Source organism: Streptomyces sp. NPDC091649, assembly GCF_044756785.1.
Classification (GTDB): domain Bacteria; phylum Actinomycetota; class Actinomycetes; order Streptomycetales; family Streptomycetaceae; genus Streptomyces.
This window is the reverse complement of the sequence record NZ_JBIVTR010000009.1, coordinates 1-57671: the sequence shown is the minus strand read 5'-3', so window position 1 is coordinate 57671 and position 57671 is coordinate 1. Positions and strand designations below refer to the sequence as shown.

Below are 57671 nucleotides of genomic sequence, written 5' to 3'. Positions count from 1 at the left end.
TGCTCGCCCTGCTGCCGGTGGCCGTCCTCTCGCCGTTCGTCCAGCGGCACTTCAAGAAGGGCATGCTCACCGGCGCGGTCAAGGGCTGACGTCCACAGGCCCCCGGCTCCGTACTCCGCGGCACGCCCCCCGTACCCGTCCGCGCCGTCGGCCGTCTCCTCGACGTGCCGCCCCCCCCGCCGCCGCCGTGCCCGCTCGCACCTGACCACGGGCGGGCGCGGCGGCCACCACTTCCGCCGCCCCGGCGGCCCCTGACGAAAGGTTCGGCATGTCTGTGTCCTCGAACCAGCCCGGGTCATCGAACGAGCCCGGGTCATCGAACCGGCCGGCGCGGCGAGCGGTCCTCGCCGCGGGTGTCGTCACCGGTCTATCGGCCTGGTCCGCGCTCCCGGCGAGCAGGGCCGTCGCCGACGACTCCGCTCCCGCCTCGCCGGAAGCCGAAAGCGCCGCCCTGCCCCACCGCTGGCGGACCGTCGCCATCGGCGGGACCGGCTTCGTCACCGGAGTCCTGTTCCACCCCCGCGTCGAGGGCCTCGCCTACGCCCGTACCGACATCGGCGGCGCCTACCGGTGGGACAGCCGCGGCCGGGAATGGATCCCCCTCACCGATCACCTCGGCTGGGACGACTGGAACCTGCTCGGCATCGAGGCCATGGCCATCGACCCCCGGCACCCCGACCGCCTCTACCTCGCCGCGGGGACCTACTCCCAGAGCTGGTCGGACAACGGCGCCGTACTGCGCTCGGACGACCGGGGCGCCACCTGGTCCCGCGCCGGCCTGCCGGTCAAACTCGGAGCCAACGAGGACGGCCGGGGCGCCGGCGAACGCCTTCTGGTCGATCCGCGCGACAGCGACACCCTCTGGCTCGGCACCCGCCACGACGGCCTGTGGAAGTCCACCGACCGCGGCGCCACCTGGTCGAAGGCCGGCTTCGCCCCGGAGCCGGTGGCGAACGGGCAGGGAGTCACCCTCCTCGTCGCCGCCGGCCGGACGCTCTACGCGGGGTGGGCCGACGGCGGGCCCACGCTGTACCGCAACGGCTCCGGGGCCGGCTGGGAGGCCGTGCCGGGCCTGCCCGGGGGTGCGTCGGCGCGGGTCCCGATCCGGGCCGCGTACGACACGGAGACCCGCCTGCTGTACGTGACCTTCGCCGACGCCCCGGGCCCCAACGGACAGAGCGACGGCAGTGTGCACGCGCTGAACACCCTCACCGGCGTCTGGACCGACGTCACCCCCGTCCGGCCGGGAGGCACCACACCGGACGGGTCGCGCGACACGTTCGGCTACGGCGGGGTCGCCGTCGACGCCCACCGGCCGGGCACGCTCGTGGCGACGACCAACAACCGCTGGGCGGAGGTCGACACGGTCTTCCGCTCCACCGACGCCGGACGCACCTGGACGTCCCTGAAGGAGGGAGCCGTCCTGGACGTGTCCGAGACGCCCTACCTCCGCTGGGGGGAGAGCACGCCCAAATTCGGCTGGTGGATCCAGACGGTCGCCATCGACCCCTTCGACTCCCGCCACATCGTTTACGGCACCGGCGCCACCCTCTACGGCACACGCGACCTGGTCCACTGGGCGCCGGAGATCCGCGGGCTGGAGGAGAGCGCCGTACGGCAGCTGATCTCCCCTCCCCGGGGCAGGGCGCGGCTGATCAGCGGACTGGCCGATATCGGCCACATGTACCACGACTCCCTCACCGCGTCGCCGTCCCGGGGGATGGCGACCGACCCCCTCTTCGGCACCGCCACCGGGCTGGCGATGGCGGCCCGCAGGCCCTCGTACGTCGTACGGACGGGCTGGTCCGACGCGGGCAACGGCGCCTGGTCCGGCGACGGCGGCAAGACCTGGAAGCCCTTCGGGAGCCAGCCGGACATCGCCCGCACCGCTCCCGGACCCATCGCGGCCGGCGCCGACGGCCGGACCCTCCTGTGGTCGTTCGTCCACTGGGACGGCTCGACGTACGCCACCCACCGGTCCGCCGACAACGGCCGGACCTGGGCGGAGGTGCCCACCTTCCCCCCGGGCGCCACACCGGTCGCCGACCCGGCCGACCCCCGGCGCTTCTACGCCTACGACACGGTCACCGGCACCGTCCGGTGTTCGGCCGACGCGGGCCTGACCTTCACCACGGCCGCGACCGGCCTCCCCTCCGGGGACGCGCAGTTCCGCCTGGCCGCCACCCCGGGCAGGAGCGGACACCTCTGGCTCTCCGCCAAGCAGCACGGCCTGTACCGGTCCACCGACGGCGGACACACCTTCGCGAAGGTCCCCGGCTGCCGGGCCTCCTACACCCTCGGCTTCGGCAAAGCCGCCCCCGGCGCCGACCACCCCGCGATCTTCCACGTCGGAGCCGTCGACCGGACCACCGCCGTGCTGCGCTCCGACGACGAGGGCGCCTCGTGGGTCCGCATCAACGACGACGCCCACCAGTGGGGCTGGACCGGGGAGGTGATCACCGGTGATCCACGCATCCACGGCCGTGTCTACCTCGGCACCAACGGTCGCGGCATCCAGTACGCCGACCCCGTCCGGCCTCCGCACGCCCGCCTCCTCTCCTGACGAAGCGAGTCCCCGCATGCCTTCCCTCTCCGACGCCACCGGCTCCCGCGTCCTGTTCGGCGGCGATTACAACCCCGAGCAGTGGCCCGAGGAGACGTGGCTCGACGACGTCCGGCTGATGAAGGACGCGGGGGTCACCTCCGTCACCGTCGGCGTGTTCTCCTGGGCGAGGATCGAGCCCCGTCCAGGAGAGCGCGACTTCGGCTGGCTGGACCGCGTCATGGACCTGATGCACCGCCACGGCATCGGGGTCGTCCTCGCCACCCCCACCGCCTCGCCGCCGGCGTGGATGGGGAGCCGGCACCCCGAGACCCTGCCGCGGGCCGAGGACGGCTCCGTGGTCTGGTACGGGTCGCGCCAGCACTTCTGTCCCAGCTCGCCCGTCTACCGGTCGTACGCCGCCGCGATCACCCAGGACCTCGCCGCCCGCTACGGCGACCACCCCGCCCTGCTCATGTGGCACATCAACAACGAGTACTGCACCTTCTGCTGGTGCGACGAGACGGCACGCCACTTCCGCCGCTGGCTGCGGCACCGGTACACGACGATCGAGGCGCTCAACGAGGCATGGGGCACCGCCTTCTGGAGCCAGCGCTACGACGCGTGGGAGGAGGTGATCCCGCCACGCAAGGCCCAGTACCTGCGCAACCCCGCCTGCACGCTCGACTTCCGGCGCTTCACCTCCGACGTCCTCCTGGAGTGCTGCACCGCCGAACGCGACATCGTCGTCGCCTCGGCCCGCCGCACCCCGGTGACCACGAACTTCATGCCCTTCTGGATCGGCCAGGACGCCTGGACGTGGGCGGAGGAGGAGGACGTCGTCTCCGTGGACGTCTACCCGGACCCGACCGACCCGCTGGCCGGCCAGTACGGGGCGATGATCCAGGACATGACGCGCTCCCAGGCGCGAGGTCCCTGGATGGTGATGGAGCAGGCGGCCGGCGCGGTGAACTTCCGCCCCGTCAACGTCCCCAAACCACGGGGGCTCGGCCGTCTCTGGTCCCTCCAGGCCGTTGCCCGGGGCGCCGACGCCGTCTGCCACTTCCAGTGGCGGCAGTCACGGCAGGGCGCGGAGAAGTTCCACTCGGCCATGGTCTCCCACGCGGGCGAACACGGCCGCACCTACCAGGAGATCAAGCGGATCGGCGCCGACCTGGCACGGCTGGGGGAGCGGGTCGCCGGAGCGCCCGTCCCCGCCGAAGTCGCCATCCTCCACGACTGGAATTCCTGGTGGGCCGACGAACAGGAGGGCCGGCCGTCCGCCGAGGTGCACTACCCCACCGTCGTGCGCGCCTGGCACCGGGCCCTGTGGGAGGCCGGCCTGACCACCGACTTCGCCCACCCCGCACACGACCTGGGGCGCTACTCCCTGGTCGTCGTGCCGCGGCTGTACCTGCTGGGCGACGCGGCCGTCGACAACCTCGTCGCCTACGTACGCGGGGGAGGCACACTCGTCTGCGGTTTCCAGAGCGGTGCGGCGGACGAGGACGACCGCATTCGCCCCGGGGGCATGGACGAACGGCTGCGGGACCTCTTCGGAATCCGCCTCGTCCACGAGTGGTGGCCCCTGCCCGAGGGCGAGGAGCTGGTGTGTGACGGCGACCGGTCCTTCCGAGGACGCCTGTGGGCGGAGGAGCTGGAGACCTCCACCGCCGAGACCGTCGCCACCTACCGGAGCGGCGAGGTCGAGGGCCTGCCCGCCCTGCTGCGCAACGGCCGCGCCTGGTACTTCTCCACGCTTCCCGATCCGGCGGCCCTGCGCGCACTGCTCACCGAGGTCGCGCACGGGGCGGGCGTGCGACCCGTCCTGGAGGGCCGGCCGGCCGGGCTGGAGGCCGTACGCCGCGGTGACCTGCTGTTCCTGCTCAACCACGCCCCCGGCCCGCTCACCGTGACGGTGCCCGGCCGGCACCGCGAGCTGCTCACCGACAGCCCGGTCGAGGGTGTCGTCCACCTGGAACGCCACGGTGTGGCGGTGCTGGCGTGAGACACGGAACATGGGAGCCGCGTCCGGCCGGCCGGTGGGAGGACGCGTTCCTCAGCGGCAACGGCCGCCACGGCGCCATGGTGTTCGGCGACCCGGCCGACGAGCGTGTCGTGGTCAGCCATCACACTCTGGTCCGCCCCAACGGCAGCGAGAACGCGGGGCCGCCGGCCCTCGCCGCCGGGCTCCCCTCCCTGCGGGCGGCCCTCCTGGCCGGCGACACCGAGGCGGGGGAGGAGTTCGGCGCGCAGTACCCGCACCTGTGGGTGCAGCCCTTCCACCCCGCCTTCCAGGTCCGGGTACGGCGCCCCGGGGCGGAGCCCGTGCGCGGCTACCGCAGACAGGTGGACTTCACCTCGGGAGTGGTGAGCTCCGTGAGCGGTGACTGGCGCAGCGATGTCTTCGTCTCCCGGGCGGACGACGTCATCGTCCACCGCATGACCGCGTCACCGGGGAGTCTGCGCGCGGACATCAGCCTGGACGAGCGACTGGCCGGGCTGCCGGGCGACCTGTCCTTCTCCCGCCGGGCCGCCCCGGACCGGGAGGGGACGCCCGGCACGGCCTTGCTGAGTCTCCGTACCGACTACGCCTCCGGGCGAACCGCTTTCACCGGAACGACGCTGCTGGATGTCAGCGGCGGTCACGCGCGGGTGACGGATGACGGCGTCCGCGTGACAGGGGCGTCCGCGATCCTCCTGCTGACCAGAGTGGAGCGCCACCCCGCCTCGACGGACCCCCGAAAGGGTCAGGCCGCCGAGCTGCGCGACCTGCTGGAGGGGGCCTCCGGCCGCCTGGGCCGGTCCGGCGCTCCCGAGCAGCGCAAAGGCATCACCACGGCGTACGCACCCGAGCCGCGGGACCGAGTCACCATCGCGTACGCACACCTGCTCGATCGTCATCTGCCCGGACACCGCGACGCCTATCTCCGTGCGGAGCTCACCCTGACGACGGACCGAGCGGAACGGGAGCTGCCGGGCAGCGAGCTGCTCCGACGGCCGGGCAGCCCGGCGCTGGTGGAGCGGCTCTTCGCCGCGGGCCGCTACCACCTGCTGTCCGCCAGCGGCATGATGCCACCGCGCCTCACCGGCCTCTGGACGGGCGACTGGGACACCGCCTGGTCGGGCGCCTTCACCACCAACGCGAACCTCAACCTCCAGGTGTCGTCCGCCGCAGCCGGGGCGCTGCCGGAGGTCTCCCGTGCCCACGCGGAACTGGTGCGCCGCCAACTGGCCGACTGGCGGGACAACGCCCGTGAGATCTTCGGCGCCCGGGGGATCGTCGCACCGTCGCACACCGACGGGGAGAGCGGCCACACCCGGCACTTCGAACCCGCCTACCCGCTGCATCTGTGGACCGCGGGGGCCGACTGGCTGCTGCACCCCCTGGTCGATGAGGCGCTCACCAGCGGCCGGCCGGTCCCCTGGCTGACGTCCGCTCTGATCGAGGCCGCCGAGTTCTACGAGGACTTCCTCGTCAGCACGGGTCCGGCCGGCCCGGTCACGATCGTCCCGTCGTACTCCCCGGAGAACCGGCCCGCCAACGGCGGCTGGGTCGCCGTCGACGCCACGATGGACGTCGCCGCGGCCCGGCACGCCCTGACCACGGCCGCCGCGTTCGCGCCCGGCCACCCGCGGGCCCATCACTGGCGGGCGCTCGCCGGCCGGCTGCCGCCCTACCGCGTCAACGAGGACGGGGCCCTCGCCGAATGGGCGCGAGCCGGACTGCGGGACACCTACGCGCACCGGCACATCAGCCACCTGTACCCGGTGTGGCCCCTGGACGAGATCAACCCCTACGACAGCCCGGCCCTGGCGGATGCCGCACGCCGCGCCCTCGATCTGAGGGGCGCCGAGAACGACTCGGCACACGGCTATCTGCACACGGCCCTCGTCGCGGCCCGGCTGCGCGACCCCCGCCGCGTGGACGCGTCCCTCGACCGGGTGCTGCGTGGCGACTTCTTCCACGACTCACTGATGAGCAGTCACTACCCCCGCCGGGACGTGTACAACGCGGACGCCGCGCACACCCTGCCCGCCGTGCTCATCGAGTGCCTGGTGCAGTCGTCCCCCGACCGGCTGGTCCTGTTACCCGCGGTGCCCGGGCGGTGTGCCGAGGGCACAGTGCGGGGCATCCGTACCCGCTTCGGGGCCCGCGTCGACCTGACCTGGTCCGACCAGGGCGCCACCGTGGTGCTCCGGCCCTCGGCCGACCGGACCGTCCAGGTGATCGCGGGAGGCGACCACTATCCCCTGACCCTGGTCGCCGACGAGAAGTACGTTCTCGCCGTCCCCAGGAGGGCGTGACCCCCCGACGCCCCGCAAGGGGCCCCGGTGAGCCCGCTCGCGGCGGACCGGCCCGTCAGACGGGGGCCGGTCCGCTGCTCGCCCGTGCCACCAGCTGGGGCTCCAGCAGGACGACCTCGTCGTCCGCTCTTCCGTCGATCTTGGCGATGAGGTGGTCGACGGCCCGTCGCGCCATCTCCCGCGCCGGGATCGTCACGGACGTCAGCCGCACCGAGCCCTGGAGGGCGACGTGCTCCGGGCAGACGGCGACCACCGAGACGTCCTCGGGCACGGCGCGCCTGCTCTGGCGCAGCAGGCTGAGCAGAGGTTCCACGGCCTGCTCGTTCTGCACGACGAAGCCGGTGACGTCGGGCCGCTCGGTGAAGATCTGGCCGACGGCGCTCGCCATCGCCGCGTACGTGCCCTCGCAAGGACGGTGGAGGACCCGCAGGCCGAGCTGTCGGGCACGGGAACGCAAGCCGTCCATCGTGCGTTCCGCGAATCCCGTTTTCCGCTCGTACACCGCCGGCGCCTCACCGATCACGGCGATCTCACGGTGCCCCAGCCCCGCGAGGTGTTCCGCGCAGAGGGACCCGGCCGCGGCGAAATCGAGGTCGACGCAGGTGAAACCGGCCGTCTGCGCGGGCAGGCCGATGAGCACCGCGGGACGCCCGCTCTCGCGCAGCAGGGGCAGCCGGGCGTCCTCCAGCTCCACGTCCATGAGGATGACGGCGTCGGCCAGGCCGCTGCCCACCACCCGGCGCACGGCCGAGGGCCCCTCCTCACCGGTCAGCATGAGGACGTCGAATCCGTGTTCCCGGGCGTTGGTGGCGACCGCGATGGCGATCTCCATCATCACGGGCACGTACATGTCCGTGCGCAGGGGCATCATGAGGGCGATGATGTTGGATCTGCTGCTGGCCAGTGCCCGCGCTCCCGCGTTGGGGTGGTAGCCGAGTTCCTTGATGCTGCGTTCGACCCGTTGCTTGGTGACCTCGGAGATGGTCCTCTTACCGCTGAGGACGTAACTCACCGTGCTGGCCGAAACTCCGGCGTGCTGCGCTACGTCGGCAAGGGTGACCATCGGGATCTCCAGGTTATGAAGCGCTTCGACAGCGCTTTCCGTTCGTATTCACTCGTATTCATAGGTCTCTACTCAGAGTAATCCGCTCGACAGGCACTTGTCTAGACCGTCCAGTCGAAGCGCTTCGATGCGACGGAGGCGGCCCGGGCACTGCCGGACCGAGCCCCTGGCTCTGCGGCGGGATCGCCGGCGGCGAGGTCCTCGCGCGCGGCGTGCGCGCCCGCCCGGGCGAGCGGCTCCGTGGGTGCGTCGGCGGGTGCCGCGCCGGCTCGGAAGCCCTGGGAAATCGCCCCGGCGGCGCCGTTGTCCTCGGTGCCGTCCTGCCTGCCCCTGGCCCTCGCCGGGGCGATGAGCGTCGTGCTGCTCGTGCAGCCGGTCCGGGCGCAGCCGGACTCCCCTCCGGCAGCCACGGCATCGAACGCGTCACAACCGCCCCGCTCCGGCGGAACGGCCGAATCGAACGCGTCACAACCGCCCCGCTCAGGCGGAACGGCCGACCCGGCTCCGCAGGCGCGGCAGGCCCCCGCCCACCAGCTCAAGGAGCTCCTGGAGGCGTCCCGGTTACCCCCGCTCAGCGCGGACAAGTCTCCCCTGCGGGAGAGCTACGGCCACCATGAGGCCCCGCGGGAGCGGGACGCGGACCGGAAGTCCTCCACGGACACCGCCGCGTGCGTCCCGGCCGACTTCACCGGGCGCACCGGCGGCGAACTGGTGCGGCAGATCAAGGCGTCCACCACCGACTGCGTCACCACCCTGTTCGGCCTGACCGGCGACGACGCCCGCCTGGCCTTCCGAGAAGCGCAGACGGCCTCGGTGGCGTACGCGCTCCGGGACAACTCCGCCGACTACCCGGGCGACGCGAGCACCGGCACCCCGCAGCTCGTCCTCTACCTCCGCGCCGGCTACTGGTACCACCCGGACGTCGTCGGACCGTACGGCAGCGCCCTGCGGACCGCCATCCGCTCGGGCCTGGACGGCTTCTTCGCGAGCCCCCGGTCGCGCGACGTCACCGACGCCAACGGCGGCACCCTCTCCGAGGCGGTCATCCTGATCGACAGCGCCGAGGAGAACGCCCGCTACCTCTCCGTCGTCAAGCGGCTGCTGGCCGACTACGACTCCTCCTGGAACGCGTCCTCGCGGATGCTCGCCGCCGTCAACAACGTGTACACGGTGACCTTCCGCGGCCACCAAGTGCCCGCGTTCGTCAGCGCCGTCGAGGCGGACCCGAGCCTCATCGACTCCCTGTACCGCTTCGCCGCCGACCACATCTCCCTGCTGGAGGGCGACCAGGCGTATCTGACCTCCAACGCCGGACGGGAGCTGAGCCGCTTCCTCCAGCACACGAGCCTGCGGAGCACGGTCCGCCCGCCGGCCACCGCCCTGCTCCGGCAAACCTCCATCACCGGCCCCACCGCCCCGCTCTGGGTGGGCATAGCGGAGATGGCCGACTACTACGACAGGGCGAACTGCTCCACCTACGGCGTCTGCGACCTCCAGGAGCGCCTCAAGCGCGAGGTCCTGCCGGTGCGCCACACCTGCAGCCCCAGCATCCGCATCCTCGCTCAGCAGATGACGTCAGCCGAGCTGAGCGCCAGCTGTACCAGCCTCATCGAGCAGGACGCCTACTTCCACCGGGTCGCCCGCGACAACGGCCCGGTCGCCGACGACAACAACACCGCCATCGAGGTGATCGCCTACGACTCCAGCTCCGACTACCAGACGTACGCCGGCGCGATGTACGGGATCGACACCAACAACGGCGGCATGTACCTGGAGGGCGACCCCTCCGTCGTGGGCAACCAGCCCCGCTTCATCGCCTACGAGGCGGAGTGGCTGCGGCCGGACTTCCACATCTGGAACCTCAACCACGAGTACACCCACTACCTCGACGGCCGCTTCACCATGTACGGCGACTTCGCCGCCAACATGACCACCCCCACCATCTGGTGGGTCGAGGGCTTCGCGGAGTACATCTCCTACCACTACCGCGAGGAGCCCTACACCGCGGCGATGACCGAGGCGGGCAAGGGCACCTACGCCCTGAGCACCCTGTTCAGCACCGACTACAGCCACGACACCACCCGGGTGTACCGCTGGGGCTACCTCGCCGTGCGGTACATGGCGGAGAAGCGCCGCGCCGACCTGGACCAGGTGCTCGGCCACTACCGCGTCGGTGAATGGGGCGCCGCCCGGACCTACCTCACCCGCACCATCGGCACCCGCTACGACAGCGACTGGAAGACCTGGCTGGCGGCCTGCGCCGCCGGTGACTGCGGGGGCGGCGGCCAGCCGGACAACCGGGCTCCTACGGCCGGGTTCACCGCCGCGGTCAACGACCTGACGGTCACCCTCACCGACCGCTCCACCGACGCCGACGGCACCATCGCCTCCCGCGCCTGGGACTTCGGCGACGGCACCACCTCCACCCGGGCCGATCCCGCCAAGACGTACGGCACGGCGGGCAGCTACACCATCCGGCTGACCGTGACCGACGACCGGGGAGCCACGGCCACCGCCACCCGGACGGTCACCGTCACCGACGGCACCGCCGTCGCCGAGTGCACCGGCCCGGACGCCCGCGCCCTGGGCAAGGACTGCCGCCGCAGCGACCTCTCCGCCGCCACCGGCGACTACGCCTACCTCTACCTGGACATCCCGGCCGGCGCCGACCGGCTGACGATCACCGTCAGCGGCGGCACCGGCGACGCCGACCTCTACTACGACGACGACAGCTGGGCCACCACCGACCGCCACACCGAGCGGGCGAGCGGCCCCGGCAACACCCACACCCTGACGATCGACCACCCGCGGTCCGGCGCCCACTACATCAGCCTCCACGCTGCGGCGGCCTTCGGCGGAGCCACCGTCACCACCGCCTACTGACCCCCGGCCCCGGCTCGGCCGTGTCTCCCGTGTCTCCGGGACGGGCTGACAGGGGGACGGGGCGCTCCGGGGGTCCGTTCGTCCGAGGGCGTTGTCAGTGCCTCCCCATAGAGTCGAGACATCACTCGGGGAGCGTCGGAGAAGGAGCAGAACCATGTCCGCCAACAGGATCCAGCACAAGGTGAATCACGTTGCCTTGGTCGTGGACGCTTCGGGCTCCATGTACCAGCACCAGAGTCAGCTCATCCGGGTCGTGGACGAGTTCGTGGCGGGGCTGAAGGCGGAGTCGGACAGTCTCGGCCATGAGACGCGGATCAGCCTCTACTCCTTCGACCACCGGGTGGAGAACCTGGTCTGGGACATGGACGTGAAGCACCTCCCGTCCATGCGGGGGCTCTACAAGGTCAACAACGGCGCCACGGCTCTCATCGAGGCGTCGCTCAAGTCGCTGGACGACCTCGGGCACATCTGGGAGGAGTACGGCGAGCACAGCTTCCTCCAGATCGTCGTGACGGACGGCGAGGAGAACGCGTCCGGTGGCGACCGGCGGCACGACGGCGACATGAGTATCCTCGGCCCCTGGCTCGACCGGATCACCGCCAAGATGAACGGGCTCCCCGGGCACTGGACCTCCGCGATCCTCGTTCCGAACTCCCTGGCCAAGCGCACCGCCCAGAATTACGGTTTCCCGGCCGGCAACATCGCCATCTGGGACGCGGACTCCCAAAAGGGCGTCGAGGACGCGATCGGCACCGTGCGCGCCGCCGCCACCAGCTTCCTCCGCGGGCGCGAGCAGGGGGTGCGCGGCACGAAGAACCTGTTCGCCGTGGGCCAGGACATATCGGTCGACGACGTGCGGGCCAACCTCGAACCGGTCGCGGCCGACAAGTACCGGCTGCTGAAGGTCGACAAGGAGATGGAGATCCGCGCCTTCGTCGACTCGCATCCAGGCGTCACCTACGAACGCGGATCCTGTTACTACCAGTTGGGCACCCGGGTCCAGGTGCAGCCCGACAAGGAGGTCATCGTGGTCGAGAAGGAAACCGACCGCGCCTACACGGGTGAGGCGGCGCGCAGCCTCCTGTTCGGCGCCGGAGTCCGCGGGACCGTCTCCGTGAAGGCCGGCAACAATCCGAAGCTGGAGGTCTACGTGCAGAGCCGCTCGGTGAACAGGAAGCTCAAGGCCGACACACGCCTGCTCATCATGCTCTGACCTCACGCCCGACACCGATACGGACGTCGACGCCGAGTGCCGCATACGCCGGCTCGGGCCACGCGTTCACGGGGCTGGGGGCCGGGTGTGGAGCCGCCGACCGGGGCTCAGCTCGAACGGGCCGGCGTCGAGGAGTCCAGGGCGACCGATGCGGCCAGCAGCCCCAGGGCGGTGCCCATCAGGTAGCGCTGGGCGCGGAACCAGAAGGGGCGGCGGGCGAGGAAGACGGCGATGGCTCCCGCCGCCAGGACGATGCCCAGGTTGACGGTGAGCGCCACCGCGATCTGGACCGAACCCAGCAGCAAGCCCTGAAGCAGCACGTCTCCCGCCTCCAGGCTGATGAACTGCGGGATGAGGGACAGGTACATCACGGCGATCTTCGGATTGAGCAGGTTGGTCGTCAGGCCCATGACGAAGAGCCTGCGCGGGGAATCGCGCGGCAGGTGCTCGGGGGCGAAGACCGAGACGCCGCCGGGCTTCAGGGCCGTCCAGGCCAGGTAGGCCAGATAGGCCGCGCCGGCGAGCTTCACGGACACGAACAGCCCGGGCACCGCGAGGAAGACCACCGACAGGCCGAGATTGGCGGCCAGCAGGTAGACCAGGAAGCCCGCGGCCACGCCGCCGAGGGAGACCACTCCCGCGCGTCGCCCCTGGGTGACGCTCCGGGAGACGAGGTAGATCATGTTCGGGCCCGGTGTGAGCACCATGCCCAGAGCCACCATCGCGACCCCCAGCACCCCGCTCAGCTCAACCATGTGCGTCCGCCGCTCCGTTCAGGTGATGCCGGACGGTCGCGGCAGGGTGCGCGCCAACGGTGCGGCTCGGTGCAATCGAAGTCTAGAGTCGCCCTTCAGGTCGGCTCAATAGCAGGCATTGCACTCGGTGCAATGATGTGTTCCGATGCCGTTCACCAGGGAGGTGAGCCCGTGAAGGACTTCCGGTCCGTCGCCGACGCCGTGGCGGGAGAGATCGCGGCCGGACGGCTCGGGCCGGGGGAGCGGCTGCCTCCCCAACGGGAGTTCGCCCGGCGGCACGCCATCGCCGACTCCACCGCCGTCCGCGTCTACCGGGAGCTCGCCCGCAGGGGCCTCACCGTCGGACACGTCGGACGTGGCACGTTCGTCAGGGAGGCGCCGGATGCGCCCGCCCCCGCACCCGCCCTGTCCGAGCCCGCCGACAGCCGGGTCGACCTGGAGCTCAACCACCCCGTCGTCCCCGAACAGGCCGCGCTGCTCGCGGCCGGCCTCGAAAGGCTGGTGCGCTCCGACCGTCTGGACCCGGTACTCCGCCCGGTCGGGCCCGCCGGTACCCCGGCCGCCCGCGAGGCCGCCGCCGGTCTGCTCACGCGGGGGCGGTGGCGGCCCGACCCGGCACGCATCCTTTTCGCCGGGAACGGCCGGCAGGCCGTCTCCGCCGCCGTCGCCGCGCTGACCCGTCCCGGTGCCCGGCTGGGCGTCGAAGAGCTCACCTATCCGGTGGTGAAGGCCATCGCCGCCCGGCTCGGCGTCACCCTCGTGCCGCTGGCCATGGACGCGGACGGGCTGATCCCGGAGGCGGTGGAGGAGGCGCACCGGACCGAACCGCTGCACGCCGTCTACGTACAGCCGGTCCTGCACAACCCGCTGTCCCTCACGATGCCCGCCCGGCGGCTCGACCAACTGGCCGACGTGCTGCTGACATCGGGGATCCACGCGATCGAGGACGCCGTCTGGGCCTTCCTCCGGGACGATCTGCCGCCTCTCGCCTCCCGGGCCGCCGAGCGGACCGTCCTCGTCGACAGCCTCTCCAAGCGCCTGTCCCCGGGCCTGTCCCTCGGCTTCGCGGTCGCTCCCGCGCCCCTCGTCGGCCGGGTCGCGGGAGCCCTCCGTTCCGGAGCGTGGGCTCCCATGCGCTTCCCCCTGGAGGCGATGGCGCAGTGGCAGGCGGACGGCGCCGTCGACGTCCTCGTACGGGCCAAACAACGGCAGGCCGGGGAGCGGCAGGAGATCGCCCACCGCCACCTCGGCGGCTTCCGCACTCGCGGCGCCCCAGCCTCGTACTACCGCTGGTGGGAGTTGCCCCACCCCTGGCGTGCCGACACCTTCGTCGCCGCCGCCGCGCGGCACGGCATCGCGGTGACCCCGGCCGCGGCGTTCTCCGCCGGCCGCCGCCGGGGCCCGCACGCGATCCGCCTCGGCCTGGCGTCACCCACCGAAAAGGTCCTCTCCCGGGCGCTCGCCACCCTCGGCGACCTCGCCCGGTCGGCTCCGGACGACCTGGCCGGAGACTGACCCTCCGGCCGGGCGGCCGAGGGGGGCCGGGGGCGGCCGGGGGCGGTGAGGGGCGGCCCCGGCGGTGAGGTGGTTTCCGAGGAGTCCTCAAGCGAACCGGCCCATGTTGGTCGCCATGAAGGGCCCCTCGCAACCACGCGTCCAACGTCCCGACAACGATGCCCGTGCGCCGTCACCACGCGGGCGCGCCGCCACCCCCACGGACACGTCCACCGCCCCGCCCCCCGGCGCCCCCGCGGCGCGGCTGCCCTCCCTGACCGGTATGCGGTTCGTCGCCGCGTTCATGGTGCTGATCTGCCACATCACCATCGTCGTCGTACCCCGGGTGCAGGAGCCGTGGGTCGCCTCCGCCGGGAAGTACATCTACCCCGCCGGACCGGTCGGGGTGGTGTTCTTCTTCGTCCTCAGCGGCTTCGTTCTCACCTGGGTGGCCCGGCCCAGCGACACCAAGCGGCTGTTCTGGCGCCGCCGGCTGGTGAAGATCTACCCCAATCACCTCGTGACCCTGGCCGTCGTCACGGTCCTCATGCTCGTGTACGGGAACCCGGTCACGGCGGCCAACACCCTCCCCACCCTGTTCCTCGTGCAGAGCTGGATACCCTCCCAGGAGGTCATTCTCAACTTCGCTTCCAGCGGAGCCAGTTGGACGCTCGCCTGTGAGCTGCTGTTCTACCTCTGCTTCCCGGCGCTGCTTCTGCTGGTGCGCCGCATCCGTGCGGGGCGGCTCTGGCTCTGGACCGGTGTGGTCGCGGTCACGATCTGCCTGATGCCGTTCGCGGCCTGGCTGCTTCCGGACACCCCGACCATGGTGGACTCCCTGAACAGCTCGATCCCGTGGTGGGAGGAGTGGTTCGTCTACTACTTCCCGGTCGTCAGGGCGCTGGAGTTCGTGCTCGGCATGCTGGTCGCGCGGATCGTCCTGAGCGGCCGCTGGATCGGCCTGCGCGTCCTGCCCGCCGTCGTGCTGGCGCTGGCGAGTTACCTCGTCATCGTCAAGACACTGCCGGAGACCTTCGGCCAGTCCTCCGGGATCGCGTTCTTCCTGGCCCTGGTCATCGCCGCCGGGGCCACCGCCGACGTGGAGGGCCGGCGCACGCTCCTCAAGAACCGGGCCATGGTCTTTCTCGGGGAGATCTCCTTCGCCCTCTACATGGTGCACTGGTTCGTACTGGGCTACGGGCCGCTGGGCATGTCCAAACCCGACGGCTGGATGCGCCAGTCGACGCTTTCGCGTGCACTCCTTGAGAGCGCTTTCGTGATCGCCCTCAGCCTGCTGCTGGCCTGGCTGCTGTACGTGAGCGTCGAACGCCCGGCGATGCGGCGCTGGAGCAGGCCCGCCCCGCGCGAGGACGTCTCTCCCGCGGCCCCCGACCCGGTGGTCCGCGCCTGACCGGCCGGCCGGCCGGGTGCCGCACGTCCGTGCGCGCCGTGCTCCCGCGACGGGGGCGGCGCGCACGTCCGCGTGCGGTGGCCGGCGGTCGCCCGGTCAGATGATCTTCACCTCGGGGACGTACAGGATCCACTTGCCGCCCCGAGCCCGGAACTCCTGCTCCTTGGCGATGATCTCGTCCGCGTGGTTCCATGCGAAGAGCAGCGCGTAGTCGGGGTACGGAGCGGAGAACCCCTCCATCGGCCGGACCGGAATGTGCGTCCCCGGCGTGAGGCGGCCCTGTTTGGCCGCCGTCGAGTCGAACACCGCCGGCACGAGATCCGGTCCGATGTCGCAGTAGTTGGCGACGGTGGCGCTCTTCGCCGTCGCGCCGTACGCGGCGACCGTGCGGCCCTGCTCGCGCAGCTGGGCGAGCAGGGTGGTGAGCGCCTCGCAGTTCCGCTTCACCTCGACCGCGAAGTTCTCCAGGATCGTGATGTCGACGATCTGGCGCTTGCGCTCCTCGGCGATCAGCGCGTCGACGGCCGCCGCGGGCTCCCGCCGGCCCTCGCGGGCGATGGTGTAGCGCACTTCGCCCCCGTGCACCGGGAGGCGTTCGACGCCGACGAGCTCGAAGCCGAACCTGCGCGCGGCAGCCCGTACGGACGAGGCCGAGAACAGGTAGAAGTGCTCGTCGTAGATCTGGTCGAAGCTGGTGCGCTCGACGATGTCCCCCAGGTAGGGGTCCTCGAAGACGAAGATGCCGTCGGGGGCCAGCAGGGCGTCGACCCCGCGGAACACCGAGTCCAGGTAGGGGATGTGGCAGATGGTGTTCGCCGCGTAGATCACGTCGGCGGGCCCGTCGGTCGCGCGGATGGCGGTGGCCGTCGACTCCTGGAAGAAGTCGATCTTCACCCGGACGCCCTTGCCGGCGGCCAGCTCGGCCACGTCGCGGGACGGGTCCACACCCAGGTGCCGGACGCCCTGTTCGGCGACGGTCTTGAGCATGACCCCGTCGTTGCAGCCGATCTCCACCACGAAGGGGTCCTCGCCCTGACCGCCCGCCGCGAGCAGCTGGTGGGCGGTGCGGGTGAAGTGGTCCCGCATCACCGAGGACATTGAGGAGTGGTACGGGTAGTCCGCGCGGAACATCCGTTCGCGGGGAACCTCTTCCATCAGCTGGACCATGGTGCACTGTTCGCAGACGCCCACGGCGAGCCGGTAGAAGAATTCCTCCGAACTGTCCTCGGGCCTGCGGAAGGCGTCGGAGAGAGGCTGTCGGCCGAAGTCGAAGAACTCCTGCACCACGCCTTGGCAGATACGGCATGAAGTCATGTCGGTGACCGTAGGGGCGGGTTCTCGAAAATTGCTCGACAGAAACTTGACGGGCCGCCCGCCCGCTCATTCGAGAAGGTTCCCCGATTCGAGCGCACATCGAGAGGTGCTCGAATGGCCCGTGGTGCGCTGTTCGCCCTGCGGTGTTGTGCAACCAGTGATCGAGAGGTGTCACCCGGTGAAGGGGATCATTCTTGCGGGCGGATCCGGAACCAGACTTCAGCCCGTGACCATCGCCGTTTCCAAGCAGCTTCTGCCGGTCGGCGACAAACCGATGATCTACTACCCGCTGAGCATTCTGATGCTGGCCGGCGTCCGGGAGATCCTGGTCATCTCGACCCCCGACGACCTCCCTCAGTTCCGGCGGCTGCTGGGCGACGGATCACATCTCGGGCTCCAGATCGAATACGCCGAACAGATCGAGGCCAACGGGCTGGCCGAAGCATTCGTGATCGGCGCCGACCATATCGGCGACAGCTCGGTCGCCCTGATTCTGGGCGACAACATCTTTCACGGGCACAGTTTCTATTCCGTCCTCACGGAAAACAGCCGGGACGTGTCCGGATGCGTCCTGTTCGGCTATCCGGTGAATGACCCCGAACGCTACGGCGTGGGCGAGGTCGACGCCGAGGGCCGGCTCGTGTCCATCGAGGAGAAACCCACGCACCCGCGGTCCAACCGGGCCATCACCGGGCTGTATTTCTACGACAACTCCGTCGTGGACGTCGCCAAGAACGTCCGGCCCTCGGCGCGCGGCGAACTGGAGATCACCGATGTCAACCGCTGGTACCTGGAGCGCGGGCGCGCCAGGCTCGTCGATCTCGGCCGGGGCTTCGCCTGGCTGGACACCGGCACGCCGGAGTCGCTCCTGATGGCCGGACAGTACGTCGGCACGCTGGAGGCGCGGCAGGGCGTGCGCATCGCCTGCGTCGAGGAGGTCGCCCTGCGCATGGGCTACATCACGAGCGAGGAGTGCCACCGCCTCGGCGTCCGGCTCTCCAAGTCCCGCTACGGGCAGTACGTCATGGCCATCGCGGAGGAGCTCGCCGACACCCCTTAGGGCCTTTCGCGGATGGGGCCGGGTCAGGCCGGGTCAGCGAGCGGGCCGGGTGCCCTCCGTACGGGCCCAGCCCGGCGCGGGCTCATCCGGTGGGGGAGCGCCCCCACCGGATGGCCCGCGCGGCCGCCCCCCGACGGCCGCTCGCGGGGAGCCCGGTCAGGAGCTCCCGTCCACCGGGCGGAACTCGATGTCGTGGTGTTCGGCCTTCTCCGCGGCGAACCGGAGCAGGCGCCCGCCCTCCTCCAGGACCGCTTCCTCCTCGGTTCCCGTCAGCGGCCGGAACAGCTTGACGACCAGCGTTGCCCCGGTCTTGTCCTGCCGGACGTGCCAGAGCCCCCGCACGAAGCCGTCCACGGTCATCGCGGCTTCGACGACGATGTGCTTGCGCGCCACCTCGTCCATCATCCGGGACCGGTCGAAGTGGCTGAGGACCACGTTGTCGAGCGCGGCGAGGAAGCGCACCGGCGCCGGGGTGTCCGGGTCGGGCAGCGGGGCGTCGGGGAGGTCGTACAGGTCCTGCCCGGCCTCGTTGCGGTGGAGCCGCAGCTGTGAACCCAGGCCGTCCACCACCTCGCGCAGCCGCGTCATCCCGCTCCACGCCTGGATGTCCTTCACCGTGGCCGGGCCGAAGGCGGCCAGATAGCGCAGGACCAGCCTGCGGGCCGCCTGTTCGTCCGCTACCGGGCTCCGGCCGAGCCAGTGCTCGGCGAGCGCGAAGGGGGTGGCCCCGCGCTTGCCCCAGGTGCCGTCGGGCGGCGGGTGCACCACCGGCAGCAGCCCCTGGACCGACCGGGCCATGCCGACCTTGTCGGTGCCGGGCCACCGCTCCACCAGGGCCCGGCCCAGCTCCACCCGGGTCACCGTTCCCTCACCGATGAACTCCCGGGAGAACGCCGCGATCTCGGCCAGCTCGATCCCGGCGGTGAACTTGCCGAAGGCGCCCTTCTGCCACCGGTCCAGCATCGGCTGCAACAGCGGCCGGACCCACAGGTAGTCCTCCGTGCTCAACAGGTGCTGCGTCCCCCGGAACAGGGTGGCGCGCACCACCCGGCGTTCGTACAGCAGCCGGGTCAGGTCGTCGAGGCGGAAGTCCCGGACGCGGCTCCACAGACCGATGTACGGCGGATCGGGGTCCTGCGCCTGTAGCCCGACGAGGCGTTCCGTCACCTCCAGGGCCGGGAGGCCGGTCCGCTCCAGCAGCAACTGCCTGTGCGACGTGGCCCGGTTCAGGCTCCGGCGGGTGAGCAGTGCCATGGTGTCCTTTCAGCGGGAGCGCACGCGGAGTGCGGACTGTGCCGGACGATAGCCGGGATCGCGGTCATCCACTGTCCGCGATCAACTCGGAGGCCGGCCGGTGGGCGCCTCCAGCGATTCCCCACCCGCGCTCCAGACGGCGGACCCAGCATCTGCGCGGGCAGGACCGACGCCCGACCGGATCACGGGAAGCGGGAGGAACGGCTCATGGAAGCCAAGGAACTGGGTGTCACCGGCGCACACGTCTTCACCCCGCAGGTGTTCGCGGACCCGCGCGGCGCGTTCGTCTCGCCCTTCCAGGAGGAGGCGTTCGTCCGGCAGACCGGGCACCGGCTGTTCCCCGTGGAACAGATCAGCCACAGCCGCTCCCGCCGGGGCGTCGTCCGCGGAGTGCACTTCACCCGCACCCCGCCGGGGATGGCGAAGTACGTCTACTGCCCCCGGGGCCGGGCGCTCGACATCATCGTGGACCTCCGGCGCGGCTCGCCGACCTTCGGCCGCCATGCCACCGTCGTCCTCGACCCGGTGGACTTCCGGGCGGTGTACTTCCCCGTCGGGCTGGGCCACGCCTTCGTCGCCCTGGAGGACGACACGGTGATGGCGTACACCCTGTCCCTGGCCTACGCCCCCGAGAACGAGCTGGCGTTGTCGGTGTTCGACCCCGACCTGGCACTGCCCCTGCCCGAGGACCTCGAACCGGTCGTCTCCGAACGCGACCGGGTGGCCCCGAGCCTCGCCGAGGCCCTCGCGTCGGGGCTGTTGCCGGACTACGAGGAGTGCCGGGAGCTGGACGCCCGGCTCACCCGCTGAGGCGCCGCGCCGGCGGCGTCGCACGCCCCCGCCGCGACCAGCCGGATTCGAGCGGGAATCAGGCACCGGCTCCTAGGTTCCGGGACATGAAGATTCTCGTGGCCACAGGGCCTGCCCACCCGCTGTACTTCCCGGTCGTGCCCATCGCCTGGGCGCTGCGTGCCGCCGGTCACGAGGTGCTCGTGACGGTTCCCGAAAGCTTCGAAGCCGCCGTGCGCGGCTCCGGTCTCGCCATGACGCCGGTGCACGGCCCGCTGGACATGGGCGAGGTCATGGCGCTGGACCGGGAGGGCCGGCCCGTCCGCGTTCCCGACAACGACGCCGACATGGCCGCGGGCGTCGGCGCCGGTTTCGGCCGCTTGGCCGCACGGACCGTCGACGCCACCGTGGACCTCGTCGGCCGCTGGCGGCCCGACCTCGTGATCACCGACTCGTACTCCTTCGCGGCCCCGGCCATCGCCGCCGGAATCCACGGCGTCCCGTGGGTCAAGCACGTCGTCGGCCCCGGTGACCTGCCCGTCGACGGCGCGGTGGAGCGGGAGCTGGCCCCCGAGCTGAAGCGCCTCGGCCTGGACGCGGTGCCCCCGCCCGCCCTGGTCCTCGACAACTGCCCGCCGGCGCTCGGCGATCCGGTGCCCGGGGCGCAGCCCGTGCGCTATGTCCCCTTCGGTGAGCCGGGAGCCGTGCCCGGCTGGGTCCACGAGCCCCGCCACCGGCCCCGGCTGCTGGTCACCCTCGGGTCGGTCCAGCCGCAGATCGGTGGCATCCCGATGCTCGGCCAGATGATCGAGGCCCTGGCGTCCCTGGACGCGGAGCTGGTCGTCGCGGTCGCCGACCACCTGGTGGGCAAGCTCGGAACGCTTCCGGAGAAGGTCGTCGCCGCCGGCTGGATCTCGCTGACCTCGGTGCTGCCCGGCTGTGACGCGGCCGTCCACCACGGTGGTCCCGGCACCATGATGGCCTGTCTCGCCCAGGGCATTCCCCAGGTCGTCGTCCCCGGCCGCGGCAAGCCCCTGGAGGCCATCGGCCGGCTGGCCGACCTCGGTGCGGTGCGTCATCTGCCGCCCGCCGACCTGACCCCGCAGAGCGTGCTGGACTCCTGCCGCGCCCTGCTGGAGGACACCGGTTACGCCAAGCGGGCCCAGGAGGTGCGGGACGAGATCACCCGTCAGCCCCCGCCCGGCGCGGTCGTGCCGGTCCTCGAGGGCCTCGTCACGCGCAGGACGGCCTAGGGCCGTGCCCGCACCCCGGCCGGGCGCGCCCGGCGCACTCCGGACGGCCGTCCTCGGCGGCACCGGCTGGCTCGGCAGACACGTCTGCGAGCTGGCCGTGCGGCGCGGCCACGACGTTCTCGTCGTGGCGCGCCGGCCCCGGCCTCACGTCGCGGCCCACCGCTTCGTCGGACTCGACCTCGCCCGTGCCTCGCCCGAGAGCATCGGCCGGCTGCTGCGCGAGCACCGGGTGGACGTCGTGGTCAACGCCACCGACGCGGCGAACGCCACCGACGGCTGGGCCAGGACCGACGAGGACCTGGCGGACCTGAACCTCGGCCTGGTCTGCCGTCTTCTCGCGGCCCTGGACACCGTCGAGCGACGCGTCCGCATCGTCCACATCGGCACGATGCACGAGTACGGCGAGGTCGCGGCGGGCACCGTCATGGACGAGGCGCTCCAGCCGCGCCCGGTCACCCCGTACACCCGGACCAAACTCGCCGGTTCGCAGGCGGTGCTCGCGGCGACCCGGACCGGTGCGGCCCAGGGGCTGGTCCTGCGGGTCGCCAATGTCAGCGGCCCCCACCCGTCGCCCGCGAGCTTCCCCGGCAAGCTCGTCGCCCTCCTGCGCGAGGCGGTGGCCACCGGCGACAGGATGCCGGTCACCCTGGGCGACGCGCGACGCGACTTCGTGGACGTGCGCGATGTCGCCGAAGCGGTCCTGAAGGCCGCCGAGTCGGCGGCGACCGGCCAGGCCGTGAACATCGGCAGCGGAACGGCCGTCGACATGCCCACCTTGGTGCGCCTCTTCGTCACCGCCGCCGGATTCCCCGCCGAGATCCTCGACGAACGGGCCCAGGAGGTCCGCAGCCTGGGCGGCGCCTGGACCCGGGCCGACATCCGGCGCGCGGCGCACCTGCTCGACTGGCGGCCCCGGACCCCTCTCGCCGCCTCCCTGCGGGACATGTGGCGGGCCGACCGGGCGGAGCGACGGCCGGCGGTCGGCCTGTAGGCCGGCCGCCGGAGGGACGTCGAAGAGGGGGTCCGGGCCAGCTGGCCCGGACCCCCTCTTCGTCCGTCTCAGAGCGGCGTGCTCACTTCAGGACGCCGACGAACAGCCCGCAGCCGAACCGGTCGCCGCGGACGTACTCGACCGAGCAGCCGGCCCGTTCGAAGGCCCGCTCATAGGTCTCCCGGGTGAACAGCCGCATACGGTGCACGTCCGTGAAGTGCCGGATGCCGCCGTCCTTCAGCGCGTCCAGGTAGTGGACGACGATCGGGACCCGGTCGCCCTCCCGGGTGGAGTGCGAGATCCGCACCGTGACCCGGCCGTCCGACCGCACGAGGTCCTCGGCGATGTACCCGGGGAGGAACGCCTCCGGGAAGTGCCAGGGTTCGAGCACGATGACCCCGCCGGGCGTCAGGTGGCGGGCCATGCTGCGAAGCGCCGCGTCCAGCTCCCCGGGGGTGTCCATGTACCCGATGGAGCTGAACATGCAGATGACCGCGTCGTAGGACCGCTCCAGCGAGAAGTCCCGCATGTCGCCCGCGTGCACCGGAACGCCGGGCATGCTCTCCCCGGCCTTGACGATCATGTGCTCGGAGAGTTCGAGCCCCTCCACCACGTCGAAGGTCTCCCGCAGGTAGGCCATGTGGCCGCCCGTCCCGCAGGCCACGTCGAGCAGCGTGTCCGCGTCCGGCCTGCGGGCCCGCACATGGGCGGCCACCTCGGCGGACTCCGCCGGGTAGTCCTTGCCGCGGCCGGCGTAGATCAGCTCGTAGATCTCCGCGAGCCCGGAGCCGTACACCTCTTCCTCGCCCATGGTCCTCACACGTCCCAGGTGACGGGCAGCTCGTGGACGCCGTACACGATCGCGCCCTCCTTGCGGGGCACTTCCTCCAGCGGCTTGACCAGCCGCAGCGAAGGGATCCTGCTGAACAGCGTCGTCCAGACGATCTGCATCTCCAGCCGGGCCAGCTCCGCGCCGATGCACAGGTGCGCGCCGTGCCCGAATCCGACCTGCTTGCGGCTGCCCCGGCTCAGGATCAGCTCGTCGGGGTCGGGGAAGACCTCGGGGTCCCGGTTGGCGGTGAGCAGCAGGCACAGGATCCCGTCGCCCGCCGGGATGACCGTGCCGTCGATCTCGATGTCCTCCAGCGCGACCCGGGGCACCCCGACGTCGCCGATCGTCACCACGCGCAGGAGTTCCTCGGTGGCCGGACCGATCATCCCCTCCGGGTCGGCCAGCAGCTTCGCCAGTTGTTCCGGGTGCTCCAGCAGGGCGGCGGTGCCGAAAGAGATCATGCTCGCGGTGGTCTCGTGGCCGCCGTTCATCAGCATCCGGACCATGTTGACCAGATCGCGTTCCGTGTATTCCTCGCCGGACTCCTCGTACGCGGCGATGGCCATGCTGATCACGTCGTCGCCGGGCGTCTGCGTCTTGAGCCGCACCAGCTTCTCGACGTACCCGTTGACCTCGACGATGGCGGCCTGCCGCTGCTCGGGCGTACTGCGGCCGCCGAACATGTTGTTGCTGTGCTCGATGATGAAGTCGTGGTCGTCCTGCGGGACGCCCAGCATCTCGCAGATCACCGTCGTCGGCAGCGACAGCGAGAACAGCCGGTGGAAGTCGACCGGCGGAGCGAGGGCGAGCATCCGGTCGAGGTGCTCGTCGACGACCTCCTGGATGCGCCCGCGCATCTTCTGCACCCGCTGGTAGGTGAACGCCGCGGCGACCTTGCCCCGCGCCCGGGTGTGCTCCGGAGCGTCGTACCCGATGAAGGACGTCTCCGTACGGAACTCCGGCGGGGCGATGAAGTAGAAGGGGAACCCGGGGTGTTTGCGGGATGCGCTCACCCGGGGGTCCGTCAGCAGGCTGCGGACGTTGGCGTAGCCCGTCACGGTCCAGACGCGCAGACCCGACTGGGCGAGCGTCACCTGGGTGACGCCCTTCGCGACCATCTCCGGGTACTGCGCGGGTGCGGTGAACGGCCCCTGGCGCGCGTACGGGAAGGGGGTGTGGGCGACGGGGCAACGGGATTCGGTCGTCATCGTGCGATCTCCTTGGCTGTACTACGGTTTTGTCCGGCCCTGGTCGACGGGCGCCCTGGCCGGGCCTTCCGTCCGGCTCGTGCCGGGCTCGCGGGCCCCGGCACGCGCGTCCCCGCGGGCCCGGCTTCGCTCGCGCGGGGAGGGGGGCCTTCCGGAAGCCTGCCTAGGCGCGCAGCCCTGATCCGGGCCCGGAGGCGGCGACACCGTCCACGCCCGGCTCCTTGGCGTCCCAGTCGATGTGGTGGCTCATCATCCAGGTGGGGTCGCCCTTGCCCCCGGTCCCGCGGAAGGCCCGGGAGATGAAGAAGTTGCGCAGCATCCGGCCCGCCGGGCCGCGCCGGATGTTGCCCTCGTTGTTGTACTTCCCCTGCGCGACGATGTCCTCGACCCGCTTGCGCCGCGCCGCCTCGTAGCTGACGAAACCCCGCTCGTGCGACGGCGCGTCACGCAGGCACTTGGCCAGCACGACCGCGTCCTCCATGGCCACCGCGCAGCCCTGGCCCGCCGTGGGGGACACCGCGTGCGCCGCGTCGCCGATCACGATCATCCGGTCCCGGTGCCACCGGGGCACCGGCGGCAGGTCGTACGTCGGGGACGGCGGCGCGAGGTCGCGGGTCGCCCGGATGATCGAGGCCGCCGGCGTGCGGTCGTCCTCGAACAGGCGCAGCAGGTCCCCGCGCCAGGTCGCCGTCCTGAGCCGCAGCAGCTCGGAGTCCGGCTCCTCGGCGCGCGGCGGGTTGGCGAACCACCAGAGGCTGCCGTCGGGATGCTTGGTGTAACTGAAGAAGCTGCGCTTGCCGAAGAACATCCGGATGACGCCGGGAGGGCCTTCCAGCCGGAGCCCCTCGGCGCGGCCGAAGGCGTTGAGCACTCCCAGGTAGCGCGGCGAGGGAGCCGAGGGGTCGATGATCCGACGGACCTGGGACCGCAGGCCGTCCGCCCCCACCAGCAGGTCGCCCTCGGCGTGCGTGCCGTCCTCGAAGACCGCGCGCACCCCGTCGCCGTCGGCGCCCGCGTCCACGATCCGCTTGCCGAACTCGATGGGTATCCCGCGCCGCGCCGCCTCGTCCCGCAGCCCGACGTAGAGGTCGGAGCGGCGGATCGTCTGGATGATCTGGCCCCGGTCCGCCAGCCGGTCGGTGGCGACGTCGCCGGTCAGCGCCCGGCCGGTGTCGCTGTAGAACGCGATGGCCGGCGTGTCGAAGCCCTTGTCCCGGACCAGGTGGCCCAGTCCGATGCTGTCCAGGGCGTCGATGCCGTTCGGGCCGATGTTGACGAAGTTGCCGATGCCGTCGGCGGTACGGTCGAAGGCTTCGTAGAGGGTGGGCTCGAAGCCCGCCTTCTGGAGGGCGATGGCGCAGACGGCGCCGGCGATGCCGCCGCCGATGACGAGCACGCGAGTCATGATTCCTTCCTCGGTTCACGGGGGATGGAGCCGGCGACGCCGTCCGCCGGAAGGTCCGGGCGGCTCACCGTGCTCGGGCAGGACGTGTCGTCGGGCAGGACGCCGTCGACGAAGTAGCCCTCGACGAGCCGGTCCACGTCCGGATTGCGGGCGAAGCCGAAGATCTCGTGCTGACCCGAGTCGAGGACCGTGATCAGCCGGTGCCCGAGACGGGCGGCCATCGCGGCTCCGCCCTCGTAGTGGTCGGTCGGGTCGCCCTCGGCGTGCACGACCAGCCCGGCCGGGTAGCGGCGGGCGGACAGCTCGACGGGCCGCTCCGGCGGGGTGAAGGTGCGGAAGGCCCCCACCCAGGTCTGGGCGCGCATCACGCCGTAGCCGTACGGGAAGCGCTCGCGGAAGTGGCGCATGTCCTCGTAGTAGACCTCCAGGTCCACCGGCCAGTCCTTCTCGACCGTCACCGCGTCGAGCACCCCGCACCGGGTCTCGCCCTCGGTCTCGCTGGGCGGCCACACCTTCTCGTCCGCGAGCCCTTTCCCGGCCGCCTCGGCGCCGCCGGTGCGGACGTCGGCCACCAGGTCGGCCAGCTCCCGCCACTTCGAGCGGTCGGCCGAGCGGGACCCCATCGCCCCGTCGAACAGCGAGCGCAGCGCGACCGCCCCCGGAGTGGCCGTGATCGCGGCGGCGGCCTCCTCGACCGCGGCCAGCACCCGCTCGCCGGACGCCCCGAGTCCGAAGCGGCCCTCGCGCTCCGCGACCCAGCGCGCCCAGGACTCCACGTTGTCCCGGTTGGCGCGCCCCTGGGCCATGGCCTGCTCGCGCCAGGTCCAGTCGGGATGCACACAGGAGTCCAGGACACTGCGGTCCAGCCGGTCGGGGAACAACGCGCCGTACACCGCGCCGAGGTAGGTGCCGTAGGTGTAGCCCAGGTAGTTGAGGCGGTCCTCGCCGAGCACCGCCCGGACCACGTCCATGTCCCGGGCCGTGTTGGGTGTGCTGACGTGCGGGCGCAGCTCGCCGCCCGCGCGCAGGTTGCCCTCCTCGCGGACGCGGAAGTCCTCGGAGATCGCCGCGAAGGCGGAGTCCGGGGGACGCGAGTCGAACGGCGCCGCGGTCGGGGTGATCTCGCCGCGCAACGGCGTGGAGTGCCCGGTGCCGCGCGGGTCGAAGCCGATCAGGTCGTAGACCTCGGTGAGCCGGGTGTGCGCCAGCGCGGCGGGGAAGCCCCGGCCGAGCCCGAAGTAGCCCCCCGGGCCGCCGTTGACCAGCAGCAGGATGCCGCGACGCCGCTCCGGGTCCTTGGCCCGGAGCCGGCTGACGGCGATCGAGAGCCTGCGGCCCCCGGGGTCCGTGTAGTCCATTGGCACCTCCACCACCGCGTGCTCGACGGGTGCGTGGGTTGGGGCGGGCGCCGGAAGCCAGGCCGAGGCCGCCCCGTCGCCGGGTGGTGCCGGCTCCCACCGCGGGCGCTGCTCGTGGAAGGCCCTCAGCGGGTCCGGGGTGTTCGCGCTCTGGCCGGGCCCGGTGCCGGGCGGGGTTTCACGGGTTGTCATGACGATGCGCTCGACTTCCTTGTCGCAGGGGCAGAAGAGGAGGGCGCCCCGGCCGTCGGGACGCCGACGATCTCCAGGACCGCCACCGACCAGGCGAAACCGCCGCCGGCGCTGACGAGGGCGCAGAACTGTCCGGGGGCCAGAGCGCCGGTGCGCACCAGGTGGGCCAGCCCCCCGAAGGGATCGCCCGCCCCCAGATGCCCCACTCCGGAACCCCATGACCAGGTGCTCCGGTCGGGATCGATGTCCAGCGCGCCGAAGAACTGGAAGTCCATCTTCGGCCGGCCCAGATGGGGCAGCACGAACCAGGCGATGCCGTCGGCCTTCACGTCCGCATCCGCCAACGACCGTTCGAAAGCGTTGCGTTGACCGACCTGGAGGCGGTCGATGAGCTCGCCCATGCCGATCTGCTCGACCAGCCGCGCCCGGTGCCCGGCCACACTGACCGGGGAGCGGACGCCCAGCGGCGTCGTCCCGAACGGGTCGTCGCCCCGGCCCATCGACTCCAGGGTCGGATCGGAGACCGTCACCAGGCTGCGCAGCCGGGCGAAACCGCCGGCGGTGGACAGGACGGCCGCTGTTCCGCCGTCCCCGCACACGGTGCCCGGATCGGTCTCCCAGCGGTCGAAGCCCGGCGGGGCGAACCGGTCGCCGGTGGTGATCAGCACACTGTGCGGGGCCCGGCCGGACAGCAGCGCGGCGACCGCCAGCTCCATCGCCGCCATACCGCCGTTGGAGAGCTGCCCCACGTCCATGGCCGGGCAGGAGCCGCCGACGGCCTCGCGCTGCACATAGGAGGCGGGCGCCCAGAGGTCGTGCCCCTGGTAGTACGTACTGGCGTGCAGGACCAGGCCGATGTCCTCCCGGCCCGCGCCCGCCGAGCCCAGAGCCTCCCGGGCCGCCCGCACCGCCATCTCGGGCCCCGACTCCTCGCCCACGCACACCGAACGCATCCGGCTGCGCCGGATCGTCCGCTCGTCGGCCAGGCCCCGCCGCGCCACCTCGGCGACGGGCAGGGCCGGCGGCAGATGAAGCCCGACCCCGGAAATGAACACGTCCGTGACGTCCACCGGATCCTCCCTCGTGCACCACTCGGCCGGATCGTCGCCGGCGGGCGAAGCCGGATGCGGCCCCCGGGCCCGGAGTCTGTGGCGGCGACGTCAAAACCGGCTCAAGGCCGGATGGAGCCCCACGGTTCGAACCGTTCTCAGGCGAGGCTCGAACGCCGGGACGCACGGTGTGGCCGAATCCCAGGAAAGGTACGCGGATGCCGCTCTTGCCCCCGACCGCCCGGCCCGTCGCCCTGATGTTCGCCGGACAGGGCGCCCAGCACCCCAGGATGGCAGCGGGCCTCTACGGCCACGACGCGTCGTTCACCGCCTGGATGGACCGCGCCTTCACGCTGTACGAGGACGCCGGACCGGCGCTGCGGTCCGAGTGGCTGGCCGAACACCCCTCGCCCCTCTACGACGACGTGTCGGTGGCCCAGCCCCTGCTGTACGCGGTGAACCACGCCCTCGGGCGGATGCTGCTGGAGCGGGGCGTGCGCCCGGTCGCCCTGATCGGACACAGCGTCGGGGAACTCGCCGCCGCCACCCTCGCCGGAGTGCTCGACTTCGCCGACGGCGTCCGGCTGATGCGCGACCGCGTCCGGCGGTTCGCCGACACCCCGCCGGGCGGCATGCTCGCCGTGGCGGCCTCGGTGGCCGACGTCGACGACCTCCTGAACGCGGACGTGCACCTGGCGGCGGTCAACGCCACCCGGCAGCTCCTGCTGGCCGGCGCGGAAGCCCCGCTGGCGCGGGCGGCCCGGACGCTGGAGGCACGCGGGGTGGTCTGCCGCCGGGTGCTCGCCCGGCAGGCGTTCCACAGCCCCCTGGTCGCCGAGGCGGTGACCGCCTCCCTGCCGGACTGGCGGGCCACCGCGCTGCGCCCGCCGCGGCTGACCCTGTACTCCTCCTACACCCGCGGCGTACTCACCGAGCGGGACGCGCTGGATCCGTACTTCTGGGCGGGGCAGGCCGCCGCGACCGTTCATTTCGCCCCCACACTCACCACGCTGCTGGCCGACCACGACTGTCTGCTGGTCGAGGCCGGACCGGGCAACAGCCTCAGCGTCCTGGCCCGCCGGCAGCCGTCCGTGGTCGCCCGCCGCAGCGCCGTGCTGCCGCTGCTGCCCGACCGGTGCCGGGGCGACGAGGCCGACCGCCGGGAGGCCGATGCGGCCGTGGACCGGCTGTTCGCGCCACGGGAAGCGCCGCGCGCCCTCTGACACCACCCGCCCGTCCGCCGACTCTGGAGGAGTCCGTGTCCCAGAACCCGACCCGACGACCCATGCCCCGACGGCAGGAACCCGTTGCGGTGGTCGGCATGTCCTGCCGGTTCCCCGGCGCCGACGGCCTCGACGCGTTCTGGCGGCTGCTGATCTCCGGCAGCGAGGCCATCGGCCCGGCCGGGGGCCGGCGGGCCGGGCGGCGCGACGGCGGCTACCTCGACGACGTCGAACACTTCGACGCGGAGTTCTTCCGGATGCCCGCACCGGAGGCCGCCGCGACGGACCCCCAGCAGCGGCTGCTCCTGGAGCTGGCCTGGCACGCCCTGGAGGACTCCCGGACCACTCCCGAGAGTCTGTCCCGGGACGCCGTCGGCGTCTTCGTCGGCAACTGCGCCGACGACTACGCCCTGATCGGCCGCGCCGCCCAGATCGCCACCGCGTACACGATGACCGGGACCGGCCGGGCGTTCCTGGCCAACCGCCTCTCCCACTTCCTCGGGTTCACCGGCCCCGGTCTGACCGTGGACACCGGGCAGTCCTCGTCGCTCGCCGCCCTCCACCAGGCGCTGCAGTCGCTGGCGGCGGGGGAGTGCTCGGCCGCCCTCGTCGCCGGGGCGCAGCTCAACCTCGCCGCCGAGGGCGATGACGCCGTCCAGGCGCTCGGCGCCCTCTCGCCCCGGGGGCGGTGCCACACCTTCGACTCCCGGGCGGACGGGATCGTCCGGGGCGAGGGAGCCGGCGCCCTGGTCCTCAAGCCGCTGGAGCGGGCGCTCGCGGACGGCGACCGGATCTACTGCACCGTGCTGGGCAGCGCCATGAACAGCGACGGCGGGCGGACCGGCCTCACCGCGCCCAGCGCCGAGGCCCAGCGGGCGGTGCTCAGCGCCGCCTGCCACCGCGCGGGCGTCGCGCCCGAGGACGTCTCGTACGTAGAACTGCACGGCACGGGCACGGCGCTGGGCGACCCGGTCGAGGCGTCCGCGCTCGGCGCGGTGCACGGCCCCGGGCGGCCGTCCGACTTCCCCCTGCGGGTGGGCTCGGTCAAGACGAACATCGGCCACCTGGAGGGAGCGGCGGGCATCGCGGGCTTCATCAAGACCGCGCTCGCCCTGCACCACGGCGAGCTGCCGGCCAGCCTCAACTACCGCGAGCCCAACCCGGCGATCGACCTCGAAGCGCACCGGCTGCGGGTGTGCGCGGCGCGCGGACCGTGGCCCCGGCGACCGGAGCCCCTCCTCGCCGGCGTCTCCTCGTTCGGCCTCGGGGGCACCAACTGCCACGTGGTGCTGGGCGGACACTCCGCCCGCACCGCCCCCGCGAGCGCGGAGACGGGCACCGGCCACCCCGTGCCCGTCCTGGTGTCCGGACCCAGCGGCCCGGCGATGCGCCGGCACGCGGCCGCCTTCGCCGACGCTCTCGACCCCGCGCGCCGGGGCCCGGGAGCGGCACCGGCCGCCCTGGCCGACATCGGTCTCTCCTCCGTCACCACCCGGGCGCCCCTGCACCACCGGGGCGCGGTCGTCGCGAGCGACCTCGACGAGCTGGTCGCCCGGCTCCGGACGCTCGCGGACGGCCCCCACCCCGACGCCTCCGGCGTCGTCGAGGGAACCCGCGGCGAGGGTCTCACCGCCTACCTCTTCCCCGGGCAGGGCGCGCAGCAGCCCGGCATGGGCCGGCGGCTCCACAAGGAGTTCGAGGTGTTCGCCCGCACCTTCGACACGGCGTGCGCGGCGATGGAACCGGCCCTCGGCGCGAGCCTCGCCGACGTCCTGTGGGGGCGCGAGGACGTGCCCGGCAGGCACCAGCACACGCAACCCGCGCTGTTCGCCCTGGAGGCCGCCCTCTACCGGCTGTTCGAGTCCTGGGGCATGGCGCCGGACCTGCTGCTCGGCCACTCCCAGGGCGAGATCACCGCCGCCCACGTGGCGGGCGTCCTGTCCCTGGAGGACGCGGCGCTGTTCGTCGCGCGCCGCTGCCGCCTCATCGGCACCCTTCCGCCCGGCGGCGCGATGATCGCCGTACAGGCCGCGGAGAGCGAGGCGCGGGAGCTGCTCGGTCCCGGGCTCGGACCGGTCTCCGTCGCCGCCGTCAACAGCCCGCAGTCCCTCGTGCTCTCCGGCGAGGAGAAGGCCACCCTCGCGGCGGCGGCCCACTTCGAGCGCCTGGGCCGCCGCACCCGCCGCCTGCGGATCGCCGTCGCCGGGCACTCCCCGCTGATGGAACCGATCCAGGACGAACTGCTCGCGCTGGCCGAGCAGCTCACCTGGCACCCGCCGACCGGCCCGCGCATCGTCTCGGCGGTCACCGGCCGGCCCGTGGGCCCCGGAGAGATCGACCGCCCGGAACACTGGCCGCACCACCTGCGCGCCACCGTGCGGTTCGGTCCCGCGCTGCGCACCGCGCACGAACTCGGCGCCCGGTTCTTCGTCGAGATCGGTCCCGGGCGGGGCCTGGTGAACATGGCCGCGGAGACCGTGGATCTGGGCGAGGCGCTGTTCAGCGCGCCGATGGCCACCGACGACGAGGTGGCCGGCGTCGCCGGGACCGCCGCCGCGGCCCACGTCTTCGGCGCGCCGATCGACCCGGTGGCCGTCCACGGCCCGCACGCCCGCCGCACCGGCCTGCCGCTCTACCCCTTCCGGCGCGAGCCGTTCTGGCTCGACACCGCGCCGGCCACCCCGCCGCCCGCCGAGCCCGCCGAGCGATGGTCGGGCGACCCGTACGAACTGGTCGTCAGCAGCACCCTACGGACCCTCGGGCTCTCCCCGGACGCCGAACTCGACCTGCACGAGACCTTCAACGCGCTCGGCCTGGACTCCCGGATGGCCGTCACCCTGCGCACGGTGCTCACCCGCGCCACCGGGCGGTCCATGCCCACCACCCTGCTCTTCGACCACCCCACACCGGGGTCCCTGATCGAGGCACTGGAGAGCGACGCGCCGCTGTAGTCCCGTCCGCCCCGGCCTCACCTTCCACGCCACGAAAGGTCTTCAGCGACATGACCCAGGAAACCCCCGCTCCGCACGAGGACCGGGAACCGATCGCCATCGTGTCCATGGGCTGCCGGTATCCGGGAGGCGTGCGGTCCCCCGAGGACCTCTGGCGGCTCGTCGCGTCCGGCCGCGACGCCATCTCCCCGTTCCCCGAAAACCGCGGCTGGGACCTGTCCGACGGCCGCTCCAGCACGCGGCACGGCGGGTTCCTCCACGACGCGGACCTGTTCGACGCCAAGTTCTTCGGCATCGCCCCCCGTGAGGCCGCCGGGATGGACCCGCAGCAGCGGCTGCTCCTCGAAGTGGCCTGGGAGACCTTCGAACGGGCGGGTCTCGACAAGGGCGCGCTGGCCGGCAGCGACACCGGTGTGTTCGTCGGCGCGATGGCCCAGGAGTACGGGCCCCGGCTGCACGAGGACAACGAGGACGCGGGCGGCTACCGGATCACGGGCAGCACCACCAGCGTCGCGTCGGGCCGCATCGCCTACTGGTTCGGCCTGCGGGGCCCCGCGCTCACCGTCGACACGGCCTGCTCCTCCTCGCTGGTCGCCCTCCACCTGGCCGTCCAGGCGCTGCGTCAGGGCGATTGCGACCGCGCGCTGACCGGCGGGGTCGCGGTGATGCCGACCCCCGGGGTGTTCATCGACTTCAGCCGTCAGGGCGGGCTCTCCCCGGACGGACGCTGCCGTTCCTTCTCGGACGACGCCAACGGCACCGCCTGGTCGGAGGGCGCGGGCCTGCTCCTGCTGGAGCGGCAGTCGGACGCCCTCGCCCACGGCCACGAGATCCTCGCCCTGATCCGGGGCAGCGCCACCAACCAGGACGGCGCGAGCAACGGGCTGACCGCGCCCAGCAAGTCCGCCCAGGAGAAGGTCATCTCGCTGGCCCTCGCCCGGGCGGGACTCCACCCGCACACCGTCGACCTGGTCGAGGCGCACGGCACCGGCACCGAACTGGGCGACCCGATCGAAGCCCGCGCGCTGGCGGCGGCCTACGGCACGGGCCGCACGGCGGACCGCCCGCTGTGGCTCGGCTCGCTGAAGTCCAACCTGGGACACGCGCAGGCCGCCGCCGGAGTGGGCGGCGTGATCAAGGTCGTGCAGGCGATGCGCGCCGCGGTCATGCCCGCCACCCTCCACACGGGCACCCCGAGCAAGCACGTGGACTGGGCGAGCAGCGGGCTCGCCCTGCTGAGCGAGGCGCGCGACTGGGACCGGGCGCAGGCGGGCCCCCGGCGTGCCGCGGTCTCCTCCTTCGGCATCAGCGGAACCAACGCCCACGTCGTGCTGGAGGAGGCCGCCCCGGCCGCCGTCCCGGAGCCCCCGGTGGACGCCCCCGCCCAAGGCCCCCACGTCTGGCACCTGTCCGCGCCGAGCCCCGCGGCCCTGCGCGCCCAGGCGACGGCCCTCGGCGAGTTCCTGGCCGACGCCCCGGACACCCCGCCCGAGGACGTCTCCCGCGTGCTCCGCTCCCGTACCCGCTTCGCCCACCGGGCCGCCGTGATCGCCGACGACGCCGCCGACCTCGCCCGAGGGCTCGGCCGACTGGCCTCCGGGGACGAGGCCCCCGCCGCGCCCGGCCGCTACCGGTCACCGACCGTGCTGTCCGGCGAGGCCCGCCAGGGCTCCGCCGGGCCGGTGTTCGTCTTCCCCGGCCAGGGGTCGCAGTGGCGAGGGATGGGCCAGGAGCTGATCGAGCGGTCCGAGCCGTTCCGCCGCGCCATCGAGGAGTGCGAGCGGGCGCTGGAGCCGTACGTCGACTGGCGGCTGTCGGACGCACTGCGCGGCGAGCACCTGGACCGGGTCGACGTCGTCCAGCCCGCGCTGTTCGCGGTGATGGTGTCGCTGGCCCGGATGTGGGAGGCGGCCGGGGTGCGCCCCGCGGCCGTCGTCGGCCACTCGCAGGGCGAGATCGCCGCCGCGCACGTGGCCGGAGTGCTCACCCTCGACGATGCGTGCCGGATCGTCGCCCTGCGGAGCAGGGCCCTGCACACGGTGGCGGGAAGTGGTGGGATGGTCTCCGTGCCGCTGGGCGCGGAAGAGACCCGCTCCCTGCTGGACGCGGCGGGCGGCACGGACGGGAAAGCCCGCATCGCGGCGTTCAACGGCCCGTCCAGCACGGTCGTCGCGGGCGGTGTCCGGGAGCTGGAGGACCTGCTGGCCGCCTGCGAGGCGCGCGGTGTCGACGCCCGGCGCATCGAGGTCGACTACGCCTCGCACACCGAGGCCATGGACGTCCTGCGGGAGCCGCTGGCGGAGGGCCTGGCCGGCATCGCCCCGCGCCCGGGAACGGTGCCGGTGTACTCGACGCTGACCGGCGAGCCCATCGAGGCCCCGTCCATGGACGCCTCGTACTGGTTCGAGAACCTGCGCAGTCCCGTACGTTTCCAGGCGGCGGTCCAGCGGCTCGTGGACCGCCGGCACCGGGTGTTCGTCGAGATCAGCCCGCACCCGGTCCTCACCTTCGGCGTGCAGGCGATTCTGGAGGCCGCCGGAGTGCGCGGCTCGGTCCTGGACACCATCCGGCGCGGCAGCGGGGGCCCGGGGCAGTTCCTCGCCTCGGCCGCCGCCGCCCAGGCCGTCGGCGTACCCGTGGACCTCGGCCCGCTCCAGCCGCCGGGCCGGCGGGCGGCGCTGCCGACGTACGCCTTCGACCGCAGCCGCTACTGGGTGAGCGCCCCCGCGGCCGGCGCGGCCGGCGCCTTCGAAGCCGTGCCGGACACGGGCGGCTTCGCGATGCGTCCGCTCGAACTCCCCTCGGGACAGACGGTGTTCGCCGCACGCCTCGACCGGGACCGGTATCCCTGGCTCGCCGACCACCGGGTGCGCGGCACCGTCCTCGTCCCGGCGACGGCCTTCCTGGCCCTGCTCACCGAGTCCGGCGAAGCGGCCGGAGTGCCCGTGGTCGAAGAGCTGACCCTCGGCGTGCCGCTGTCCGTCCCCGAGGACAGGGCGGTCGACCTCCGCGTGCTGCTGGAACCGGCTGACGCCGAGGGCCACCGCCGTCTCACCGTCCACGCGCGCCCCGAGGACGCGGCAGCCTGGACGGCCCACGCCTCCGGCGCGCTGGCCCCCGGCGGCCCCGCGGCGGAAGCGGCGCCGTCCTCGGCCGCCTGGCCGCCCGCCGACGCCTCCCGCATCGACCTGAGCGACGCCTACCTCCGGCTGGCCGCGCGCGGCTACGGCTACGGACCGGCCTTCGCCGGACTGCGGAGGATGTGGGTGCGCGGCTCCGACATCTTCGCCGAGGCGGCCCTGCCCGACGGAACGGCGGAGGGCTCCGGGGCCACCGCGCACCCGGCGCTGCTCGACGCCGCCCTGCACGCCGCGATCCTCCAGAGCGGCGGCGAACCGGCGGTCCCCTTCGCCTGGCGGGACGTCACCCTCGCGCCGTCGGCGACCAGGGAGCTGCGGGTGCGCATCAGCACCGAGGGCGACGAGATCACCGTGCACTGTGCCGACACGCTGGGCCGGACCGTCGCCACCGTCGGCTCGCTGACGCTCCGGCCCCTCACGGAGGGCGCCGTCCCCGGCGGCGCCCGCCCGGACGAGGAGGGCGTGGGCCTCGCTCTGCACTGGGCCCCGGTCCCGGAGGCCCTGGAGCCGCTCGCCCCGGACGCGTGGGCGACGCTGTCCACCTCCGGACCCGCCCCCTCCGCACTGGGGTCCGCGCACGACTTTCCCGGACTCGACGCTGTCACCCGGCCCGCGCCTTCGGTCCTCGTCGCCGCTCTCGGCGGCGACGGGAGCGAGGACACACTGCCGGCCGATGTGGACGCGCTCGCCGGGGAGACGACCGACCTGCTCCAGAGCTGGCTGGCGGACCCCGCGTTCGCCTCGGCGCGCCTGGCCGTGCTCACCCGGGGGGCGCAGTCCGTCGTCGACCGCGAACCGGTGCGCCACCTGGCCTCCTCGGTCATCACCGGGCTGGTCAGGTCCGCGCAGGCGGAACACCCGGACGCCTTCCAGCTGATCGACGTCGACGACGACCCGGCGTCCCTCCGGGCGCTGCCGCGCGCTCTGGCCACCGGCGAACCGGAGGTGGCCGTCCGAGCCGGGGAACTGCTCCGCCCCCGGCTGCGGACGCCGTCCGGCGGCACGCTCCGGGAGCCGGACGGCCACCGCGCCTGGCGGCTCGACGTGACCAGCAAGGGCACCCTCGACCACGTCGCCCTGCTCCCGCATCCGGAGGCGGAGGCACGACTCGGCCCGCGCGAGGTCCGCATCGAGGTGCGGGCGGCCGGGCTGAACTTCCGCGACATCGCGGTCGGCCTCGGCCTGGTGGCCAGCGAGAAGACCATGGGCAGCGAAGGGTCCGGTGTCATCGTCGAAACCGGTGCCGACGTCACCGGGCTCGCCCCCGGGGACCAGGTGTTCGGCGTCTTCGAACGCTCCCTGGGACCGCTCGCCGTCGCCGACGAGCGCATGGTCAGACCGCTTCCGGCCGGATGGAGCCACGCGCAGGCCGCGAGCGTGCCGATCGTGTTCATCACCGCCTACCAGTGCCTGGTCGAGGTGGCCGGCGTCCGCCCGGGCGAGTCGGTGCTCGTCCACACCGCCACCGGCGGTGTCGGCCTCGCCGCGATCCAGCTGGTGCGCCACCTGGGCGGCGAGGTGTTCGCCACCGCGAGCGCCGGCAAGCAGGACACCCTGCGGGCCTGGGGCGTCCCCGAGGACCACATCGCCTCCTCGCGCACCCTGGACTTCGCCGACGCCTTCCGCGCCGCCACCGGCGGCCGTGGCGTGGACGTCGTTCTCAACTCCCTCTCCAAGGACGCGATCGACGCCTCACTGCGGCTGCTCGCCCCGGGCGGACGGTTCGCGGAGATGGGGAAGACCGACATCCGCGACACCGCGCGGACCGAGGCCGAGCACCCGGGCACCACCTATCGCGCGTACAACATCCTGGGCGTCTCCCCCGACCGCATCGGCGAGGTGCTGGACGAGCTGATCGCCCTGTTCGAGAGCGGTGCGCTGGCCCATCTGCCGCTGCGCACCTGGGACGTCCACGAGGGCCGGACGCCGTTGCGTATGCTGAGCCGGGCCAAGCAGCGCGGCAAGCTCGTCCTGACCATGCCGCGCACCGTCGACCCGGACCGGCCCGCCCTCGTCACCGGCGGCACGGACGGGCTGGGCGCCCAGGTGGCCCGTCACCTCGTCACCGCGCACGGCGTCCGCCGGCTGCTGCTCCTGAGCCGCCGCGGCCCGGACACCCCGAACGCGGCGGCTCTGCGGGCCGAACTGACCGCGTCCGGGGCGGAGGTGGCCGTCGTCGCCTGCGATGTCAGCGACCGGGCCGCGCTCGCCAAGGTGATCGCGGAGAACCCGCCCGGCAGCGTCTTCCACACCGCGGGCGTGCTGGCCGACGCGCCGCTCACCCAGCTCACGCCCGCCCGGCTCCGAGCGGTCACGGCCCCCAAGGCGCACGGGGCCTGGCACCTCCACGACCTCACCCGCGATCTCGACCTGTCGGCGTTCGTCCTGTTCTCCTCGGCGTCCGGAGTGATCGGCAGCCCGGGCCAGGCCAACTACACGGCGGCCAACACCTTCCTGGACGCGCTCGCCCAGCACCGGCGGGCCCAGGGCCTGGAGGCCACCTCGGTGGCGTGGGGGCTGTGGGCCGAGCCGACCGGAATGACGTCCCACCTGTCGGAGCGGGCCGTCGACGCGCTGGCCGGCATCGGGATAGCGCCGATCGCCACGGACCGGGCCCTGCGGCTGCTGGACGAGGCGCTCGCCTCGGCGGGACCGCTCCGGGTGCCGCTGCGGCCCGCGCTCACCGGAATCCGGCCGGGCAGCCGCGCCGCCCGCCTGTTCGAGGAACTGACCGGCCCGGACGCGCCCGCCCCCGCCGGCGGCCAGGACCTCACCCCCCGTACGCGGGAGCCCGGGCCGACGCCGCGCACGGAGCAGCCCTCCGAGGAGGTGTTCCTGGCGCTCGTCCGCTCCCACGCGGCCGACGTGCTCGGCTACGGGGACGCCACCGCGGTCGGGACGGACGAGGGCTTCAGGGACCTCGGCTTCGACTCGCTGCTCAGCGTCGACCTGCGCAACCGGCTCAACGCGGCCACCGGACTGCGGCTGCCGGCCGACGCGGTCCTGAAAAATCCGACGCCGCGCGCTCTGGTCGAGTCGATGATCAAGGCCCTCGGCGAGGCGTGAGAGGCCGCTGGATCACCACTGTAGGGCCGCTCGACGTGGCCCTGCCAGATTCCCCGTACCGCGTTCGCGGACGGGAGGAAGGGTTCGAGATGAGCAACACCGAGGTGACCCACACGATCACCGTGCCCGCCGGAGCGGACGCCGTGTACCGCGTCGTGTCCGACGTCGGACTGTGGCCGCTGTACTTCCCGCCCACGCTCCGCGCCGAGCGGGTGTCGGGGGACGACCGTGAGGAACGCATCCGGATCTGGGCCATGGCCAACGACGAGATCCGCACCTGGGAGTCCCGCCGCCGGCTGCGCCCCGAGGAGCACCGGGTCGAGTTCGAGCAGGCGACTCCCACCGACCCGGTCGCCGCGATGGGCGGATCCTGGGCCGTGAAGGAGCACCCGGACGGAACCAGCACGGTCGTCCTGGACCACTTCTACCGCTCCACCGGCGACGACCCGGAGCAGCTCGCCCGTATCGCACGGGCGGTGGAGCACAACAGCACGTCCGAACTGGAGCACCTGCGGCGGGCGGTCGAGAGGGGGGAGAGCGAGCGGGAACTCCTGCTGGACTTCTCCGACTCGCTGACCATCCGCGGTTCCCTGAAGGACGCGTACGACTTCCTGTACGACGTGCGGCACTGGCCCGACCGCCTCCCGCATGTGCTGCGCGTCGGCCTCCGCGAGGACACCGAGGGTCTCCAGCACATGGAGATGGACACCCGCTCACCGGACGGCTCGGTCCACACGACCGTCTCGGGCCGGGTCTGTGAGCCGCAGCGGCGCATCGTCTACAAGCAGGTGAAACTGCCGCCGGCGCTGCAGGCGCACAACGGCGAGTGGCTGTTCACCTCGCCCGCCGACGGCGTGGTCGAGGTGACCTCCCGGCACCGGGTGATCCTCGACCCCGAGGGCATCGCGGCGCTGCCCCGCCCGCCGGCGTCGCTCGAAGCGGCCCGCAAGGCCGTACGCGACTCCCTCGGCGCCAACAGCCGGGCGACGCTGGCCAGGGCCCAGGAGTACGTCGAGGCCCGCTGAACATCACAGCCCCTTCGGACCCACCGCAGTCACACCCGACGAGAAAGGCGACCGACCATGGCCGAACTGACGATCGACGAGCTGAGGACGTTCCTGAAGAGCGCGATGGGGGAGGACGAGTCGATCGACCTCTCCGGGGACATCCTCGACACCCGGCTGACCGACCTGGGCTTCGACTCGCTCGCCGTCATCGCGACGACGAGCAGTCTGGAACAGCACTTCGGGCTCAAGCTCCCGGAGGACGGGATATCGGAGATCGAGACGCCGAGGGACTTCCTCGACGTCTTCAACCAGCAGCTCTCCCAGGCGGCGTGAGCGGTGACGACGGCCGGGAGGCTGCGATGACGGACGGTCTGCTGGACCGGGTGCGGACCTTCGTGCACGCGGAGGTCCTGCCCAGGACGGACCATCTCGACAGCCTCCCGGAGGCTCCCACCCGGGAATCGGCCCGGCTGCACGAGGCCGGTCTCGCCAACTGGTGGATCCCCGCCGCCTACGGCGGGCAGGGGGTCCCGCTGGTGGACAGTGTGGACATCGTCTCCGAACTCGCTTACGGCGACGCCGGATTCGCCTTCGGATCGTTTCTCTCGATCCTCGGCACCACGATGCTCCAGCTCTGCGGCGACGAGGGGACGGTGCGCGAGCCGCTGGAGCGGCTGGCCCGCGACGGCGGCGTCTGCGCGATCCTCGCCAGCGAGGAGGACGCCGGCAGCGAACTCGCCCGGATCACCACCACCTTCCGGCGTGACGGCGACCGGCTGGTCCTCGACGGTGACAAGTTCTTCTCCACCAACGCGGACGCGGCCGGACTGCTGCTGGTGGTGGCCCGGGACGCCGAGGACGCGGCCGACTTCCGGGTGCTTCTGGTCCCCCGCGACACCCCCGGGGTGGAGATCGTCAAGCGCTGGGACATGGTCGGCATGCGGGGCTCGGCCACCTACCGGGTCCGGCTCCAGGACTGCTCGGTGCCCGCCACGCACACCCTGCGCGGCAACGGCCTGCGCAATCTGGAGATGGGGCTGAACGCCAGCCGGATCCTGATCGCCTCCACCGCGATCGGCGTGTCCCGCCGGGTGCGCGACCTGTGCATGGAGTACGCGGCCGTGAAGCGGGTCAAGGGCGCCCGGCTGGCGGACAACGCCGTGTTCGCCGGAAAACTCGGCCAGATCGAGATGCTCATCGATGTGATGCGTCATCAGTGTAGGGCCGCGGCGACGGAGTTCGACCGGTACACGTCGGGCGCCGAACCGTCCTCCGCCCTGTACCGGACGGGGACCCTGCGCTCGGCGCTGGCCGCGAAGATGTTCTGCGGCCAGGCCGGCTGGCAGGTGGCCACCACCGGGTCCGAGATGTTCGGCGGTCTCGGCTACACCCACGACCATCCGGTCGGGAAACTGGTGCGTGACCTCCGGTACGTCGGACTCGTGGAGGGCGGCGACGACGTCGTCCGCGATCTGCTGTACACGCGGTTCGTGGTGCCGGCGGGCAAGCGGCGCTGACCGTGACGGTACGGCCGCGCCGCCCCCGGCTCACGGAGCGGTGAGGACCATCGCCGAGGCGAAACCGCCGTGCCCCCGGGCCAGCACCAGCGCACAGCGCAGGCTCGCGGTGCGCGGCTCGCCGACCACCAGGTCGATCCTGGGGTCGACGAGATCGCGCACCGTCCCGGGCGCGGCCGGAACGACCCCGTCCCGCAGGCTCAGCAGCGCCGTGACGACGTCGAGCGCGGAACCGCCCGAGATCAGCCGGCCCACCAGTGACTTGGGTGCGCTGACAGGCACCCGCCGGGCCCCGAACAGCCGTTCCACGGCCGCGGCCTCGGCCAGGTCGAGCGGCACACTGCCGGCCGCGTCGGCGAACACCACATCGACGTCGTCCGGGGTGAGCCCGGCGTCCTTGAGCGCCGCACGGGCCGCCCGCACCAGGCCGTCGCCCCGCGATCCGGTCACGTCCGGGTCGAACGCGGACCCGTGCCCGGCCACCACCCCGTACACCGTCCGGGCGCCGCGCTCCTCGGCGGCCGCGCGCGGCTCCAGGACCAGCACGGCGCCGCCCTCGCCCGGCACGAAGCCGGTGGAGTCCGAGCGGAAGGGCAGATACGCCCGGTCCGGGTCGGTGCTGCCGCTGACCCCGGGAGCCGTCGAGACGGTGGAGACCCCGTACGGGCAGAGCAGGCTGTCGAAGCCGCCGGTCGTCATCACCGGCGTCCCCTTGCGGACGCGTCTGCGGGCGAAGGCCATCGAGTCCAGGCCGCCGGCCTGCTCGGAGACGACGACGCCGCCCGGCCCCCGCATACCGCTCCGGATGGAGATCTGCCCGGTGTTGACCGCGTAGTACCAGGCGAAGGACATGTACGGGCTCACCGACTCCCAGCCGGTTCCCCAGAGCTGCTGGAGCTGGCGCTGCCCGAAATCCAGTCCGCCCGTGGAACTGGACACGGCCACGCCGACCGCGTACTCGGACAGCTCGGCGGGATCCACCTGAGCGTCGGACAGGGCGCCCTCGGCGCAGATCAGGGCCAGCCGGGTCAGCCGGTCGGTCTGCGGGGACAGCTTCTTCGGGAAGCTGAACTCCGCCTCGAACTCCGGTATTTCGGCGGCCAGCCGCACGGGGTAGCCCTCGGCGTCGAACCGGCCGATCGGTCGGATCGCCGAGACACCCTTGAGGGTGGCCTCCCAGTACGCCTCGACCCCGGCTCCGTTGGGCGCGATCACATCGACGCCGGTGACTACGACATCCTGACTCATGAGGCGCTCCGCTCCAGGTTCTTCAGTACCATCGCGCTCTGGAATCCGCCGAAGCCGCTGCCGACGGTGAGGACCGCGCCGAGCTCGCGCTCGCGGGCGGTGTTCGGCACGTAGTCGAGGTCGCACTCGGGATCGGCCTCGTGCAGATTGGCCGTGGGGACGACCACACCGTGCCGCATGGACAGGGCGCACGCCGCGATCTCGATGGAGCCGATCGCCCCCAGGGAGTGGCCGACGCTCGCCTTGATGCCGCTCATCGGCGTGCGGTAGGCGTGTTCTCCGAGGCTGCGCTTGACCGCGGCCGTCTCGTGCCGGTCGTTCTGCTTGGTGCCCGAGCCGTGGGCGTTGACGTAGTCGATGGCGGTGGGATCGAGCCTGGCGTCGCCCAGGGCCAGATCGATCGCCTCGGACATCTCCTTGCCGTCCGCCTTGAGCCCCGTCATGTGGAAGGCGTTGCACCGCGAGGCGTAACCGGCCACCTCGGCGTAGACGGTGGCACCACGCCGCCGCGCGTGCTCGTACTCCTCCAGCACCAGTACGGCGGATCCCTCGCCGAGAATCAGCCCGGTCCTGGTCCGGTCGAACGGCCGGCAGGCGGTGGCCGGGTCGTCGTTGCGGGCGGAGGTGGCCTTGATGACGTCGAAGCACGTCAGCGTGATGGGGGAGATGGGCGCGTCGGTGGCACCGGTGATCATGACATCGGCCGTGCCGTCCCGGACCAGCTCGGCCGCGTACCCCACGGAGTCGATGCCCGAGGTGCAGCCCGTGGAGATCACCGCCGCCGGCCCCAACGCCCCCGTGGTCAACGCGACTTCGGAGGCGATCGAGCTCGGCAGGAAGTAGTCGTACAGATGGGGCGGGGCGAAGGAGGGGTCGACCACCCACTCCTTGCCGCCGTTCGACAGCACGGCGTACTCCCGTTCCATCGTCGTGGTGCCGCCGACGGCGCTGCCGACGGCCACCCCGGTGCGCTCGGCCAGCTCCCCGTCGATGTCCAGACCGCTGTCCGTGAGGGCCTCCGCGGCCGCGACCATGGCCAGTTGCGACACCCGGTCCGTGCGCCGGGCCTGCTGGCGGGTCAGGCCCAGCGCGAGCGGGTCGAAGTCGCACTCGGCGGCGACCCGGCACCGGTGCCCGGTCGGGTCGAACTGGGTGATCGTCCTGGTCGCGGTCCTGCCGCTGGTCAGGAGCTGCCAGAACGGCTCCCTCCCGATTCCGCTCGGCGCGACGACGCCGATGCCGGTGATGACTGCCCTTCGGGCCATGGGTTCCCTCCGTGACGGGTGACCGGCCGGGCTGGGGGCCGGCCTGGCTCGCAGCGTGCGTCCCGCTCCTTGACTCGCGATCCAGGCGCGTTGGAGACCCGCGGACCGTGCGCGGAGGTCGAGCGGTGCTCCGCGCGGGGTCGAGCCCGTCGGACGAGGGTGGCCGGAACCCGGCAAACGTGTGGGAGGAACCATGGGAGAGCAGCTGATTCCGGATGTCAGGAAATCGGTGACCGTCGCGGCGTCCCCGGAGCGCTGCTTCGAGACGTTCACCGAGCGGATGGCCGAGTGGTGGCCGCCGTCCCACGTGCTGCTGCGTACGCCGCGCGTCGGCCTGGCCATGGACCCGAAGGCCGGTGGCCGCTACTACGAATGGGACGCCGAGGGCAACGAGATCGACTGGGGCAAGGTCCTGGAATGGGACCCGCCGCACCGGCTGCGGCTGACCTGGCGGATCGACGGCCGCTGGCAGTCGATCCCCGACGACGAGCGGGCCAGCGAGATCGAGGTCGTCTTCACTCCGCTGGAGGACGGCACCACCCGGGTCGAACTGGCGCATGTGCGGCTGGACAAGCACGGCGCGGACGGGCGGCGGATCTTCCAGGCGCTGGACGGCCCGAGCCCGGGGGAGACCCTGGAGCTGTTCGCGCGGGCCGTGCGATGAGCGCTCCCGGCCGGCCGGCCGGGAGCGGCACCGCCGCACCGGCCGACGACGCGGTGCGCGCGCCCTTCCCGCGGCTGCGGGAGGTCGCCGAGGGCGTGCATGTCTACGAGCAGCTCCCCGGCGGGTGGTGCCTCAACAACGCGGGGCTCGTCGCCGGGGAGGACCGGTCGCTGCTGGTCGACACCGTCGCGACCCGGGCCCGGGCGCTCCACCTGCGGGACGAGACGCGGCGGGTGGCGCCCGGCGGGCCCGACTACGTGGTCAACACCCACTTCCACGGCGACCACGTCTTCGGCAACGAGCACTTCGTCCCCCGCGCGACGGTGATCAGCCACGAGAGGACCCGGTCCGACATCGAGGAGGCGGGCCTCGGGCTCTGCCACCTGTGGCCGGGCGTCGACTGGGGCGAGCCCGTGCTCACCCTCCCGGACGTCACCTTCCAAGAGACCATGACCCTGCGCCTGGGCGGACTCGCCGTCGAGCTGCTGGAGATCGGCCCGGCGCACACGGCGAGCGACGTCGCCGCCTGGGTGCCGGAGCGCCGGGTGCTGTTCACCGGGGACGTGATCTGGTCCGGCGTCACTCCGTTCCTCCTGATGGGCTCGGTCGAGGGGTCGCTCGCGGCCGTCGAGCGGCTGCGGGCCCTCGGGCCGGAGACCGTGGTGCCGGGCCACGGTGCGGTGGCGGGCACCGACGCGCTGGACGCGACCGAGGCGTACGTCCGTTGGCTGCGCGGGATCGCCGAGAACGGGCTGCGCGCGGGGCTGTCCCCGCTGCGGGCGGCCCGGGAGGCCGATCCCGGCCCGTTCGCGGCCCTCGTCGACCCCGAGAGGCTCGCGGGCAACCTGCACCGGGCCTACGCCGAACTGGAGGGTCTGCCTCCAGGGGACCGGATCGATGTGGCCGCCGGATTCCGGGACATGGTCGAGTTCCACGGCGGCCTGCCCTTCAGCGCGGCCTGACCCCGCCGCCCCCGGGGCGGCCCCCTCCGCTTCCGTCCGTATTTTCCAGGGAGAACTACCATGACGAGCCCGAAAGTCGCCTTCATCACCGGTGTCAGCAGCGGCATCGGCCTGGCCACCGCACGCACCCTCGCGCAGCAGGGCGTCACCGTGTTCGGCTGCGCGCGCGGCGAGGAGAAGGTCGCCGCCACCGTGGACGAACTGCGTGCCGCCGGCCACCGCGCCGACGGCGTCTCCTGCGACGTCACCTCCACCGAGCAGATACAGGCCGCCGTGCGCACCGCGGTGGACCGCTTCGGCCGTATCGACATTCTGGTGAACAACGCCGGGCGCGGTGGCGGGGGCGAGACGGCGAAACTCGACGAGTCGCTCTGGCTCGATGTAATGGACACCAATCTCAACAGTGTTTTCCGGGTCACGAGGGAAGTGCTGGCCAACGGCGGTATGGCCGACGCCGGATGGGGGCGCGTCATCAACATCGCGTCGACTGCGGGGAAGCAGGGAGTCATGCTGGCGGCACCGTACACGGCGTCCAAGCATGGAATTATCGGGTTCACCAAGTCGGTCGGCTTCGAGCTGGCGTCCAGCGGCATCACCGTGAATGCCGTCTGCCCCGGCTATGTGGAGACACCCATGGCCGTCCGGGTCAGGCAGGGGTACGCGGATTATTGGGGCATTACCGAGGATCAGGTGCTCGAAAAGTTCAACAGCAAGATTCCGCTTGGGCGCTACTCGACGCCCGAAGAGGTGGCTGGACTTGTCGGGTACCTGGCCAGTGACGTGGCGGCATCGATCACCGCGCAGGCCCTCAACGTCTGCGGCGGCCTGGGCAACTACTAATCGCCATCGACCTGACGTAGAGTCAGTTTTTTGGCATAGGACGAGGTCACAGCCCTGCGCTGTGACCTCGTCGACTGTCAGGGGCTTTTGTTTTGCACGGGTTCCAGGCAGACTCAAGTGCTCCGGACAACGATGCGGCCAGAGGTGAGGGCTTGACTGGCCGACTGCCGGATTCTTACGGTTGCGAAGATCGAAGACAGGGCAGTCCGGTTAGTTGAAGTGTTAAGGCTTCGGCGTGGAAGAATTCTCGACCAAGATTCCTGACTTTAAGGATTCTTTGCATGTCCTGGGATTGCACTGGTGGTCATTGCGCTCCATAGGGGGACTCGTGAGCATACGTTTACTAGGGGAACTGGACGCCAACCTGAACGAGCAGTCGGTCACTCCGACCGCAGCGAAACCACGTCAAGTCCTGGCGCTACTGGCACTGAATGCGGGCCGCATCGTATCGGTGCCGACGCTCATCGAGGAACTGTGGGGTGACCACCCACCGATGAGCGTACGTACAACGCTGCAGACGTACATCCTGCAGTTGCGGAAGCTGATTGACTCCGCACTCACGGCCGAGAACCGCGGTCGTGCCAAGGGCATACTCGTGACCCGCTTCGACGGTTACCTCCTCGACATCGACCCGGAGAGCGTGGACGTACGCGTCTACGAGCGCTTCGTCGAGGCGGGCAACCGGGCGATCGAGAACTCCGACGACGAGGCCGTGTCCAAGTACCTGGGCAGGGCGCTGGCCGAATGGCGGGGCCGCGCGTTGGCCGACGTGCGGATCGGGATGCCGCTCAGCATAGAGGTCGCCCGGCTGGAGGAGAGCCGGCTCAACGTGCTGGAGAGCCGGATCGGCGCCGACATCCGGCTCGGCCGGCACCACGCGGTACTCAGCGAACTCACCGTGCTGACCGCCCAGCACCCGATGCACGAAAACCTCTGCGCGCACTACATGGTCTCCCTGTACAGGGCGGGCCGGCAGTCGCAGGCACTCCAGTCGTTCCGGACCCTGCGCGACACGCTGAACAGGGAACTCGGGGTGGAGCCGTCCATCCGGCTGCAGAAACTGCAGCGGGCGGTGCTCCGCTCGGCCCTCGACCTGGAAGTTCAACTACGGCCTGACTCCCCGTCGTTGAACGCAGGGGCCTGGGACACCCGGCACATCGGCCGACCGGCCGACGAATCGGACGCCAGAAGACTTCTCGCCACGACGAATGGGGGCGCCGCATGGCAGCGGTAAGCACGGACCAGTACGTCGACATCCTCCGGTTCTACGCACATCAGATGAGCCTGCTGGACGCGCAGGACGTCAAGGGCTACGTCCAGACGTTCACGGAGGACGGGGTGACCCACCACGTCCACCGGGGGCAGTCCCTCGTCGGCAGGGCGGCGATGCTCGCCCACGCCGAACAGGCGCTGCCGAGATACCGGACCGTCGTGGTCCGGCACTGGAACGACCACTACCTGATGGACGGCGCCGAGGACGGCAGTATCGCCGTCTCCTACGGTTCGCTCGTCACCCTCACCGGCGCCGAGGGGGCCACCCGGTTCGAATCGAGCTACGCGGTCAGCGACGTCCTGGTGCGGGAGGGCGGCGAACTGCGGGTCCGGTCACGGTCGCTCGTCCGGGACGAGCCCGCCGAGAGCTGAGCGGGCCTGCCGGGCGCACCCGGCCGGCAGGCCCTGGCGTCAGGAGCAGTCCGGCATCGGCTCCTGCGGAATCCGCTGCATCGAGCTGCTGGTGGTGAACGTGGCCAGGACGTTGCCGGCCGGGTCGTAGTACGAGGCCCTGCCCACCGTGGTGAACGCGTCGCTTCCCTGGAAGGTGGCCCAGTGCCTGGCACGCAGGGACGCGACGGTCGCACCCGTACCGTCGAAGAAGCGCTCCATGACCCGGAAGGTGAAGGCGCCCGGACCGTGCTGGGTCCACGTCCCGCTCCCCTCGGCGCCGCCGTCGGGGCCGGGCGGCGGCTCCACCAGGCAGACGGTCCCGTTCGGGTGGAAGGACATGGTGACCTCCACCGTCCCGTCGGGGACGGCCACCGTGCCGGTCCACACGCCGGCGGCCTTCGCTCCGAGGTGGTGCGCCGCCGCGGTCTCCGGGGCGGCGGCCACCGCCGCGGGAGCGGCGGTCAGGGCGACGCCGAGGGTGGCGGCGGCGACGAGAGGGCCGAGTATCCGTTTCATCTGCTGGCTCCGTTTTCGGTCCGCTGAGGACCGCTTCGACGACAACTGGTGAGGAGGGGCGGGACCGGGCGCCGAGGGCGATCCGGTCACCGCGCGATGGGCTCGGAGCCAGGGTGCGAGCCATCGCTCAGGGACGTCTGGATTCCGCCTCGACCTCACAACGTGTCCGTCCCACACCATCATTGACGAGGCATCAGTCCCTGAACAGGGCGAATTTCGGCATGCCTCCGGCTCGGCTTGCGGGGCATATTCGGCCAGGAATCGCCTCTCCGCGCCGCTCGGGTGAATCGGGGACCGTAGGTGGCCGCGATCGTCCCTGAGGGTTGTCCCGTCGGGATGACGGGACAGCCCCGAGAACCTCTCGTCCGACCCCCGGCCCCGACGCTCTGGCCCGGGTCAGCTCGCGCTCGACCCGGAGGAAAGAACCTGGCCCCGGGCCCGACGGGTGCGCCGGATTCCCGGGGTCCACTGTCCCAGCTGAACGAAGGAGATCCATCGTGCGGTTCCTGTTTGTCGTCGGAGGCGGTTCGGCCCCCGTCCACGCCAGCGCACCCCTCGCCTGGGCGGCCCGGGCCGCCGGGCACGAGGTCCTCGTCGCCTCGCCCGACGAGAACCTCGACCTCGTCACCGGCCTCGGGCTGCCCGCCCGCGGCGTGACCGCCCTGGGCATGGGGGACGCCATGCTCAAGGACCGGCAGGGCAACTGGCTGCCCATGCCCACCAGCGAGAGCACCGAGATGGACTTCGCGGGCCGGGGCTTCGCCCGGCTCTCGGCGGCCGGCTACCAGGGCACCGAGGAGCTGGCCGAGGCATGGCGGCCCGACGTGGTGATCGGAGGGGAGTACAACCACGCGGCCCCGCTGATCGCCCACAAGTTCTCCATCCCGCTGGTGAGCCACACCTGGGCCATCTACGACCGCACCGACATCGACTGGCAGGGGGCGACCGACGAACTCAGGCCGGAACTGGAGGCGTTCGGACTGGACGCGATACCGGACCCCGACCTCTTCGTCGACATCACGCCGCCGACGGTCCGGCCGCGGCGCGCCGGTCCCGCACAGCCGATGCGCTGGGCCCCCGGCAACCCGCAGATCGCGCTGGAGCCGTGGATGTACGCCAAGGGCGACCGCCCCCGCGTCGTCATCACCTCGGGGTCGCGCAGCGTCTTCATCCCGGCCCTCGGGCTGGACTTCTTCCGTCCGCTGCTCGGCGGAGCCGTCCTCGGCGGTGGTGACATCGAGGTGATCGTCGCCGCGCCGGAGCCGGTCGCCGCCCAACTGCGCGCCGAGTTCCCGGACGTGAAGGCCGGCTTCGTCCCCCTGGACGTGGTCGCCCCGACGGCGGACCTGGTGCTGCACCACGGCGGCGGGGTCACGGTGATGACGCTGCTCAACGCGGGCACTCCCCAGCTGGTCCTGCCGGAGATCCTCGCCTCCGCCATCCCGATGCGGCCGGTGGACGAATTCGGGGCCTCCATCACGCTCCCCTCGCACACCGCTCCCGTGGAGGACACCGAAGCCGCGGTGTCGAAGATGCTCGGCGACGCCTCCTACCGCGCCAAGGCCGGTGAACTCGCCGCCGAGATCGCCTCGATGCCCTCCCAGGCCGAGGTCGTGAAGGTCATCGAGGGACTCGTCGGCTGACCCCGGCCCCCGTACGGCAGGAGGGCCACCCCGCGACCGCGGGGTGGCCCTCCTGCCGCGTACGGCTCAGAACGCGAGGACCACCTCACGCACCGCGGAGATCACCTTCTCCTGCAGCCCGACCGGCAGCGACGGATACATCGGCAGCGAGAAGATCTCCTTCGCCAGACGTTCCGTCACCGGCAACGAGCCCTCCCCGTAGCCGAGTCCGGCGAATCCCGACATGGTGTGCACCGGCCACGGATAGCTGATGTTGAGAGAGATCCCGTAGCCCTTGAGCGCCTCGATGATCTCGTCCCGGCGCGGATGCCGCACCACGTAGACGTAGTAGACGTGCTCGTTGCCCTCGTTCACCGACGGCAGGAGCAGGCCCTTGTCCGCGAGGTCGCCGAGCCCCTCCTCGTACCGCCTCGCCACCGCCCGGCGGCCCGCCACATAGCTGTCCAGACGGGTCAGCTTCCGGCGCAGGATCTCCGCCTGCACCGCGTCCAGCCGGCTGTTGTAACCAGGCGTCTCCACCACGTAGTAGGTCTTCTCCATGCCGTAGTAGCGCAGCCGCCGCAGCGACGCGTCCACCGCCTCGTCGTCGGTGACGACCGCACCGCCGTCCCCGTACGCGCCCAGCACCTTCGTGGGGTAGAAGGAGAACGCCGCGGCCTTGCCCATCGTCCCGGCCGGCTTGCCGTGGTGGCGGGCGCCGTGCGCCTGCGCGCAGTCCTCCAGCACCGCCAGGCCGTGCCGGTCCGCCAGGTCGTTGATCGCCCCCATGTCCACGCACTGCCCGTACAGGTGCACCGGCAGCAGGGCCTTGGTGCGCGGGGTGATCGCGGCGGCCACCTGGTCGATGTCGATCAGGTAGTCCTCCTCCCGGATGTCCACGAACACCGGGGTCGCGCCCACGCCGTCGATCGCCACCACGGTGGGCGCCGCGGTGTTCGACACCGTGATCACCTCGTCGCCGGGCCCGACGCCCACCGCGTGCAGCCCGAGCCGCACCGCGTTGGTTCCGTTGTCCACGCCCGTGCAGTGCGCCAGCCCGTGGTAGTCGGCGAACTCGCGCTCGAAGCCGCTGACGCTCGGCCCCAGCACCAGCTGCCCGGAGCCGAACACCGTGTCGACCGCCTCCAGCAACTCCTCCCTCTCCTGCTCGTACTCCGGCAGGTAGTCCCAGACATACGCAGTCATCGCGGATGGTTCTCCGTTTCGTTTAGGGGGTGGTGTCCGTCCCGGGAGCCCCGGCGCTCGACGAAGTCGAGCCAGAACCCGTCCACCGCCTCGGCGAGGGACCGACGGGAGCGCCAGCCGAGCAGGTGCTCGGCCGGCGCGGTGTTCACGAGCGACCACTCCTCGGTGGAGTGCTGGATTCCCGCGTCCGACCGCTCCCGTACGGACGCGGGCAGGCCGCTGCGCTCGATGAGCATGTCGACCAGCGTGCGCACCGAGGTGCTGTGGCCGCTGCCGATGTCGACGATCTCGCCGGAGACCTTGGAGTCCACGGCCGCCACGACCGCGTCGGCGACATCGCGTACGTCCACGTAGTCCCGGTGGGCCAGCAGCGGATCCAGCTCCACCACCGCCGGCCGCCCGCCCGCCGCCCACAACTGGCCGGCCACCCGGCCCAGCAGGCTGACGTCGGGGCTGCGCGGGCCCGCGAGATTCGCGATGCGCAGCACCACGCCCTCCAGGTCACCCGCGCCGATCCGCTCCAGCACGGCCTGGGTCGCCGCCAGCTTCGCCCGGCCGTACGCGCTGGTCGGACGCGCGGGCGCGGCGACATCCGACACGGTGCCGACCCGCATCCGGCCGTACTCCAGCACCGAACCCAGGTGCACGAGCCTCGGCCGGCTCTCCATCAGCGCCAGGACGTCCAACAGCCGCAGCGTCGGGGCGGCCGCGGCCTCCCACATCTGCGCGTCGGTGTTGCCCCAGATGCTGCCGGTGGAGTTGACGACGGCGAACGGCGCCAGGGCGTCCAGCCGTTCGGCCGACTCCCGCACCGGCCGCCGCGCGAGATCGAGCGCGAGGAACGGGCCCGCCACCTCGTGATCGGGCGGCCTGCGGGCCACGACGGCCACCTCTGTGCCACGGCCCTCCAACGCCGCGCACACATGCCGTCCGACGAACCCCGTGCCGCCCAGGACGACGACCCTGCCATTCGCGGACATGCTGTCCCTTCCTTCGCTGAGAACAGGTCCTGCACAGCGAAGACTGGTACGTGGCGATCGGGATTCACTCAAGCCCCGGCCGGGTTCCAGCGGCGCTCGACGGGCAGGGGCGACCCTGTGGGCGCCGCACCCCCACCTGTCCGGCCAACGGAGGAGACCCATGTACGGCGCCGAGTCAGCGAAGTTCTACCACGCACAGCACACCGCACGGGGCAAGGACTACCAAGCGGAGGCGGAGACGGTCGTCGAGCAGATCCACGCGCGCCTGCCCGGGGCGGCCTCCGTGCTGGACGTCGCCTGCGGCACCGGCGGGCACCTCCCCGCGTTCGCCGAACTGATCGGGCACACGGAGGGGATCGACCTCTCCGAACCGATGCTCGACATCGCCCGCGCCGACCTGCCGGAGGTGCCGCTGCACGTCGGCGACATGCGTTCCTTCGACCTGGGCCGCACCTTCGACGCCGTCACCTGCCTGTTCGCCTCGATCGGCTACGTGTCCTCCCGTACGGAACTGCACGAGGCGGTCCAGCGCCTCGCCCACCACACCAACCCGTCCGGGGTCGTCGTCGTCGAGCCCTGGTGGTTCCCGGAGACCTTCATCGACCGCTGGGTCTCCAGCGACGTCATCGAGTGGGAGGACACCACGGTCGCCCGCGCCACCCACACCGTCCGCGAGGGCGACACCTCGCGGATGGAGGTCCACTACCTCCAGGCGTCCCCGGCCACCGGCGTCCGCTACTTCACCGAGGTGCACCGGGCCATGCTCTTCACCCGCGAGGAGTACGAGAAGGCATTCGAGGAAGCCGGGCTGCGACCGGAGTACGTCCCCGAAGTGCAGTCGGGCCGGGGCCTGTTCGTCGGCACCCGCCGCTGATCCACCGGGCCGCCGCGCCCCGGGCCGGGCGCGCAAGCGCTGCTCCGACCAAGTTCGAGCGACGCCCGCCAGCATGCGGCCACGGGCGTTCATGACCGGCGTTCGCCGTCGCACACGAGAGGCACATCCATGGCCCACCTGCTGCACATCGACTCGTCGCCCTCGCCGTACTCCGTCTCCCGCAAGCTCGCGGCCTCCTTCCGCGAGGTGTGGAACGAGGCCCAGCCCCAGAGCACGGTGACCTACCGCGATCTGGCCGCCGACCCCGTCGCGCACCTGGGCGCCGACGGAGCCGCGACCCTCATGGCGGAGCCGCAGACCGACGGGCAGCGCACGGCGGCGGCACTGCACAACGAGCTCGTCGAGGAGATCCTGGCCGCCGACGCCCTGCTCATCAGCGTGCCGATGCACAACTGGACCATCCCCTCCAACCTGAAGGCATGGCTGGACCAGTCCCTCATCCTCGGCCGCACACTGCCCTACGACCCGCGGGCCAACCCGCTCGCCGGGCGGCCGGCCACCATCGTGCTGGCCCACGGCGGTGACTACACCCCCGGCTCCGACGACGCGGCCATGGACCACTGCGGCCCGTATCTGCGCACCGTGGTGCAGCAGGTCCTCGGCTACGAACTGGAGTTGATCACCGCTTCGCACACCGTCACCCCGTTCACCTCCGAGGACCCGGTGGAGCTGGAGAAGGCGGCCGCCTCGCTCCGGGCCGCCGAGGCCGCGACGGTGGAGCGGGCGCGGGCGGTGGCCAACAAGCTGGTGCGGTCCTGATCGCGGCGGAACCGGCGGACGGCGGCCGGAGCGGGCCCCTCGGGCGCCCGCTCCGGCCGCCGCCGTCCGTCCGGCTCAGCGCGGCGCGCCGTCCTTGGCCCAGGCCGCACGGTGCAGCCGGCAGCTGAGCGTCCGCAGGTGCTCCACCAGCTCGGGCGGCTCCTGCACCTCGAAGTCGAAGCCGAACGCGGCCACCCACACCGCGAGGTGGTCCAGGCTGGAGGAGCCGATGCGCAGCACGCACGTACGGTCGTCGACCGGCTCCACCACGCCCAGGGACGGCGGCACCTCCAGGGCCACCTCACCGGCCGGGCCGTGCATGGTGATCACCGCGCGGTAGCGGTACTGGCCACTGGTGACGGCCGAGGCCACATAGGACGCGATGTCCCCCGACGGCAGGGGCTTCGGGGTGAACCGCGGCCCGTTGGGAATGCGCAGCGTCATCCGGTCCACCCGGAAGCGGCGCCAGTCCTCCTTGTGGGTGTCCCAGGCCACCAGATACCACCGCTGCCCGTCGTGGACCAGCCGGTACGGCTCCACGTCGCGCACCGTCGTCGAACTGTCGCGCGCGGTGTAGTCGAAGCGCAGCCGCTCGTTGTCCCGGACCGCCGACGCGATGGCGGTCAGCACCGTCGGGTCGACCGTGGGACCGAGCATCGGCATGGTCACCAGGGCGGCGCTGAGCGCGTTGACCTGATGGCGCAGCCGGGAGGGCAGCACCTGGTCCAGCTTGGCCAGGGCCCGCACCGAGATCTCCGTGATGCCGGTGATCGCGCCGCCGGCCGCGGTGCGCAGCCCGACCGCCACCGCGACCGCCTCCTCGTCGTCCAGCAGCAGCGGCGGCAGCGACGCCCCGGCGGCCAGCTGGTAGCCGCCGCCGACACCGCCCATCGCGTTGATCGGGTAACCGAGGGCCCGCAGCTTGTCGACATCACGTCGCACGGTCCGGGGGCTCACCTTGAGGCGGTCGGCCAGATCGGGCCCCGACCATTCCCGATGGGCCTGGAGCAACGCCAGCAAACGCAGCAGTCGAGCCGAGGTTTCCAACATGGACCGACCTTCTCATCAACCGAGGACAGGAGGTGACCGCGAATGCTTTTAGCGTGGCCATCAGAACCGAAGGAGATCTCATGACCATTCTCATTGCCGGTGCCACCGGAAACGTCGGACGCCCCCTGGTGGAGCAGCTTCTCGCGGCCGGGCACCCGGTTCGTGCGCTCACCCGCAACCCCGCGAAGGCGAACCTGCCCGCGGGCGCCGAAGTCATCGAGGGGAACCTCTCCGACACGAGCTCCCTGGTCGAGGCGTTCAAGGGCGTCACGGCAGCCCACCTGATCAGCTTCAACGGTGAGGACTTCTCCCCGCTGGAGAACGGGCCGGAGATCGTGAAGCTGGCCAAGGAGTCCGGCGTCCGCAAGGTGACCGTGCTCAAGGGCGACGTCACCAAGAGCCCCCTGGAGGAGGCGGTCGAGGCCGGCGGCCTGGAGTGGACCTTCCTCTCCCCGGTGGAGTTCATGTCCAACGCCCTGGAGTGGGCCGAGTCGGTCAAGAACGAGGGCGTCGTCCGTGAGGCGTTCCCCCAGGCCAAGAGCGCGATGGTGCACGACGCGGACATCGCCGCCGTCGCCGCCGCCGCCCTGACCTCGGACGGGCACGCCGGCCAGGAGTACTGGATCACCGGCCCGGAGGCGCTGACCCCGCCGGAGAAGGTCCGCGCGATCAGTGAGGCGCTGGGCCGCGAGGTGAAGTACGTCGAGCTGAGCCAGGACGAGATCGTCGCCGAGTGGCGCCAGACCGGCTACTCCGACGAGGACGTCGAGTTCTTCCTCACGATGCGCACCAACCCGCCGGAGGCCGGCTACACCGTGCAGGACACGGTCGAGCGCGTCACCGGAAAGCCGCCGCGGACCTTCGTCCAGTGGGTCAAGGAGAACGCCGGGGCCTTCACGGCCTGACGGCCCAACGACGGGAGCCGAGCGGGACACCCCCGCCCCGTTCGGCTCCTTCTCTCCGCGAGGGGCCGGGTGGCCGGCCCCTCCCGGCCGGCGCGCATCCCCGACCGGGCCCCGGGGCTGCGCGATCCGGCACGGCGCGCACCGCTTCCCGGGGCCGTTCGAGCGCGATTGCAGGCGGTATCGAGCCCGGGAATCGATCGTGGGCGGGTCGTCGACCACAACCCCCGGGGGCTGCCTTGACCACTCGTTCGCGGACGGCCCGGGCGGGGACGCCGGCGCCTCACGACCCCGCCCACCTGCGGATCGCCAGATCTGCGGTGGCGGACACCGGTGCCGGCGGCACCGAACGGTTCCACCGGTGGCTCGCGGCACAGAAGCGGCACACCGACATGCGGGTGCGGCAGGTCGCGCTGGAGGACCTCGCCGGCTGGCACACCGACCCCGGCACCGGGAACCTCGTCCACGAGACGGGCCGCTTCTACTCCGTCGAGGGCCTCGACGTGCACCTGCCCGGCGCGCCGGTCGAACGGTGGCAGCAGCCGATCATCAACCAGCCGGAGGTGGGCATCCTGGGCATCCTCGTCAAGGAGTTCGACGGTGTCCTCCACTGTCTGATGCAGGCGAAGACCGAACCGGGCAACCACAACGGGCTCCAGCTGTCGCCGACCGTCCAGGCTACCCGCAGCAACTACACGCGGGTGCACAAGGGAGCCGAGGTCCCCTATCTGCGCTACTTCCGCGACACCGCGCGCCACCAGGTGCTCGCCGACGTACGCCAGTCCGAGCAGGGCGCCTGGTTCTTCCGCAAACGCAACCGCAACATGGTGGTCCAGGTGAGCGAGGACGTCGAGGTGCGCGAGGGCTTCAGCTGGCTGACGCTCGGCCGGCTGCACACCCTGCTCGCGCTCGACGACCTGGTGAACATGGACGCCCGCTCGGTCCTGGCCTGCCTGCCCTTCACCGGGCCCGGCCTGCCGCGGGTCCTCGGCGCGCCGGGGGACGACTTCACGGCCGCGCTCGTCCGATCCTGCGACGGGAGCGCCGATGTGCCCGAGGAGCTGGCCGGCGTACTGCACTGGATCACCGACGTCCGCACCCGCCGGGACGTCGTCGCCGAACGGGTCCCGCTGCGGGCGCTGGCGGGATGGCACCGGGAGGACGGGCGGATCGCGCACGAGAGCGGCCGGTTCTTCCGGGTGACCGGGGTCGACGTCACGGCCGTCGGGCGAGAGGTCCGCGCCTGGGCGCAGCCGATGATCGAGCCCTGTGGCGAGGGCGTGATCGCCTTCCTCGCCCGCAGGATCGACGGCGTCCTGCACCTGCTCGTCCACGCCGCCACGGAACCGGGGTACACGGACGTCGTCGAGCTGGCCCCGACGGTGCAGTGCACCCCGGCCGGCCTCGACGCACTGCCCGCCGGGGCGCGCCCACCGCACCTGGACGCGGTGCTGAACGCCGCCCCCGGGCGGATCCGCTTCGACGCGGTGCACTCGGAGGAGGGCGGCCGCTTCTACCACGCCCGTAACCGCTACCTGATCGTGGAGACCGACGAGGACCACGGGACCGACGCCCCCGACCACCGCTGGCTCACGGTGGCCCAGCTGGTGGCCCTGATGCGGCACAGCCACTACGTGAACGTGCAGGCCCGCTGCCTGCTCGCCTGCCTCCACAGCCTGACCGCCCGGTCCGGCTCCGCACAGCCTTCCGTCGCCCTGTCGTAAAGGAGTCTCAATGACGAAGTCAAGCCGCCTGCGTGAGCGGCAGGACGGGGGTGAAGACTCGTCCGTCACGGAGCAGAGCCCAGAGCACGCTGGCT

The 57671-nt window shown here is 72.2% G+C and carries 43 protein-coding genes (1 of these 43 running past the window's edge); 28 read left to right on the top strand and 15 right to left on the bottom strand.

The window, feature by feature from the left end; translation table 11 throughout:
* The 4 genes from ACIQMU_RS17385 to ACIQMU_RS17370 all read left to right on the top strand — a co-directional run.
* On the top strand, window positions 1–89 hold the 3' end of the coding sequence (locus ACIQMU_RS17385; protein ID WP_352243009.1) for a carbohydrate ABC transporter permease. The gene continues 844 nt to the left of window position 1, outside the view; the window shows 89 of its 933 coding nt (coding positions 845–933); its start codon lies beyond the left edge, outside the window; it ends in the stop codon at window positions 87–89.
* 179 nt (window positions 90–268) lie between these two features.
* Complete coding sequence (locus tag ACIQMU_RS17380; protein WP_402689144.1) at window positions 269–2563, top strand: 1,4-beta-glucanase; 2295 nt, start codon at window positions 269–271, stop codon at window positions 2561–2563.
* 16 nt (window positions 2564–2579) lie between these two features.
* The gene (locus ACIQMU_RS17375; protein ID WP_402689143.1) at window positions 2580–4550 is read left to right on the top strand and encodes a beta-galactosidase; all 1971 of its coding nucleotides are present in this window, start codon (window positions 2580–2582) and stop codon (window positions 4548–4550) included.
* Window positions 4547–6850 carry a glycosyl hydrolase family 95 catalytic domain-containing protein gene (locus ACIQMU_RS17370; RefSeq protein WP_352243006.1) on the top strand — a complete coding sequence of 768 codons (2304 nt, stop codon included), beginning with the start codon at window positions 4547–4549 and terminating at the stop codon, window positions 6848–6850. Before ACIQMU_RS17375 ends, ACIQMU_RS17370 begins: the two co-directional genes overlap by 4 nt.
* A gap of 55 nt (window positions 6851–6905) precedes the next feature.
* Here ACIQMU_RS17370 and ACIQMU_RS17365 read toward each other — a convergent pair whose 3' ends face one another.
* Window positions 6906–7913: a LacI family DNA-binding transcriptional regulator gene (locus ACIQMU_RS17365; RefSeq protein WP_402689142.1), complete on the bottom strand. Its 1008-nt coding sequence runs from the start codon at window positions 7911–7913 to the stop codon at window positions 6906–6908.
* 348 nt (window positions 7914–8261) lie between these two features.
* On the opposite strand from ACIQMU_RS17365, the gene ACIQMU_RS17360 reads away from it, so the two are divergent.
* Both ACIQMU_RS17360 and ACIQMU_RS17355 read left to right on the top strand, forming a co-directional pair.
* Window positions 8262–10796, top strand: a complete 2535-nt coding sequence (locus ACIQMU_RS17360; RefSeq protein WP_402689214.1) for a collagenase — start codon at window positions 8262–8264, stop codon at window positions 10794–10796.
* A 154-nt stretch (window positions 10797–10950) separates the two neighbouring features.
* Window positions 10951–12009, top strand: coding sequence for a vWA domain-containing protein (locus tag ACIQMU_RS17355; protein ID WP_352243002.1), 1059 nt, complete (start codon window positions 10951–10953; stop codon window positions 12007–12009).
* A gap of 107 nt (window positions 12010–12116) precedes the next feature.
* Here the strand turns inward: ACIQMU_RS17355 and ACIQMU_RS17350 are convergent, their stop codons facing one another.
* Complete coding sequence (locus tag ACIQMU_RS17350) at window positions 12117–12764, bottom strand: LysE family translocator (protein ID WP_402689141.1); 648 nt, start codon at window positions 12762–12764, stop codon at window positions 12117–12119.
* Window positions 12765–12935: 171 nt separating this feature from the next.
* Here ACIQMU_RS17350 and ACIQMU_RS17345 point away from each other — a divergent pair, with 171 nt between their 5' ends.
* Window positions 12936–14279: a PLP-dependent aminotransferase family protein gene (locus ACIQMU_RS17345; protein WP_402689140.1), complete on the top strand. Its 1344-nt coding sequence runs from the start codon at window positions 12936–12938 to the stop codon at window positions 14277–14279.
* Window positions 14280–14394: 115 nt separating this feature from the next.
* Window positions 14395–15669 carry an acyltransferase family protein gene (locus tag ACIQMU_RS17340; protein ID WP_402689139.1) on the top strand — a complete coding sequence of 425 codons (1275 nt, stop codon included), beginning with the start codon at window positions 14395–14397 and terminating at the stop codon, window positions 15667–15669.
* A gap of 96 nt (window positions 15670–15765) precedes the next feature.
* Here the strand turns inward: ACIQMU_RS17340 and ACIQMU_RS17335 are convergent, their stop codons facing one another.
* On the bottom strand, window positions 15766–16983 hold the full coding sequence (locus ACIQMU_RS17335) for a class I SAM-dependent methyltransferase (protein WP_352242997.1): 1218 nt from the start codon (window positions 16981–16983) through the stop codon (window positions 15766–15768).
* Window positions 16984–17161: 178 nt separating this feature from the next.
* Here ACIQMU_RS17335 and rfbA point away from each other — a divergent pair, with 178 nt between their 5' ends.
* On the top strand, window positions 17162–18043 hold the full coding sequence (gene rfbA / locus ACIQMU_RS17330; protein ID WP_402689138.1) for a glucose-1-phosphate thymidylyltransferase RfbA: 882 nt from the start codon (window positions 17162–17164) through the stop codon (window positions 18041–18043).
* Window positions 18044–18199: 156 nt separating this feature from the next.
* On the opposite strand, the gene ACIQMU_RS17325 is transcribed toward rfbA, so the two are convergent.
* Complete coding sequence (locus tag ACIQMU_RS17325; protein ID WP_402689137.1) at window positions 18200–19297, bottom strand: winged helix DNA-binding domain-containing protein; 1098 nt, start codon at window positions 19295–19297, stop codon at window positions 18200–18202.
* 207 nt (window positions 19298–19504) lie between these two features.
* On the opposite strand from ACIQMU_RS17325, the gene ACIQMU_RS17320 reads away from it, so the two are divergent.
* From ACIQMU_RS17320 to ACIQMU_RS17310, 3 genes are all read left to right on the top strand, one after another.
* Window positions 19505–20107 carry a dTDP-4-dehydrorhamnose 3,5-epimerase gene (locus ACIQMU_RS17320; protein WP_352242994.1) on the top strand — a complete coding sequence of 201 codons (603 nt, stop codon included), beginning with the start codon at window positions 19505–19507 and terminating at the stop codon, window positions 20105–20107.
* An 86-nt stretch (window positions 20108–20193) separates the two neighbouring features.
* Window positions 20194–21339 (top strand): nucleotide disphospho-sugar-binding domain-containing protein, encoded by a 1146-nt coding sequence (locus ACIQMU_RS17315; RefSeq protein WP_402689136.1) that lies wholly within the window; start codon window positions 20194–20196, stop codon window positions 21337–21339.
* Between the two features lie 4 nt (window positions 21340–21343).
* Complete coding sequence (locus ACIQMU_RS17310) at window positions 21344–22330, top strand: NAD-dependent epimerase/dehydratase family protein (RefSeq protein WP_352242991.1); 987 nt, start codon at window positions 21344–21346, stop codon at window positions 22328–22330.
* A gap of 82 nt (window positions 22331–22412) precedes the next feature.
* Here ACIQMU_RS17310 and ACIQMU_RS17305 read toward each other — a convergent pair whose 3' ends face one another.
* From ACIQMU_RS17305 to ACIQMU_RS17285, 5 genes are all read right to left on the bottom strand, one after another.
* Window positions 22413–23141, bottom strand: coding sequence for a class I SAM-dependent methyltransferase (locus tag ACIQMU_RS17305; RefSeq protein WP_352243046.1), 729 nt, complete (start codon window positions 23139–23141; stop codon window positions 22413–22415).
* Window positions 23142–23146: 5 nt separating this feature from the next.
* Complete coding sequence (locus tag ACIQMU_RS17300; RefSeq protein WP_402689135.1) at window positions 23147–24370, bottom strand: cytochrome P450; 1224 nt, start codon at window positions 24368–24370, stop codon at window positions 23147–23149.
* Window positions 24371–24533: 163 nt separating this feature from the next.
* Window positions 24534–25775 (bottom strand): NAD(P)/FAD-dependent oxidoreductase, encoded by a 1242-nt coding sequence (locus ACIQMU_RS17295; RefSeq protein WP_352242989.1) that lies wholly within the window; start codon window positions 25773–25775, stop codon window positions 24534–24536.
* Entirely contained in the window at window positions 25772–27325 is a 1554-nt protein-coding gene (locus ACIQMU_RS17290) for an alpha/beta fold hydrolase (RefSeq protein WP_402689134.1), read from the bottom strand. Before ACIQMU_RS17290 ends, ACIQMU_RS17295 begins: the two co-directional genes overlap by 4 nt.
* On the bottom strand, window positions 27322–28395 hold the full coding sequence (locus ACIQMU_RS17285; RefSeq protein WP_352242987.1) for a ketoacyl-ACP synthase III family protein: 1074 nt from the start codon (window positions 28393–28395) through the stop codon (window positions 27322–27324). The genes ACIQMU_RS17290 and ACIQMU_RS17285 overlap by 4 nt, the downstream gene beginning before the upstream one ends.
* Window positions 28396–28592: 197 nt before the next feature.
* Here ACIQMU_RS17285 and ACIQMU_RS17280 point away from each other — a divergent pair, with 197 nt between their 5' ends.
* The 6 genes from ACIQMU_RS17280 (at window position 28593) to ACIQMU_RS17255 (ending at window position 41278) form a co-directional block, all read left to right on the top strand.
* Window positions 28593–29597 carry an acyltransferase domain-containing protein gene (locus ACIQMU_RS17280; RefSeq protein ID WP_352242986.1) on the top strand — a complete coding sequence of 335 codons (1005 nt, stop codon included), beginning with the start codon at window positions 28593–28595 and terminating at the stop codon, window positions 29595–29597.
* Window positions 29598–29659: 62 nt separating this feature from the next.
* Window positions 29660–32548, top strand: coding sequence for a type I polyketide synthase (locus tag ACIQMU_RS17275; RefSeq protein ID WP_402689133.1), 2889 nt, complete (start codon window positions 29660–29662; stop codon window positions 32546–32548).
* Window positions 32549–32598: 50 nt separating this feature from the next.
* Complete coding sequence (locus ACIQMU_RS17270) at window positions 32599–38754, top strand: type I polyketide synthase (protein WP_402689132.1); 6156 nt, start codon at window positions 32599–32601, stop codon at window positions 38752–38754.
* Window positions 38755–38843: 89 nt separating this feature from the next.
* Window positions 38844–39779 carry an aromatase/cyclase gene (locus ACIQMU_RS17265; protein ID WP_352242983.1) on the top strand — a complete coding sequence of 312 codons (936 nt, stop codon included), beginning with the start codon at window positions 38844–38846 and terminating at the stop codon, window positions 39777–39779.
* Between the two features lie 57 nt (window positions 39780–39836).
* Window positions 39837–40094 carry an acyl carrier protein gene (locus tag ACIQMU_RS17260; RefSeq protein ID WP_352242982.1) on the top strand — a complete coding sequence of 86 codons (258 nt, stop codon included), beginning with the start codon at window positions 39837–39839 and terminating at the stop codon, window positions 40092–40094.
* Window positions 40095–40120: 26 nt separating this feature from the next.
* On the top strand, window positions 40121–41278 hold the full coding sequence (locus ACIQMU_RS17255) for an acyl-CoA dehydrogenase family protein (protein ID WP_352242981.1): 1158 nt from the start codon (window positions 40121–40123) through the stop codon (window positions 41276–41278).
* Window positions 41279–41308: 30 nt separating this feature from the next.
* Here ACIQMU_RS17255 and ACIQMU_RS17250 read toward each other — a convergent pair whose 3' ends face one another.
* Both ACIQMU_RS17250 and ACIQMU_RS17245 read right to left on the bottom strand, forming a co-directional pair.
* Window positions 41309–42526 carry a ketosynthase chain-length factor gene (locus tag ACIQMU_RS17250; RefSeq protein ID WP_352242980.1) on the bottom strand — a complete coding sequence of 406 codons (1218 nt, stop codon included), beginning with the start codon at window positions 42524–42526 and terminating at the stop codon, window positions 41309–41311.
* On the bottom strand, window positions 42523–43791 hold the full coding sequence (locus tag ACIQMU_RS17245; protein WP_352242979.1) for a beta-ketoacyl-[acyl-carrier-protein] synthase family protein: 1269 nt from the start codon (window positions 43789–43791) through the stop codon (window positions 42523–42525). Before ACIQMU_RS17245 ends, ACIQMU_RS17250 begins: the two co-directional genes overlap by 4 nt.
* A gap of 193 nt (window positions 43792–43984) precedes the next feature.
* Between ACIQMU_RS17245 and ACIQMU_RS17240 the strand changes: the two genes are divergently transcribed.
* The 5 genes from ACIQMU_RS17240 to ACIQMU_RS17220 all read left to right on the top strand — a co-directional run bounded on the left by ACIQMU_RS17240 (window position 43985) and on the right by ACIQMU_RS17220 (window position 47901).
* Entirely contained in the window at window positions 43985–44455 is a 471-nt protein-coding gene (locus ACIQMU_RS17240) for an SRPBCC family protein (RefSeq protein ID WP_402689131.1), read from the top strand.
* Window positions 44452–45417, top strand: coding sequence for an MBL fold metallo-hydrolase (locus tag ACIQMU_RS17235; protein ID WP_402689130.1), 966 nt, complete (start codon window positions 44452–44454; stop codon window positions 45415–45417). The genes ACIQMU_RS17240 and ACIQMU_RS17235 overlap by 4 nt, the downstream gene beginning before the upstream one ends.
* Window positions 45418–45477: 60 nt before the next feature.
* Window positions 45478–46257 (top strand): SDR family NAD(P)-dependent oxidoreductase, encoded by a 780-nt coding sequence (locus ACIQMU_RS17230; protein ID WP_352242976.1) that lies wholly within the window; start codon window positions 45478–45480, stop codon window positions 46255–46257.
* A 328-nt stretch (window positions 46258–46585) separates the two neighbouring features.
* On the top strand, window positions 46586–47491 hold the full coding sequence (locus ACIQMU_RS17225; protein WP_352243045.1) for an AfsR/SARP family transcriptional regulator: 906 nt from the start codon (window positions 46586–46588) through the stop codon (window positions 47489–47491).
* The gene (locus tag ACIQMU_RS17220; RefSeq protein ID WP_352242975.1) at window positions 47479–47901 is read left to right on the top strand and encodes a nuclear transport factor 2 family protein; all 423 of its coding nucleotides are present in this window, start codon (window positions 47479–47481) and stop codon (window positions 47899–47901) included. Before ACIQMU_RS17225 ends, ACIQMU_RS17220 begins: the two co-directional genes overlap by 13 nt.
* Before the next feature lie 39 nt (window positions 47902–47940).
* Here the strand turns inward: ACIQMU_RS17220 and ACIQMU_RS17215 are convergent, their stop codons facing one another.
* Entirely contained in the window at window positions 47941–48438 is a 498-nt protein-coding gene (locus ACIQMU_RS17215) for a hypothetical protein (RefSeq protein ID WP_352242974.1), read from the bottom strand.
* Window positions 48439–48935: 497 nt separating this feature from the next.
* On the opposite strand from ACIQMU_RS17215, the gene ACIQMU_RS17210 reads away from it, so the two are divergent.
* Window positions 48936–50081, top strand: coding sequence for a nucleotide disphospho-sugar-binding domain-containing protein (locus ACIQMU_RS17210; RefSeq protein WP_402689129.1), 1146 nt, complete (start codon window positions 48936–48938; stop codon window positions 50079–50081).
* A gap of 66 nt (window positions 50082–50147) precedes the next feature.
* Here the strand turns inward: ACIQMU_RS17210 and ACIQMU_RS17205 are convergent, their stop codons facing one another.
* Together ACIQMU_RS17205 and ACIQMU_RS17200 are read right to left on the bottom strand one after the other, a co-directional pair.
* A complete protein-coding gene (locus ACIQMU_RS17205) occupies window positions 50148–51266 on the bottom strand; it encodes a DegT/DnrJ/EryC1/StrS family aminotransferase (protein ID WP_352242972.1) in 1119 nt (372 codons plus the stop codon).
* The gene (locus tag ACIQMU_RS17200) at window positions 51263–52246 is read right to left on the bottom strand and encodes an NAD-dependent epimerase/dehydratase family protein (protein ID WP_402689128.1); all 984 of its coding nucleotides are present in this window, start codon (window positions 52244–52246) and stop codon (window positions 51263–51265) included. Before ACIQMU_RS17200 ends, ACIQMU_RS17205 begins: the two co-directional genes overlap by 4 nt.
* Before the next feature lie 160 nt (window positions 52247–52406).
* Here ACIQMU_RS17200 and ACIQMU_RS17195 point away from each other — a divergent pair, with 160 nt between their 5' ends.
* Together ACIQMU_RS17195 and ACIQMU_RS17190 are read left to right on the top strand one after the other, a co-directional pair.
* The gene (locus ACIQMU_RS17195; protein WP_352242970.1) at window positions 52407–53120 is read left to right on the top strand and encodes a class I SAM-dependent methyltransferase; all 714 of its coding nucleotides are present in this window, start codon (window positions 52407–52409) and stop codon (window positions 53118–53120) included.
* Window positions 53121–53249: 129 nt separating this feature from the next.
* Complete coding sequence (locus ACIQMU_RS17190; protein ID WP_402689127.1) at window positions 53250–53900, top strand: FMN-dependent NADH-azoreductase; 651 nt, start codon at window positions 53250–53252, stop codon at window positions 53898–53900.
* Window positions 53901–53975: 75 nt separating this feature from the next.
* Here ACIQMU_RS17190 and ACIQMU_RS17185 read toward each other — a convergent pair whose 3' ends face one another.
* The gene (locus tag ACIQMU_RS17185) at window positions 53976–54950 is read right to left on the bottom strand and encodes a YafY family protein (RefSeq protein ID WP_352242968.1); all 975 of its coding nucleotides are present in this window, start codon (window positions 54948–54950) and stop codon (window positions 53976–53978) included.
* An 80-nt stretch (window positions 54951–55030) separates the two neighbouring features.
* Between ACIQMU_RS17185 and ACIQMU_RS17180 the strand changes: the two genes are divergently transcribed.
* On the top strand, window positions 55031–55855 hold the full coding sequence (locus tag ACIQMU_RS17180; RefSeq protein WP_352242967.1) for an NmrA family NAD(P)-binding protein: 825 nt from the start codon (window positions 55031–55033) through the stop codon (window positions 55853–55855).
* A 317-nt stretch (window positions 55856–56172) separates the two neighbouring features.
* Window positions 56173–57576 (top strand): NDP-hexose 2,3-dehydratase family protein, encoded by a 1404-nt coding sequence (locus tag ACIQMU_RS17175; RefSeq protein WP_402689126.1) that lies wholly within the window; start codon window positions 56173–56175, stop codon window positions 57574–57576.
* Window positions 57577–57671: the final 95 nt, after the last annotated feature.

Bases quoted from the DNA above. Each gene is read 5' to 3' on its own strand.
- ACIQMU_RS17325 (WP_402689137.1), bottom strand. From the start codon at position 19,297: ATGGCACTGCTCACCCGCCGGAGCCTGAACCGGGCCACGTCGCACAGG.
- ACIQMU_RS17220 (WP_352242975.1), top strand. From the start codon at position 47,479: ATGGCAGCGGTAAGCACGGACCAGTACGTCGACATCCTCCGGTTCTAC.
- ACIQMU_RS17195 (WP_352242970.1), top strand. From the start codon at position 52,407: ATGTACGGCGCCGAGTCAGCGAAGTTCTACCACGCACAGCACACCGCA.
- ACIQMU_RS17190 (WP_402689127.1), top strand. From the start codon at position 53,250: ATGGCCCACCTGCTGCACATCGACTCGTCGCCCTCGCCGTACTCCGTC.
- ACIQMU_RS17290 (WP_402689134.1), bottom strand. From the start codon at position 27,325: ATGACAACCCGTGAAACCCCGCCCGGCACCGGGCCCGGCCAGAGCGCG.
- ACIQMU_RS17375 (WP_402689143.1), top strand. From the start codon at position 2,580: ATGCCTTCCCTCTCCGACGCCACCGGCTCCCGCGTCCTGTTCGGCGGC.
- ACIQMU_RS17180 (WP_352242967.1), top strand. From the start codon at position 55,031: ATGACCATTCTCATTGCCGGTGCCACCGGAAACGTCGGACGCCCCCTG.
- ACIQMU_RS17235 (WP_402689130.1), top strand. From the start codon at position 44,452: ATGAGCGCTCCCGGCCGGCCGGCCGGGAGCGGCACCGCCGCACCGGCC.
- ACIQMU_RS17305 (WP_352243046.1), bottom strand. From the start codon at position 23,141: ATGGGCGAGGAAGAGGTGTACGGCTCCGGGCTCGCGGAGATCTACGAG.
- ACIQMU_RS17250 (WP_352242980.1), bottom strand. From the start codon at position 42,526: ATGAGTCAGGATGTCGTAGTCACCGGCGTCGATGTGATCGCGCCCAAC.
- ACIQMU_RS17255 (WP_352242981.1), top strand. From the start codon at position 40,121: ATGACGGACGGTCTGCTGGACCGGGTGCGGACCTTCGTGCACGCGGAG.
- ACIQMU_RS17300 (WP_402689135.1), bottom strand. From the start codon at position 24,370: ATGACGACCGAATCCCGTTGCCCCGTCGCCCACACCCCCTTCCCGTAC.
- ACIQMU_RS17295 (WP_352242989.1), bottom strand. From the start codon at position 25,775: ATGACTCGCGTGCTCGTCATCGGCGGCGGCATCGCCGGCGCCGTCTGC.
- ACIQMU_RS17205 (WP_352242972.1), bottom strand. From the start codon at position 51,266: ATGACTGCGTATGTCTGGGACTACCTGCCGGAGTACGAGCAGGAGAGG.
- ACIQMU_RS17265 (WP_352242983.1), top strand. From the start codon at position 38,844: ATGAGCAACACCGAGGTGACCCACACGATCACCGTGCCCGCCGGAGCG.
- ACIQMU_RS17315 (WP_402689136.1), top strand. From the start codon at position 20,194: ATGAAGATTCTCGTGGCCACAGGGCCTGCCCACCCGCTGTACTTCCCG.
- ACIQMU_RS17365 (WP_402689142.1), bottom strand. From the start codon at position 7,913: ATGGTCACCCTTGCCGACGTAGCGCAGCACGCCGGAGTTTCGGCCAGC.
- ACIQMU_RS17350 (WP_402689141.1), bottom strand. From the start codon at position 12,764: ATGGTTGAGCTGAGCGGGGTGCTGGGGGTCGCGATGGTGGCTCTGGGC.
- ACIQMU_RS17230 (WP_352242976.1), top strand. From the start codon at position 45,478: ATGACGAGCCCGAAAGTCGCCTTCATCACCGGTGTCAGCAGCGGCATC.
- ACIQMU_RS17280 (WP_352242986.1), top strand. From the start codon at position 28,593: ATGCCGCTCTTGCCCCCGACCGCCCGGCCCGTCGCCCTGATGTTCGCC.
- ACIQMU_RS17355 (WP_352243002.1), top strand. From the start codon at position 10,951: ATGTCCGCCAACAGGATCCAGCACAAGGTGAATCACGTTGCCTTGGTC.
- ACIQMU_RS17275 (WP_402689133.1), top strand. From the start codon at position 29,660: ATGCCCCGACGGCAGGAACCCGTTGCGGTGGTCGGCATGTCCTGCCGG.
- ACIQMU_RS17185 (WP_352242968.1), bottom strand. From the start codon at position 54,950: ATGTTGGAAACCTCGGCTCGACTGCTGCGTTTGCTGGCGTTGCTCCAG.
- ACIQMU_RS17380 (WP_402689144.1), top strand. From the start codon at position 269: ATGTCTGTGTCCTCGAACCAGCCCGGGTCATCGAACGAGCCCGGGTCA.
- ACIQMU_RS17240 (WP_402689131.1), top strand. From the start codon at position 43,985: ATGGGAGAGCAGCTGATTCCGGATGTCAGGAAATCGGTGACCGTCGCG.
- ACIQMU_RS17270 (WP_402689132.1), top strand. From the start codon at position 32,599: ATGACCCAGGAAACCCCCGCTCCGCACGAGGACCGGGAACCGATCGCC.
- ACIQMU_RS17260 (WP_352242982.1), top strand. From the start codon at position 39,837: ATGGCCGAACTGACGATCGACGAGCTGAGGACGTTCCTGAAGAGCGCG.
- ACIQMU_RS17340 (WP_402689139.1), top strand. From the start codon at position 14,395: ATGAAGGGCCCCTCGCAACCACGCGTCCAACGTCCCGACAACGATGCC.
- ACIQMU_RS17335 (WP_352242997.1), bottom strand. From the start codon at position 16,983: ATGACTTCATGCCGTATCTGCCAAGGCGTGGTGCAGGAGTTCTTCGAC.
- ACIQMU_RS17215 (WP_352242974.1), bottom strand. From the start codon at position 48,438: ATGAAACGGATACTCGGCCCTCTCGTCGCCGCCGCCACCCTCGGCGTC.
- ACIQMU_RS17200 (WP_402689128.1), bottom strand. From the start codon at position 52,246: ATGTCCGCGAATGGCAGGGTCGTCGTCCTGGGCGGCACGGGGTTCGTC.
- ACIQMU_RS17245 (WP_352242979.1), bottom strand. From the start codon at position 43,791: ATGGCCCGAAGGGCAGTCATCACCGGCATCGGCGTCGTCGCGCCGAGC.
- ACIQMU_RS17320 (WP_352242994.1), top strand. From the start codon at position 19,505: ATGGAAGCCAAGGAACTGGGTGTCACCGGCGCACACGTCTTCACCCCG.
- ACIQMU_RS17360 (WP_402689214.1), top strand. From the start codon at position 8,262: ATGAGCGTCGTGCTGCTCGTGCAGCCGGTCCGGGCGCAGCCGGACTCC.